The following is a 55694-nucleotide window of genomic DNA, read 5'->3' as shown; positions in this document are numbered from 1 at the left end:
CGGCCGAGGACGGGGAGGGGGCGCGGCACATCCCGGGCGCGACCATCGGCACCCTCCTCCTCGGACCCGGTACGACCGTCACCCACCAGGCGATGAAGGTCCTGGGGGAGTGCGGGGCCAGCGTCGTGTGGGTGGGAGAGCAGGGGGTGCGCTTCTACGCGGCAGGGAGGGGGCTGACGCGCTCCTCCCACATCGTGGAGGCGCAGGCCACGGCGTGGGCCAACCGGCAGAGCCGCCTCGACGTCGCGCGGCGGATGTACCGGATGCGGTTCCCGGACCTGGACGTGGAACGGTTCAACCGCCAGGAACTCCTCGGCAAGGAGGGGAAGAGGGTCCAGTCGTGCTACCGCGCCGAGGCGGAACGGACCGGTGTGCCGTGGCACGGGCGGCGCTACACGCCAGGCGACCACGAGTCCTCGGACGCGGCGAACAGGGCGATCACCTCCGCCGCGCAGTGCTTCTACGGGGTGGCGCACGCGGTGACGACGGCTCTCGGGTGCAGCCCGGGGCTGGGCTTCGTGCACTCCGGCCACGAACGGGGCTTCGTGATGGACGTCGCGGACCTGTACAAGGTGGAGATCGGCATCCCGGTGGCCTTCGACGCCGCGGCGCAGGGCACGGACGACGTGGACGGGGTGACGCGAAGGGTTCTGCGCGACCGCATCAACAAGGGCGGGTTGCTCGACCGTTGCGTCGACGACATCAGGACGCTCCTGCTGGGCGATCAACACGAGGCGGGCGAGGACCAGGAAGACACGGTCGGCCTGGTGGGCGACCGGGGAGACCTGCTGGAGGCCGGGCGGGACTACTCCCACGAGGTGGTCTGGTGACCGTCCTCATCCTCACCAAGTGCCCGCCGGGGCTGAGGGGGTTCCTGACCCGGTGGCTGTGGGAGATCTCGGCCGGCGTGTTCATCGGCAACCCGTCCCGGAGGGTCCGGGAGACGCTCTGGGCGGAGGTGAAGGGGTACGCGGGGAACGGCAGGGCGCTGTTGGTGTACAGCAACGACTCCGAGCAGGGGTTCACCTTCGAGTCGTTCGAGCACCACTGGCAGCCGGTGGACCACGAGGGGCTGACGCTCATGCACCGCCCGCGCAAGGCTGCGGTGGAGAGCGCGCCGACGCCGAAGAAGGGGTGGAGCAAGGCCTCGAAACGGCGCCGCTTCGGGGGAAGGTGAGTGTGGTGGCTCCCGTGTGCTTGGTGTCCCTGGTGTCCGTTTTCCAAGAAGTTGGAAAAACGGTCGCTTGCCGCTGGTAAGTTCCCAGTTCATTCACTGTGCTCCCCGCGCACGCGGGGATGGACCCCCCGCGCGGTCCACGACGAGACGGTGCGGATGTGCTCCCCGCGCACGCGGGGATGGACCCCGAGGAGGTACCCGAGCCAGATGCACGCGGCCGTGTTCCCCGCGCACGCGGGGATGGACGCGCGATCGGGCGTCGCTTCGGCTGGTCGAACAAGTGCTCCCCGCGCATGCGGGGATGGGCCACTGGCCAACGCTGAGGTGATCGTGGAGAACCTGTGCTCCCCGCGTCGGCGGGGATGGCGGCCTTCGGTCGAAGGCTCAGGGGCGCTCGGGGGCGGGTTCCGATGCCCCGACAGCGCCCCCCGCCCCGACCCCCGCATCGGTCCCGGTCTCCGCCGATGCCTCCGGACCCGGGTCCGCGATGGCGGAGGACGGCAGGCCGAAGACCTTGTCGAAGGCCCAGTTGTAGCCGAACGTGTAGAACGGGATGTAGACGATGAACACCAGGTCCAGCAGCAGCGCCTGAAGCAGCGTGATCTCCAGCCACCACGCGATGAGCGGGATCAGGAAGCACACCAGCGGCAACTGGAACGCGACCGCGTGCAGGACCCTCCTCCCCACGGTGCGCTCGCGGCTGGCCTGCCGTCTCTCCCATGCCTCGAACAGGTAGTTGAAGGCCACGTTCCACAGTGACGCCACCGTGGCGAGCATGATCGCGAGCGTGGCCGTCGTCGCCGGGCCGCTGCCGGTCAGGGCTGTCATCACCGCGGTACCGACGAGGAATCCGATGACCTCGTAACCGCCCACGTAGACCAGCTTGCGCTTCAGACCTTGCACTTCGCACTCTTTCCAGCGTTTTCGGATGCGGCAGGGCCCGACGTTAGCGTCAGCTAGGGTGATGGAAAAAGTCAGCTTCTTTCAGGTGGGTTGATAGGCAGATGGGCCTGTCCAGCGACAACATCGACCTGTTCCTCGCCGTGGTCGACCACGGCTCCTTCTCGGCCGCCGCACGCGCGCTGAACCGGGTCCCCTCTGCGGTCAGCATGGGGATCGCCAACATCGAGGCCGAACTCGGCTATCCGCTGTTCGACCGCTCCAGGCGCGAGCCCGCGCCCACCGCGCAGGCGCACGCCCTCATCCCGCACGCCCGGCAGATCGCCAGCAGGCTGCGCCTCCTCCAGGCGCACGCGATCGAGCTCTCCGACGACCTGGAGAGCTCGCTCACCGTGGGGGTGGCGGCGGGGGTCGACCGGGGTCCCCTCCTGGACGCGGTGGCGGAGATCGCGGAACGCCATCCCCTGCTTCCCGTCGAGATCGCCGACGCCCAGCAGGACGACGTCCGCGAGATGCTGCACTCCGGGGCCGTGGACCTGGCGCTGATGTTCGCCAAGACGCGGAACGACCGGGAGGAGGTGTTCCTGAACGTGGCGGAGGAGACGTTCGTGGCGGTGGCGTCCGCGACCGTGGAGACCTTCGGCCTGCCCGCGGACCTGCGGCGCCTGGAGGACCTCGCCGGCGCCCGCCAGATCACGGTGTCCAGCCTGGAGCAGGAACTCACTGAGCGGCGATTGGTCGTCTCGGACGCCTACTGGCGCACCAACTCTGCGGAGACCGCGCTCGGGCTGGTGGAACGCGGGGTCGGCTGGGCCAACCTGCCGCTTCCCGCGGTGTGGGGGAAGGTCGCCGAGGGGACCGTGCGGGTGATGGAGTTCGAGAACCTCCGGAACGGGCTTGCCATGCCCGTGCAGCTGGTGTGGCTGCGCGGCAGGCCCCTCCGGAAGGCGGCGGGGCAGCTGGTCGCGCGGATGGGTCCGGACCGGCAGGCCGGAGGCTGACCCCGGCGGCGCGCTCCGCTGCCGGGACTTCCCACACCGCTGGTTCAGGGACAGCCTGGAGGGGTATCCGTGGGACTTCGGACTCCGTTGGAAGGAGGGCGATCTGCGCATGTACCTCTTCGTCAGCGACGAGGACGTGCGGTTCCACAGTTGGTTTCACCGGGCTGGGTGAGCGGACCGGAACCGTTGCCGCTGTGACGCCAGGGACCCTGGCCCCGATGATCTTGTACCTATAGCCGATTTCGACGCCCCAACCTCGCTATAAGTACAAGATCACGGGGGAGCACCCGCACCCGCACCCGCACTTCCCGCGCCCGACCGGCCCCCGACCGGCCCCCGGCCGGCCCCCGACCGGGGCAGCGCCCGGGCCCGAGACACGGGGTGCCGCGGCCTGGCTCACCCGGAGCGGGAGGGCTAGGCTGGCCCGGTTCGTGAGCGGAACGCGGACACCCTGAGCAGCGAAAGCGAGAAGATGAGCCCTTCGATCGCCACCAACACCAAGGTCGACCTCGACGGACTCCTGGAGTTCGCGCGCCCCCGCCACCGGGGGCTCCTCATCACCCGCCGATCCGACGGCGCCCCCCAGGCCTCCCCGGTCACCTGCGGGGTCGACACCGAGGGCCGCATCGTGGTCTCCACCTACCCGGAGCGAGCCAAGGCCCGCAACGCCCGGCGCGACCCACAGGCGAGCATCGTCGTCCTGTCCGAGGACTTCGACGGCCCGTGGGTCCAGATCGACGGCGACGCCGAGGTCATCGACGGCGAGGAGGCCGTCGAGCCCCTGGTCGAGTACTTCCGGGTGATCTCCGGAGAGCACCCCGACTGGGACGAGTACCGCGAGGCGATGCGCCGCCAGGGCAAGGCCCTGGTCCGGATCACCCCGAGGCGCTGGGGTCCGGTGGCCACCGGCGGGTTCCCCGCCGACCGTGTCTGACACGGCGCAGGGCCGCGCGGATCGACGTCCGCGCGGCCCTGCCCCTCTCCGTTCCGGGCCGTCAACGGCCGGGCGGCCCGCTCTCCCCGCCGGGCTCCTCCGGGACCTCCGGACCCGAGGGGCCTCCCCGCCCCTCCGATCCCTCCGAGCTCTCGGACCCCTCCGGCCCCTCGCGGCCCTCCTCCAACTCCCCCTCCAGCCCCTCCTCCGGGGCGTCGTCCCGGTCGGCGGGGCGGCGGCTGCCGTCCGTCCCCCGTTCCCAGTACTCGGGGGAGCGAACGGCCCTCTGCTTGCGGATCGTGTCCATGCGGATGATCCACAGCACCAGGAAGATCGCTCCCACCGGGACGGCCACGGCCAACAGGGCCCCGACCGGCACGTCGAGCGTCAACACGTCCATCGCGCTCCCCTCCCGTTCACGGAGGCGTCGGACTCAGAGGACGCCCAGGAGTTCCGTGCACGCCCGCTCGCAACGGCGGCAGGCCTCCGCGCACGCACGGCAGTGCGCGTGGTCAGCTTCCTGTCGCTCGCACTCGTCACCGCACCGGCGGCACGCCGCCGCGCAGGCCTCCAGGAGAAGCCGCAGGAGTGCGTCGTCCCGACCGACCCCCTGGGAGACCGCCCGGCCGGTCACGGCGCACAGGTCCGCGCAGTCCAGGTCGGCGCGGATACAGGCGACCAGTTCCGCCACCGCCTCCTCGCCCAGGCAGGCGTCAGCGCAGGTCGTGCACGCCCTGGCGCACTCCTCGCACGCCCGGACGCACGCCGCGGCCTTCGCTCCGATCCCCTCCGGATCCTCCGGGTGGGTGTACAGCATCTGTCCGACCGTGTTCACGGCCCCTCCTCGGTGCTCGTTCGGATGCGGACCCCGTTCAGGACCGGGGCCCGTCCAGGGTGAAGCGCAGGGCGAAGTGGTTCAGGGAGGAGGGGAGTCCGGATGCGGGAAGCGGCCCCCGGGCGTCCACGCGGGCCAGGTCGCGGCCCCGCACCAGTGTCCGCAGGAACAGGGACGCGGTGAGAAGGACGGCGTCGCGCCCGGGGCAGCCCGCCGGGCCGTAGCTGAAGGGCAGGATCCCCGGGTCGCCCTCGGCGCGGCCGTCGAGCCAGACCTCCGGCGCGAACGCGTCGGCGTACGACAACCGCTCGGAGTCCCGGTGGAAGTACGAGCTCACCACCAGGAACGCCGTCCCGGCGGGGAAGACCCGGTCGCGCCACACCGTCTCGCGGGTGCTCTCCCGCACCACCACCAGCGTGGTCGGCCACAGCCGCACCGACTCCTGCAGGGTCGCCCGGAGCAGCGGCAGGTTCAGGCCCTCCCGCACCTCCGCCTCCTCCCGGGCGGCGTGCGCGCCCGGGCTGAGGGACGTGAGGAGGGCCAGTGAGCGGAACACGGAGATGGCGGCGGCGTCGAAGGCGAACAGCCAGTGCGCCGCCTGGTCCTCCGGGCGCAGGCCCTCCTCGGAGCCCAGACCGGACGCGAGGCTGCCGGGTTCGGCCCCCGCCACGTTCTCGCGCATCCTCTGGAGGAACTCGGACCTCGCCGACCGGTGCACCGGCGCCGCGTACGACCAGTTGGCACGCGACCTCAGGCGGCGGAGGAGTTCGGTGGTCCGCCGGTCGGCCGCGGCGGCGGGCCCGAAGACCACGCGCCGGGCCAGTGCGTCGAAGGACGCTGAGAAGCGCGCCCAGTCCAGGACGCCGCCGTCGCCCAGGGCCGCGGCCAGGGCGAGGGCCTCCTCGTCGGCCTGTGCCGCGACCGTGGCCCCGTCCGGGTGGATCGTGTGGCCGGGAGCCAGGGCCGCCTCGTTGGCGGCGCGCCGCCGGGGCCGTTCCTCGCGTTCGGAGACCAGAACGCCGTGCGGCTGGAAGTGCGCGAGGGCGCCGCGCTTCTCCCGCCCGCCGGGGGAGAACGGTTCGGGTGTCTCCCGCAGCAGCCTGCCCACGTCCTCGGCGGCGAGGACGAGAGCCGCGTCCCTGCCGGCCAGTCGCAGCGGCAGGGGGCCGTCACCGTGGCGCTCCCGCAGTTCGCGGAGGGTGGAGGCGCCCGCGCGGTCGCCGCCCGCGGCGCAGACGAGCCCCTCCGTCAGGGGGCGCCGCACGACCGCGCCCCGGGCCAGGGTGGGGACCAGCACGGTGGCCAGCAGGCGCGCCGTCTCGGCGGCCTCGGGGCCGTCCGTCCGCGCTTCGGAGGCTCCGGCCCCCTCCGGCTCTCCCGGCCCCGCCTCCCCGCCCGGTCCTCCGGTGCCGAGCGCCCCCGCGTCCTGCGGGCTCTCCCGGAGGTCCTTCCCCGTGCCGTGTCCGATGGATGTCATGGCCCTCCCTCTCACTCCCGGGTCACAGGTGGTCCCGGGGGACGGTCTCGCTCCACTCCCGGGAGAAGATCCGCTCGTCCCCCTCGAACGCGTCCAGGGTCGCGTATACCCGGAACTCCGTCTCGGTGCACTCAAGAGACGTATGGGTCTCGGTACGCGCGCTCCAGTCCCCCCGCGCGAACCGCATCGTCCACGTGGACCTGCCCCGGGCGGACGTGAAGTCGTCCGCCACCGACTCGTAGAGCTCGTACGCCCGTCGGCCCACGTCCAGGTCGATGTCCTCGAAGTGCAGGATCCCCCCGTCCTTGACGATCTCCAGGGACGACCGGGTGTCGACCATGTCCCGTTGGACCGTCCAGCGGTGGTCCGGGGTCTCCCGCCGCGAGGTCGCGATCTGCGGCGCCCCCTCGGGCTCGCCGAAGGGCCGCGGGTCCGGGGTCTCGCCCTCGGGTACGGGGCGGACCGGCAGGTGCAGCGAGCTCCCCTCCGGGTGGACGGTCATCAGCACCGGGCGCGGCGGCGGCCAGGCCAGGGGCCAGTACGACGTGGACAGCGACAGCCGGATGCGGTGGCCCGCCGGGAACACCTGGGCGACGCCGTTGAGTGTGACCCTCACCCGGCAGCGCTCGCCCGGCTCGACCTCCCGCGGCGTCTCGTGCCCGTCCCGGTGGGTGAGGTTGAGCAGGCCGAAGGTCACCCGGGTGGCGCTGCCGTCGGGCGCCACGTCGCACAGCCGGGCGGCGACCATGGCCACGGGTTCGGTGACCGAGAGCTCCAGTTCCGCCTCGGCGGCGCCGAGGATCTCCACGTCCTCGGTGAGGATGTCGCTGTCGAAGACCAGGGAGCCCCCGTCCTCCTCGCGCTGGTCGTAGGGGAGGTCCGGCGGGGCGTTGTACGACGCCCACTTGCCGGCGAACTGCCCGGTGGTCAGCGGTGACCGCAGGGTCAGCGACTCCGCGTCGACCTTCTCCCCGGGCGCCCCGAGCCGGTACCTGGCCAGCGGGAGCTCGGTCGGGTCGATACCGGGGGAGGGCCACGCGTCCTCGCGCACCCACCGGCCGGGGCGCTCCTCGTAGGAGGTGGACGGCGGCACGCTGTCCTGCATCCACGCCCACAGGGAGGGTCCCGCGTCGACCCCGTTGTCCACGCCCTTGAGCCAGTGGTCCAGCCAGCGCACGACCTCCTGGAGGTAGCCGATGGCGGGGCCGGGCTCGCCCATGTGCGGGTACCGGTGGGACCAGGGGCCGATGAGGCCCCGGCGGGGCGCCTCCAGGTTCTCCAGGACGCGGAGGACGGCGTTGGAGTAGCCGTCGGCCCAGCCGCTGGAGGCCAGGACCGGGCAGCGCACCGCCGTGTAGTCGTCGCACACCGACGCGTGCGTCCAGTAGTCGTCGCGGCGCTGGTGCCGCAGCCACTCCAGGACCCACGGCTCGGTGGCCTCCAACCGCTCGCGCCACATCCGCCGCCACCGTTCGCCCACCACGACCGGGTCGGGCGGGCATGTGCCGAAGGCGAACATGGTCCCGGCCTCCGCCAGGTTGTCCGAGAGCAGGCATCCGCCCATGTAGTGGAAGTCGTCGCCGTACCGGTCGTCCGTGAAGGAGCTGATCACGATCGCGCCGAGGCTCGGCGGCCGTCGCGCCGCCACCTGGAGTGCGGCGAACCCGCCCCAGGACAGGCCCAGCATGGCCGTGCTCCCGTCGCACCAGGGCTGGTCGGCCAGCCAGGCCAGGACCTCCTCCGCGTCCTGCTGCTCGCGTTCGAGGTACTCGTCGACGAGCACCCCCTCGGAGTCGCCCGTCCCCCTCAGGTCCACGCGGACGCAGGCGTAGCCGTGTCCGGCGATGTAGGGGTGGTGGAGGGAGTCGCGCACGGCCGTCAGGTCCCGCCGGCGGTAGGGGATGTACTCCAGGACAGCGGGTACGGGGGTCGCGTCGGAGGAGGTGGGGCGCCACATCCTCGCGGCCAGCCGGACCCCGTCCGACATGGGGATCCAGAAGTGCTCGTCGGAGCGGACCGCGTGCGGCAGTGATGTCACCTCGTGCATGTCCGGACCTCCTCAGCGCCGGTCGGCCCCGTGGGGCACCACGTCTGCGTCCTCGGCCTCCTCCACGAACTCGAACCGCAGTGCCTCGACGCAGCGCTCGTACTTGGCGCGCATCTCGGTCTCGTCGGCGGCGCCGATGACGATCTTGGCGAGCTCGAAACTGTAGCTGTCCTGGGACCGCATCTCGGAGAGCGGCTCGCCGTGCTCGGGCACCACTTCGACGCGTACACCCGGGAGGGAGCGCTCCAGCTCGGCCACCTCGTCCGCGGTGGGCACGCGCACGGGGACGCCGTCGTTCCCGAAGCGCCGGTGGTACCACTCCGCCGCCACGGCGTGGTCGCCGTGGATGTCCGCGGCCAGCCGGGGGTCCCTGCCCAGGCTCAGCAGCAGCATGCGCTCGTGGTTGGCGATCCCGTCCACCAGCTCGAACAGCTCGGCGTGGGTCTGGGAGTGCCGGGGGTTGACCTCCAGGAGGTTGAGGCCGTCCTCGACGGGGTCGTAGAAGAACTCGACGCTGAACGTGGAGTTGTCCAGACCGACCCTGCCGATGACCCGGGCGGCCACGTCGGCCATGCGCCGGCGCACCCCCTCGGGGAGACCGGAGGGGTACTGGTGGCGGAGGAAGGCCGAGCTGCCGGGGTAGTCGACCGAGTCGAGGGAGGCGTAGACGACGACCTCGCCCCGGTACACGAAGCCCTCGACGGCGGCCTGCACACCGTGCAGGGCGCCCTCGGCCAGGCAGGTGCGCCCGCCGACCTCGGCGATCTCCGGGGGCAGGTCGACCCTGGAGAGGATCTGCTCGAAGGGGCGTCCGATGCGGTCGATGCCCTCGCGCAGCTCGGTGACCGCCTCGTCGAAGCCCTTGTCGTCGAGCACGTGGAAGGCGAGTTCGGAGGAGGCCGACTTCACGGGCTTGAGCCACATCGGGTAACCGGGGGACGCCGGGGGGCTGGGGTGGTCGTTCAGTTCCACGAGGGCGAAGGGCGGGTACTCGTCGATGACCTCGCGCTGTTCCAGCCTGCTCCAGTACTTGTGCTCGCACTTGACCACGGACTCCAGGGACGGCGAGGGGAGTCCGCGGCGCTCGCACAGGATGGGCACGAGGAGGGTCACCGGGAAGTCCCAGTAACCGCAGATGGCGTCGACGGAGCCGGGGAACTCGTCGAGGACCCTCTCGGCCGCGGACAGCAGCTGGTCGATGTCGACCTCGCCGGACTGCAGTTCGTCCAGGCTGAGCAGCTGGTGGAAACGGCAGTCGCGCCCGGTGGGGGTCCGGCGCAGGATCTCGTGGTTGCGATCGTCCATTCCGATCACGAAGACGTTCTTCACGGGGGTGCACCACCTTCCTCGTTCGTGTGAACGATGTTGGTGGTGCGCCGTACCCGCGTTGTCCGTGATCAATCCGAGATGTGACGCGTCGCGCACTCAGCCGGCGGGAGCGTACCGGTCGATCTCGGCGAGTTCGTCAGCGCCGAACTCCAGGTTCGCGACCGCCGCCACGTTGTCCTCCAGCTGTGCGACGCTGCTCGCCCCGATCACCGCCGACGTCACCCGCCCGCCGCGCAGCACCCACGCCAGCGCCATCTGCGCCAGGGACTGGCCCCGCCGCCCGGCGATCTCGTCGAGCGCGCGCACCCGCTCCAGGACGTCCCCGGTGACGCCCTCTGCGTTCAGGAACGGGCTGTCCCCGGCGGCGCGCGAGCCCTCCGGGACCCCGTTGAGGTACCGGTCCGTCAGTAGTCCCTGCGACAGCGGCGAGTAGGCGATCGAACCGGCGCCCACCTCGTCCAGCACGTCCAGCAGGCCGTCTTCCACCCACCGGTTGAACATCGAGTACGACGGCTGGTGGATCAGCATCGGCGTGCCCAGGTCCCGCAGGATCGCGGCGGCCTCGCGGGTCCGCTCGGGGGAGTAGTTGGACACCCCCGCGTACAGGGCCTTGCCCTGGCGCACCGCCGTGTCGAGCGCGCCCATGGTCTCCTCCAGGGGCGTGTCCGGGTCGGGGCGGTGGGAGTAGAACACGTCCACGTACTTCAGGCCCGTGCGGACCAGGCTCTGGTCCAGGCTGGCCAGCAGGTTCTTGCGCGACCCCCACTCGCCGTACGGGCCGGGCCACATCAGGTACCCGGCCTTGGTGGAGACGACGATCTCGTCCCGGTACCTGCCCAGGCCGCCGGCGATGATCCGGCCGAAGTTCTCCTCGGCGGCGCCGGGCGGCGGCCCGTAGTTGTTGGCGAGGTCGAAGTGGGTCACACCGAGGTCGAAGGCCCGCAGCACGATCGCGGTCTGTCTCGCCAGGTCGCGGTCGTGGCCGAAGTTGTGCCACAGGCCGAGCGACAGGGCGGGCAGGCGCAGTCCGCTGCGTCCGACCCGCCGGTAGGGCATGGTGTCGTACCGCGTGGAAGCGGCGGAGTAGGTCATGGGGTGTTCCCCGTTCTCGTGGCCGCGCGCCGGTCGGCCGGCGCGCGGAGGGTGGCGTGCGGAGAGTACAGCCCGGACGCTCCGCGCGCGCGACACGGGTGCGCCCGGAGTGCAGCGGGAGGACACGCGCCGCACGTTGCTCCCGGGCGGGCGGATCAACGGCCGGCCGCCGGACGGGCCCGGACCTGCGCGGCGGTGCCGCGTGCGCGCCGACCGGCGCCCCGTGGTGTGCTTGGGGGAGCCGGACCGGCCGGCAGACGACGAATGAGGACCCGCAGATGAGCTTCCCACCCGTGCTCGACCACCTCGTGTACGCCGTGCCCGACCTGGGCGAGGGCGTCGCAGCGTTCGAGGAGCGCACCGGCGTCGCACCCGCGCGGGGCGGCGTCCACCCGGTCGGGACGGCGAACGCGCTGGTCGCCCTGACCGTGGACGGGGAGCGCGCACCGTACTACCTGGAGATCATCGGCCCCGACCCGGACCGAGCCGACCCCGGGCCGGTCCACGTGTTCGGGATCGCCGACCTGGACGGACCCCGCCTCAACGCATTCGCGGTGCGCACCGACGACGGCCTGGAGGAGGTGGTGGAGCGCGCCCGGGCGGTCGGACACGACCCCGGCCGGATCGAGCCGTGGTCGCGCGCCACACCCGACGGGACGGTCCTGCGCTGGCTGCTCGCCAAGGCCGAGCGCCCCTCCTACCCGGACCCGGTGCCGTTCCTCATCGACTGGGGGCGGACCCCGCAGCCCGGCCTGGGCGACCTCCCCGCCCTCGAACTCCTCTCCCTGCGCGCCGAGCACCCCGACCCCGGCTCCCTCCGGGCGGTCCTCGGAGCCCTGGGGACGGACCTGGAGGTGGGGGCCGGTCCCGAGCCGCTGCTGGAGGCGGTGCTGCGCGGCCCCCGGGGCGAGTTCGCCCTGCGCTGACGGACCGGTCGCCGTACCAGGTCCGGGGCCGACGTCCTCCCGCCCCCTTCTCCGACTTCTCCGAGCGGGGAACCGTCCGCGGAGCCCGGGGGCCGCGACGGCCCGGATGTTGTTTCGCGTGCCACCACCCGGGTAGCCGAATCCCCACACCCCCATCGTCAACAGCAGGGGAGCGAGGACCGATGAGCGAGAACACACCTCCGATCGAGGGCTACGAGGGACTGCCGATCGCGTCGCTCCAACACCGCGTGCGGTCGCTCGACGAGGAGCAGATGCGGCAGCTGATCGGCTACGAGGAGGAGCACGCCAAGCGGGTGGGCGTGTTGGAGATCCTCAGGAACCGCCTCCGGGAACTGGAGGCGGGAGCCGAGCCGTCCGGCGGCTCCCAGCGGTTCCAACCGGAGAGGCCGGGCCCGCCCGCCGGAGGGTCGCCGGTAGGCGAGGCCACGGCCGCGCCCCAGGCGAGCCCGCCGCCGCACGGAGTGCCCGCCCAGCCCGCGAAGCCCAAGGGCGACTACCAGCCCGGGGGGCAGTAGCCGCGGGGGATGCGGCCGGAGGGGGCGGGCCCCTGCCGCGGGGACCGGGCCCGGCCCCTCCTCCGGCCGGGTCGTGCGGCCACAATCGGGGGCCTGGGTTTGCCCATGTGTTGCCACCTGCGGTTTTCAGGCGGGGCACAGCGGGTAGCCGTACACCCACATCCCCCTGACCCGTCGCCGACGTACAGGGAGAGCCATGGCGGTACGAGGGACCACGCCCCCGACCCCCGGATCCGGTGGCCGCGACCGGAGCGACCGGTGATCGGCTGGAGGGCGCCCCTGGCCCTGGCCGGCGCGCGCTGGGCGGCGAAGAGGCTGGGACACGGGCACGACCCCGAGCCCCCGCCCCGGCCCGCGGGCGGCGACCTCCTCGGCGTGCTGCCGTGGGCCGCCGCCGGAGTGGCCGCGGGCGTCGGCGCCGCAGCCCTGTCCCGGCGACGCCGCACCGGCCGCCTGACCGGGCGCGTCGCGCTGGTCGTCGGCGGATCGCGCGGGCTCGGCCTCCAGCTGGCCAGGGAGTTCGCCGCCGGGGGAGCGTCCGTGGTCGTGTGCGGACGCGACACCGACAGCCTCGACCGGGCCGTCGCCGAACTCACCGGACGGGGCGCCGCCGCCCACGGCGTCTCCTGCGACGTCGCCGACCCCGACCAGGTGAGGGCCATGGTCGCCGAGGCCGCCGCCCGGTTCGGGCGCCTGGACTTCGTGGTCAACAACGCCGGGATCATGCGGATCGGTCCGCAGGAGGCCCTCGCCGAGGAGCACTTCCGGGCCGCCATGGACGTCATGTTCTGGGCGCCGTTCCACGTCGGACGGGCGGCCCTGGACCACCTGCGCGCGACCTCCGGCACCCTCGTCAACATCATCTCCATCGGCGGCGAGGTGGCCGTGCCGCACCTGCTGCCCTACTCCTGCGCCAAGGCCGCCGCGCGGGCCCTGTCCGAGGGGCTGTCCGCCGAGACGGCGGGCACCGGGGTGCACGTCACCACGGTCGTCCCCGGGCTCATGCGCACCGGCTCCCACCGCGGGGTCGCGTTCACGGGGGCGCCCGAACGCGAGTACGTGTGGTTCGCGTTCCTGGCGGGCCTGCCCCTGCTCTCGGTGGGCGTGGAGCGCGCGGCCCGGCACATCGTCCGCGCCGCCGCCCGGGGCCGCGGGCACCTGCTGATCACACCCATGGCCAGGGTCGGCACGGCCGTCCACGGGATCGCCCCTGGACTCACCCAGGCGGGGCTGGGCGTCGTGGGGCGCCTGCTCCCCGCGGCACCCGAGCAGGTGGAGGAGCGGGACGGGGTCGAGGCGTCCCGGAGCCCGGCGGGACGGCTGGTCGACGCCATCGGCACCCTCAACGAACGCGCGGGCGACCGCCTCAACCAGGAGCCCCGCGCGCGCCGGGGGTGAGCGATGCGCACCGCGACCGCGAGACGGGCCGCGCCCGGGGGTGGGTTCCCGCCGGGGCGCGGGCCCGTGCGCACGGCGCCCGCCGCGCGGACGACCGCGCACCGCCGCCGACCACGAACCCACCACGCAGACAACGGACGACCACGGCACCACGGCCGCCCCGGGGCCACCACCGGCCCCGGCGGCAACGGCGATCGGGGGATTGCGACGTGACGCGTTTCGGATACTTTCTCGCCAGTGAGGAACACGGCCCCGCGAGCCTGGTCCGCCAGGCGCAGGGGGCGGAGGCCGCCGGGTTCGACGCCCTGTGGATCTCCGACCACTTCCATCCGTGGCTGGACTCCCAGGGGCAGAGCCCGTTCGTGTGGTCGGTCATCGGTGCGATCGGCCAGGCCACGTCCCTGCCCGTCACCACGGCGGTGACCTGCCCGACCACGCGCATGCACCCCGCGGTGATCGCGCACGCGGCCGCCACCTCGGCGGCGCTGGTCAGGGGAGGGTTCACGCTGGGGGTCGGCACGGGGGAGGCGCTCAACGAGCACATCCTCGGGCTGCCGTGGCCGCCCGCCGCCCAGCGCATCACGATGCTGCAGGAGGCCATGCAGGTGATGCGCGAGCTCTGGACGGGCAAGCTCATCACCCACCGGGGCGAGTACTACGACGTCGACACCGCGCGCCTGTACACCCTGCCCGACGAACCGCCGAAGATCTACATGTCCGCGTTCGGGCCCAAGGCGACCGCGCTGGCGGCCAGTGAGGCCGACGGCCTGATCCAGGTCGCCCCCAGCCCGGAGACCGTCGAGATGTTCCGCTCCAGGGGCGGTGCCGGCAAACCCGTCCAGGGCGGGCTCAAGGTCTGCTGGGACCCGGACGAGGGCCGGGCCCGGCGACTGGCGCACGAGCGGTGGCCCAACGAGGCACTCCAGGGGGAGGCGGCCCAGATCCTCCCGCTGCCGCGCCACTTCCAGCAGCTCACCGAGAGCCTGGTCACCGAGGAGGCGGTGGCGCAGCAGGTGACCTGCGGCCCCGACCCGGAGGCGCACCTGGCGGCGATCAGGCCGTACCTGGAGTCCGGTGTGGACGAGGTGTACGTCTGCCAGGTCGGCGACGACCAGGAGGGTTTCTTCGAGTTCTACCGGAGCGAGATCCTGCCCCGGCTCAGAGCCGGGGTCTGAACAGGCCCGGTGCGCGGGCGGGCCCCGCCCGCGCACCGCGACCCGCAAGACCGACCAGTGAGGAGGAGACATGAACGCCCGCACCCGTGACGGGACCCCTGACCCGGCCCTGCGCTACCCGGACCCCATGCCGCCGATGCCGCCGGACCCGTTCCCCCCGACCCCGATGCCGGACCCCCCGTCCCCGCCGGAGCCGCTGCCCGAACCCCCGGGCCCCGCGCCCGTACCGGAGCCGCCCGGCCCGGAGCCGGAGCCGGAACCCGCCTGAGACAGGGCCCGTGACCCCGGGTGGTACCCGGGGGTCCGGAAGGCCCCGTGGAGTGCGCCGTGACAGGTGCGCCCCGCGGGGCCTCCTGCGTTCAGGGGGGCCGTTCGGGGCGCCACCGGGCGCCGGTCGCGAGGGCGGGCACGGGGGCGCGAAGGGGCGCGAGAGGGGCGGGGAATGCGAGGGGATCGTGCGAATTCATGCCGTTAAGGGGTATTGACCGCTTCGTAACCGAAGTCTAGATTTCCACAAAAGAAAAGATTCCTTCCGGTTCGGTGCGGTCTCCTCCCCGAGCCGCGCCGGGCCGCCACCCGCTGGAGGAAGCCCGTGGCGCACCACCCCCCGACCCCCGCCCGCACACGTCTGGCCCCCGCCGGCGCCGCGCTCGTGGGAGCGCTCCTACTCGCCCTGGTCCTTATCGCCCTCACCGGGATGAACGGGCCGACCGGCGCGGTCACGGCCGCAGCGGAGGAAGCGGCACCCGCCTCCTCGGAGGCCGCCGCCTCCGGCCCCGCCGACACGCACGGGCAGCTCGCCGTCTGCGGCGTCAAGCTCTGCGACCGGAACGGCGACCCCGTCCAGCTCACCGGGATGAGCTCGCACGGTCTCCAGTGGTACAGCGACTGCCTCACCGACGGCTCGCTGGACGCGCTCGCCCAGGACTGGAACGCCGACGTGCTGCGCGTGTCCATGTACATCCAGGAGGGCGGCTACGAGACCGACCCGCGCGGGTTCACCGACCGGGTCCACGAGCTCATCGAGGAGGGCACCGACCGCGGCATGTACGTCATCGTGGACTGGCACATGCTCACCCCCGGCGACCCCAACCACAACACCGAGCGCGCCCGCACGTTCTTCTCCGAGATCGCCTCCGTCCACGCCGACAAGGACAACGTCCTGTACGAGATCGCCAACGAGCCCAACGGGGTCTCCTGGGACGCGGTCAGGGGCTACGCCGAGGAGATCATCCCGGTCATCCGCGCCGAGTCCCCCGACGCCGTGGTCCTGGTCGGCACCCGCGCCTGGTCGTCCCTGGGCCTGTCGGAGGGCTCCGACCACACCGAGATCACCGCGGACCCGGTCGACGCCGACAACATCATGTACGTGTTCCACTTCTACGCGGCCTCGCACGGCGCCTCCTACCGCGAGGCGTTCCGGGCCGCCGCCCAGGAACTCCCGCTGTTCGTCACCGAGTTCGGCACCCAGCAGGCCACCGGGGACGGCCCCAACGACTTCACGTCGGCCCAGGCCTACCTCGACCTCATGGAGGAGGAGCAGATCAGCTGGGTGAACTGGAACCTCTCCGACGACTTCCGCTCCGGCGCGGTCTTCGAGACCGGCACCTGTGCCGCCGGGGGACCCTGGACCGGGACCGACTCGCTCAAGCCCGCGGGCGAGTGGATCCGCGACCGCATCAGGGAGAGCGGCACCGCCGCCTGACCCCGCCGCGCGCCCCGGGCGCACGGCACAGCACAGGCTCCGGGGCGCCCGCCGCGCGGCGGGCGCTCCGGGCGCGCGGCCGTCCCGCGGAAGGCCGGGCGGCTCCCGCCGGCCCGGCCGCCCGGGAGCGGACCGCCCTCAGAACGCCGGCATGGTGGAGATCCGCAGGTCATCGTCGTCGCCCACGTCCACGATCACCCGGTCGCCCGAGACGATCTGCTGGTCCAGCACCATGCGCGAGAGGCGGTTGCCGACGGTGCGCTGGATCGTGCGCGCCAGCGGCCGGGCGCCGTAGGCGGGCTCGTACCCCTGCTTGGCCAGCCACGACACCGCCTCGTCCGAGAACCGCACCGTGATGTCCTGCGCCTTGAGCCGCTGTTCGAGGTGCTCCAGCATGAGCCGGGTGATCTGGGCCAGCTCCTCGTTCCGCAGCTGCTGGAAGACGATGATCTCGTCGATCCGGTTGACGAACTCCGGCCGGAACTCCTCGCGCAACCGCCGCATCACCCGCTGCTCGGTGTCGGGGTCCATCTGGCCGTCGGCCGTGAACCCCATCGGTCCGCCGCCGGTGATCGCCTCCGACCCCAGGTTGCTGGTCATGATGACCACCGTGTTGCGGAAGTCCACCGTCCGCCCCTGGCCGTCGGTCAGCCGCCCGTCGTCCAACAGCTGCAACAGCAGGTTGAACACGTCCGGGTGCGCCTTCTCGATCTCGTCCAGCAGGAGCACCGAGTACGGGTTGCGGCGCACCGCCTCGGTCAGCTGGCCGGCCTCCTCGTACCCGACGAACCCGGGAGGGGCGCCGGTGAGGCGGCTGGCGGTGTGCCGCTCCTGGAACTCGCTCATGTCGACGCGCACCATGGCGTCCTCCGACCCGAACAGGGCCTCGGCCAGCGCCCGCGCCAGCTCCGTCTTGCCCACGCCGGTCGGCCCCAGGAACAGGAAGCTGCCCACCGGCCGGTCCGGGTCGCCCAGCCCCGCCCGTGAGCGGCGGATCGCCTCGGACACCGCCGTGACCGCCTCGTCCTGGCCGATCACCCGCGTGTGCAGCACCTCCTCCAGGTTGACCAGCCGGTCCCGCTCCTCCTGGGTGAGCTGCGCGACCGGGATTCCGGTGCTGCGGGACACCACCTCGGCGATGTCGGCGCTGGTCACCTCCGGCACCGCCGAGCCGGTGCCGCGCGCCTGGTGGACGGTTCCCCGCGCGGCGGCGATCTCGTCGCGCACGGCCGACGCCCGCTCGTAGTCCTCCTCCTGGACCGCCTTCTCCTTCTTGCCCTCCAGCTCCTTGATCCGGTCCTCCAGCTCGCGCAGGTCCGAGCTGGAGCTCTTCAGCCGCAGGCGTACCCGGGCGCCCGCCTGGTCGACCAGGTCGATGGCCTTGTCCGGGAGGAACCGGTCGGTGACGTAGCGGTCCGAGAGCTCGGCCGCCGCGACCAGGCTCTCGTCGCTGAACCGCACCTGGTGGTGGGCCTCGTAGCGGTCGCGCAGCCCGCGCAGGATCTCCACCGTGTCCTCGACCGACGGCTCGGGCACCTGGATCGGCTGGAAACGGCGTTCGAGGGCGGCGTCCTTCTCGATGTTCTTGCGGTACTCGTCCACCGTGGTCGCGCCGATGACGTGCAGCTCGCCGCGGGCCAGCGCGGGCTTGAGCATGTTCCCCGCGCTCATCGACCCCTCGGCCCCGCCGGCGCCGACGATCGTGTGGATCTCGTCGATGAAGATGAGGAGCCTGTCGGCCTGGGCCCGGATCTCGTCCACGATCGCGGTCAGGCGCTCCTCGAAGTCGCCCCGGTAGCGGGTGCCCGCCACGATCCCGGCCAGGTCGAGCTGGACCAGCCGGCGCCCGCGCAGCGTCTCGGGGACGTCGTCGTCGAAGATGCGCTGGGCGATCCCCTCGGCGATCGCGGTCTTGCCCACGCCCGGGTCGCCGATGAGCACCGGGTTGTTCTTGCGCCGCCGGGCGAGCACCTCGATGCACTGCTCGACCTCCGCGTCGCGGCCCACGACCGGGTCCAGGCGCCCCTCGCGCGCGAGGGCGGTCATGTCGGTGCCGAACTCGTCCAGGGTGGGCGTGGACGAGGGCTCCTCCTCGTGCCGTTCCGCGGCGGGCACGGGCCCGGCCGCCTTCTGGAGGGCGGGCGGGGTGATCCCGGAGTCGCGCATGAGCTGGCTGACCGGGCTGTCGGGGTTGACGGCCAGCGCGAACAGCAGGTGTTCGGGAGTGATGCTGGAACTGCCTGTGGCGCGTGCGATCTGGAGGGCGTCGAGGAGGGTCCGCTTGGCGGCGGGGGTGAGCCTGGCCGATCCGCGCACCGTCCGGGGAGCCTGCGCGACCGCCTGGTCGATCACCTCCGTGAGCTGGTCGGGGTTGGCGTCGGTGCGTCCCACCAGATCACGGGTGGGCTGGTAGCGCAGCAGGGCCCACAGCAGGTGGACCGTGTCCACGTCGGCGCCACCGGACTCCAGCGCGCGGCGCACCGCGACGTCGGCCACCTGCTGGGCCTCGGCGCTCATCAGCTTGGACAGGTCCACGCGGCGGACCGGCCCCCGCGCCCCGAGGAACCGGGCCAGGAACTCGTCGAAGGACCCGGGATCGTCGCCGCGGTCCTCGGGAAGGTCGTGTGTCATCTCGTCTCGTCCCCCGTGCGTGTGGTGGCATGCCATCGCCAAGTAGTGACTCGGTCACCCTACGTGAAACACCGCGAACCGGGCGGCAGCCGCCTCGGGCGTGGCAGGGGGGCGGGATTCCGCGGACGCCGGCCCCCCGTGTCCGGATCCCGCCGCCGGGCCGGCCGGGGGAGAGTGGTGCGCGGAGTCCCGGCGGGCGCGCGTCCGCCGCCGTGGCCTGCGGCGACGACGGGCCTCGCGTGGCGGGGTGTTCACTTCTGGAAAAAATAATTAATTAGTATTTATTCTTGACGTTACCTACGTCACGATGGCATGCTTCCAGCGAGCCACACAGGTGTCCGCGCAGGTGAGAGCGGACGCTGACAGACAGGGAGGACCCCCATGGAGAGACGACCGCGGCGCATCCGCGGACGCGCGCTCGCCGCACTCGCGGTAGCCGTGTGCGCGGTGACGCTCGCAGGGTGCGCCGGAGGAAGACTCGGCGAGGACGGCCGCATCGGCGTCGTCTACATGGACGCCCAGGGCTACTACGCCGGAGTCCGCCAGGGCATGCAGGACCACGCCGAGGAGTCCGGGCGCGAACTCCAGCTCCTCGAACTCAACGCCCGCGGCGACGCCTCCGAGGAGAGCACCTTCGTGGACGTCACCGCCTCCGCGGGCGTCGACGTGCTCGTCCTGTCGCCGGTCTCGGCCACCGCCTCGATCCCCGCCCTGCGCCTGGCCCACGAGAGCGGCATCCCCGTGGTCTGCTACAACACCTGCATCGAGGACGAGGCCGCCCGGGAGTACGTCACCTCCTACATCCTCGGGGACCCGCACGAGTTCGGCCGCCTGCTCGGCGAGGCCGCCGCGGACCACTTCGAGGCCGAGGAGGTCGACGACCCCAGGATCGCCGTCCTCAACTGCGAGTTCGTCGAGGTGTGCGTCCAGCGGCGCGAGGGCTTCGAAGAGGCGCTCTTCGACCGCCTCCCGGACGCGGAGATCGTCGCCAACCAGCAGGGCGCCACCATCGACGAGGCCGTCGACGTGGGCGAGCGCGTCCTCACCGCCCACCCCGACCTCGACGCCTTCTACGGCGAGGCGGGCGGCGCCACCATGGGCGCGGTCCGGGCCGTGCGCAGCAGCGGCCGCACCGGCGACGTCGTCGTCTTCGGCAGCGACATGTCCACCGACGCCGCCCGCGCACTGTCCGACCACACGGTTCTCAAGGCCAACGTCGACATCTCCGGCATCGCGGTCGGCCGCATGGCGGGGGAGACGGTCGAGCGCATCATCGCGGGCGAGGAGGGCGGCGAGTTCGTCACCAACGCGCCCATCGACCTCTACACCACGCCCGAGGACGGCGCCCAGTGGCTGGAGGAGCACCCGGACGGTATCCCGTGACCGGCAGCCCGAACCCCAGCCATCCCACCCGTCCCACCAGTGGAGCACCCATGAGCGACACCCCCGCGGTGGCGGCCGACGCGGCGGTCGTGGCCCGCACCCGGGCAGCGACCAAGACCTACCCCGGTGTCCGGGCCCTGGACGGAGCCGACTTCGAGGTCCGCGCCGGAGAGGTCCGTGCGCTGCTCGGCCGCAACGGAGCCGGAAAGTCCACCCTCATCCGCGTCCTCTCCGGGGTGGAGACCCCGGACGAGGGCGAGGTCGAGATCGACGGGCAGCCCCTCGGGGACGGCGGCGTCCGCCGGGCCTCAGCACTCGGCGTCGGCACCGTCTACCAGGAACTCAGCCTGGTCCCGCAGCTGTCCGCCGCCGAGAACCTCTACCTCGGGGCGTGGCCCACCACCGCCGGGCGCGTCGACCACGCCGCCATCAGGACCGGGGCCCGCGAGGCCTTCGCCGAACTCGGCGTCGACATCGACCCCGCCACGGCGGCGGGGGACCTGCCCCTCGCCCAGCAGCAGCTCGTGGAGATCGCCCGCGCCCTGCGCTCGCGCCCCCGCCTGCTCATCCTGGACGAGCCGACCAGCGCCCTCGCCGCAGGCGAGGCCGACATCGTCCTGCAGGCGGTCGACCGCGTCGCCGCGAGCGGCGTCGGCGTCATCTACGTCAGCCACCGCCTGGACGAGATCCGCCGCGTCGCCGACACCGTCACGGTCATGCGCGACGGGGCCGTCGTGGAGACCGTCCCCGTGCGGGGCGCCACCACCGCCCGGATCGTCTCCCTCATGCTCGGCCACGACGAGCAGGAGCAGGAGAGGCCCGAGAGCAGGGTCGACCGCTCCGGGACCCCGCTGCTGTCCGTGCGGGGCCTGGCCGTCCCGCCCAAGGTCGACGACGTCTCCTTCGACGTCCACCCGGGCGAGGTCCTGGGCCTGGCAGGGCTCATGGGCTCGGGGCGCACCGAGATCCTGCGCGCCCTGGCGGGCTTCACCCCCGCCACCGGCACTGTCGAGGTCGAGGGCACGGCCGTCGCCAGGCCCACGCCCAGCACCATGAAGCGGCTCGGCGTCGGCATCACCCCCGAGGACCGCAAGGGAGAGGGCGTCGTCCCGCTCCTCGGCGTCTCCGAGAACATGGTGATGACCTGGTTCGGCGGCGCCTCCAGGGCAGGGACCGTCCTGCCCTCCCGGGTGTCGGCCATCGGGAGCGAGCTCATCGAGCGCTTCTCCATCAAGGCCGCCCGCCCCGACACCCCGATCGTCAACCTCAGCGGCGGCAACCAGCAGAAGGCCGTCATCGGCCGCTGGCTGCACGCCGGAAGCCGCATCCTGCTCCTGGACGAGCCCACACGAGGCGTGGACGTCGAGGCCAAGGCCCAGATCTACCGCATCGTGCGCGAACTGGCCGCGAAGGGCGCGGCGGTCGTCTTCGTCTCCAGCGAACTGGAGGAGCTCCCCCTCGTGTGCGACCGCGTGCTCGCCCTGCGCGGCGGACGCCTCGAAGGCGAGTTCACCGGCGACGACATCACCCTGGACAACATCATGGCCGCCGCGATGGCGGCGTGAACGGCGAGGAAGCTATGACCACCACCACCCAGGTCACCGGCGAGGCGGTCTCCGCCCGCGGCGACCTCATCGGCCGCTTCGGCCCCCGTCTCAACGAGATCGGCCTGCTGGCCGCCATCGTGCTCCTCTACGTCGTGCTCGGCTCCACGGCCGCCGGGTTCCTGAGCCTGGACAACCAGCTCGGGCTCCTGCGCAACGCCGCGATGATCGGCATCGCCGCCTGGGGCGTCACCCTGGTGATCGTCGCCGGCGAGATCGACATCAGCATCGGCCCGGCGGTCGCCTTCGCGTCCGTCATCGTCGCCAAGGGCGCCACCGAGTGGAACCTCGGCGTCGGAGGGGCGATCGTCCTCACCCTCGTGATGGGCGTGCTCTGGGGCGCCCTCGCCGGATGGCTGCGCGCCCGGTTCAACGTCCCCTCGTTCATCACCACGCTCGGACTGTGGAGCGTCCTGGGAGGGCTCGCCCTCTACATGACCGACGCCCTGCCCGTCCCACTGCCCGAGAGCGCGGTGTTCGACGTGCTGGGCGGGTCGATCCTGGGCGTGCCGACCGCCGCCCTGGTCATGTTGGTCCTGTTCGCGGTCTTCGCGTACGTCTCCCGGTACACGGCCTACGGCCGCTCCGTGTTCGCCACCGGCGGCAACGCCGCCGCGGCCCGGCTCGCGGGCATCAACGTCTCCCGCGTGCGGATCGCGCTGTTCGCCACGACCGGCCTGCTCGCCGCGATCACGGGCGTGCTCATGGCGGCCCGCCTGGGCTCCGGCAACGGCGGCGCCGCCGCCGGACTGGAGTTCGACGTCATCGCCGCGGTCGTCATCGGCGGTACCGCCCTCGCGGGCGGACGGGGCTCCCTCGGCGGGACCTTCCTCGGCGTCATCTTCATCACCGTCATCGCCAACGGGCTGGTCCTGCTCGGGGTCAACTCGTTCTTCCAGGACGTGGTGCGCGGCCTCATCATCGTGGCGGCCGTCCTCGTCAACGTCATCATCAGCCGGCGCGAGTCCGCCCACCGGCTCACGTAGCAGGCGCCTCCGGGACCCGCGGGTCCCGGAGGCGCCCGAACCCGAGCCGGGGCGGACCGCCACATCCGCCCCGGCCGCACGCCGTCCGCACGAAGAAACGGGGGACACCCATGAACGCGACCACAGAACCGCTCCCGGCCACCATGCCCGGGGTCCGCCTGCCCGGCGACTCCACCGCCGTGGTCGACACCCTGCCCGTACCCGAACCCGGCCCCGGGCAGGTCCTGCTCCGGGTCGGCGCCTCCGGCATCTGCGGCAGCGACATCGGGTTCATCTACCACGAGCACAAGACCCACCGGGGCGTCGACGGCCCCGCCTACCGCGGCGTCGTCGCCGGCCACGAGCCGTCCGGCACCGTCGTGCAGGCAGGCCCCGGGTGCCGCCGCTTCGGCGCCGGGGACCGGGTCATCGTCTACCACATCGCGGGCTGCGGGCTCTGCGACAACTGCCGCCGCGGGTTCATGATCAGCTGCACCGACCCCTCCCGCGCGGCCTACGGGTGGCAGCGCGACGGCGGCCACGCCCGGTACCTGCTCGCCGACGAGTCCACCTGCGTGCCCCTGCCCGACGAGCTGTCCTTCGTGGACGGCGCCCTCATCGCCTGCGGGTTCGGCACCGCCTACGAGGGGCTGCGCCGGATCGCGGTCAACGGCGACGGCGACCTGCTCGTCGTGGGCCTGGGGCCCGTGGGCCTGGCCGCGGGCATGATCGGCCGGGGCATGGGCGCCGCCCGCGTCATCGGCGTCGAACCCTCCCAGGTGCGCCGCGACTGGGCCGGCACCCTCGGCGTCTTCGACGCCCTGGCCTCGCCGGAGGAGGCCGCCGAGACGGTCGGCCGGGTCACCGCCGGACGCGGGGCGGCCACCGTCATCGACTGCTCGGGTTCGCGCCCCGGCCGATCCCTGGCGCTGGAGAACGCCGCCGAGTGGGGCCGCGTGTCCCTGGTGGGCGAGGGCGGGACCCTGGAGACGGAGGTGTCCGACACCCTCCTGCACAAGCAGCTCACCCTGTACGCGTCCTGGGTGACCTCCCTGCCCGCCATGGCGGAGCTGTCCCAGAACCTGGTCCGCTGGGGGCTGAGCCCCGAGCGCGTGGTGTCCGACCGCTTCACGCTCGCCGACGCCGACGACGCCTACCGGCTCGCCGCGGGCGGCAGCCGGGGCAAGGTCGTCCTCGTGGACGGGGACGACCGGTGACCGGGGCGGTCACGGTCGAGCGCGACACCTCGGGGGCGCACGAGCTCGTCGTCCTCGACAACGGGGTGCTGAGGGTGACCGCAGCCCCCGCCCTGGGCGGGCGGATCCTCTCTGTCCGCCACCTGGGGCGCGAGCACCTGTACCGCAACCCGCGCCTGCTGGGGGAGGACCTCCAGCCGGTCGCGGGCGTCGTGCTCGGTCCGGTCGGCGGTCCGATGAGCGCGTGGCACAACGTGGGCGGCGACAAGACGTGGCCCGCACCCCAGGGGTGGGACGGACCCGACCAGTGGGCGGGCCCGCCCGACCCGGTCCTGGACTCGGGGGCCTACGCCGCCGAGACCGCCACGGCCGCCGACGGCTCCGCCACCCTCACCATGAACAGCGCGGACGACCAGCGCTCCGGGCTCCGCCTGGTGCGTCGCCTGACCCTGGAACCGGGCGCCTCCGGCTACCGGCTGGACCTGGAGGCCGTCAACACCTCCGGCGTCCCGCGCGAGTGGGCCCTGTGGAACGTCACGCAGATCGAGGGCGGGCACGGCACCGGCCGGCCCGCCGCCGGCCGTGGGACGGGACCGGGCGGGGAGTCCGGCGGCGACGGCCGAGGCGCGGACACCGGCGGCCACGGGGTCTACGTCGGTGTGAGCGGCACCGGTCCGCACACCGTTCCCCTGGTCGCGGGCGACGCCAACCCCGCCACCGTCGAGCACACGCCCTCGGTGGTGCGGGTACCCGCGCAGGACGTCGTCGGCAAGGTCGGGTTTCCCACGGCCTCGGGCTGGCTGGCCAACGTGGGCGCCGCCGGCACCCTCACCCAGCGCTTCGCCGTGGACGGGGGCGCCGCCTACCCCGACGGGGGATCGCGCGTCCAGGTGTGGCTGGAGTACCCCGTCGAACACCCGCTGGAGCACCTGGGCGGGCTGTGCCCCGTCGACAGGGTCGTCGAGTGCGAGGCGCTGGGCCCGCTCACCGTGCTCGACCCGGGCGGGAGCACCGCCCTCACGGTCGAGTTCGGCTTCGGCACGACCACCGGCCCCGTCGTCGACGTGACGCCGGAGGGCTACTGGGCGCAGCCGTCCGGCACGGGCCCCGCGGAGGGCGGGAACCCGCAGCCCTCCGCGGTCTTCACGGCCCTGCGGGAGGGAACACCCGACGGGGGCGCCCCGCCGCGCCAGGACGCCGGGCCGGGATCCGGCCCCGGCGCACCCGTGTCCGCCGACCGCACGCGGACACACGACCACCACCCGGACCAGGAGTGACATGACAGACAGCAGGCACGACGGGGTCACCGCCGTGGTCACCGGAGCGGCCCAGGGCATCGGCGAGGCCACCGCCCGCCGCCTGGCCGCCGAGGGCGCCTCGGTGGTGCTGGCCGACCTCTCGCCCCGCGTGGAGGAGGCGGCCGAGCGCGTGCGCGCGGAGGGGGGCCGGGCCGTCGCGGTCCGGGCCGACGTGTCCGACGAGGACGACTGGGCGCGACTGGTGGACACGGCCCGCTCCGGGTTCGGCCCGGTGGGGATCCTGGTGTCCAACGCGTACACCGTCGAGGTCGCCCCGGCCCACGAGACGTCGATCGCCTCCTGGGAGCGGCAGCTGTCGGTCAACCTCACCGGTGCGTTCCTGGGGATGCGCGCCTGCCTGGACGACCTCACCGCCCAGCGGGGCAGCGTCGTCCTCACGTCGTCCGTGCACGCGTGGTTCGGGCTCCCCGGACGCCCCGCCTACGCCACCACCAAGGGCGGTCTCACCGCCCTGACCAGGCAGCTCGCCGTCGAGTACGGCCCGAGCGTGCGCGTGAACTGCGTCCTGCCCGGCCCCATCCTCACCTCCGCCTGGGACGAGGTGTCGGAGGAGGACCGCCGCGACAGCGTCGCGCAGACCGCCGCCCGGCGGTTCGGCGACCCCGCGGAGGTCGCCTCCGCCATCTCCTTCCTCGCCTCCGCGGAGGCCTCCTACGTCACCGGGGTGAGCCTGCCGGTCGACGGAGGGTGGAGTATCTACAAGGCGTCGTCGTGACGCACGGGAAGGGGAGGGACTGATGGCGGCCTACTCGGGGCGCGGAGTACACGGCCAGACGGTGCGGTTGCTGGGGGAGCGCGTGCTCTCCGGCCGGATCGCCGAGGGCGAGACCATCGACCTGGCCGCCCTCAGCGACGAACTCGACCTCAGCCTCACCGCGATCCGCGAGGCGATCAAGGTCCTGGCCGCCAAGGGGCTGGTCGGCTCCCGGCAGCGCAAGGGGACGTTCGTGCGCCCGCGCGGGGACTGGAACCTGCTCGACCCCGACGTGGTCAGGTGGCAGATAGCGGCGGGCGCCGGGGACGTGTTCTTCCGCAACCTGGCCGAGCTCCGGGAGGCCCTCGAACCGGCCGCCGCCCGCCTGGCAGCCCTGCGCGGGACCGAGGCCGACGTCGCGGCGCTGCGCGCGGCCGTGGCGGACATGGCCGAGTCCGGCGAGGCCACCCCGGAGGCCGCTGCCGAGGCCGACCTGCGCTGGCACCGGGCCCTGCTCTCCGCCACCCGCAACGAGCTGTACACCCGCACGGACGTCTTCTTCGCGGCCGGGCTCTCCGAACGGGACCGCCTGGTGCACGGAGGGGCCCACAAGGACCCTGTGCCCAGCCACGCCGCCGTCACCGAGGCGGTCGCGGCGGGCGACCCGGTCGCGGCCGAGCACGCCATGCGCACCCTGCTCGACCAGGCCAGGGAGGACCTTCTCCGCGCCACCGGAGAAGGCGCACACGACGACGATCTGGAGAAACCGCAGTGAGGATCACCCGCATCGAGACGTTCCTCGTCCCGCCCCGGTGGCTGCTGTGCCGCGTCGAGACCGACGACGGGATCGTGGGCTGGGGCGAGCCGGTGGTGGAGGGCCGGGCCGAGACGGTGCGCGCCGCCGTGGGGGAGCTGTCCGACCTCCTCCTGGGGGAGGACCCCACCCCCATCGAGCACCACTGGCAGCGCCTGACCAAGGCCGCGTTCTACCGTGGCGGCCCCGTGCTGTCCAGCGCCGTCGCCGGGCTCGACCAGGCCCTGTGGGACATCGCGGGCAAGCGCCTCGGGGTCCCCGTCCACCAGCTCCTGGGCGGCCCGGTCCGCGACCGGGTGCGCGTGTACGGCTGGGTCGGGGGAGACGACCCGGCCGAACTGGCCGACGCGGTCTCCGCCCGGGTGGAGTCCGGGCTCACCGCCGTGAAGATGAACGCCTCCGGTGTCATGGGCCGCTCCGCCACCGTGCGCGAGATCGACGAGATCGTGGACCGCCTAGCCCAGGTGCGCGACGTCCTGGGCCCCGACCGCGACGTGGCCGTGGACTTCCACGGCCGGTTCAACGCGGCCACCGCCCGCAGGGTGCTGCCGCTGCTGGAGCCGCTGCGCCCCATGTTCGCGGAGGAGCCGCTCCTGCCCGAGTACGGGCACCTGCTCCCGGACATCGTCCGGTGCAGCCCGGTGCCGATCGCCACGGGCGAGCGCCTGTACGGGCGGACCGACTTCCTGCCCGCGCTCCAGGCCGGGATCGCGGTGGCCCAGCCGGACCTGTCCCACGCCGGGGGCATCTCCGAGGTGCGGCGCATCGCCTCCCTGGCCGAGACCTTCGACGCGGTGCTGGCGCCGCACTGCCCGCTGGGCCCGATCGCCCTGGCCGCGAGCCTCCAGGTCGCCTTCGCCACCCCCAACTTCCTCATCCAGGAACAGAGCATCGGCATCCACTACAACAAGGACGCCGAACTGCTCGACTACGTCGTGGACACCGGGGTGTTCGCCTTCCCCGACGGGAACATCCACCGCACGGACGCCCCCGGGCTCGGCGTGGAGGTGGACGAGGACGCGGTGCGCCGCGCGGACCGGGTGGGGCACCGGTGGCGCCCGCCGGTGTGGAGCCACGAGGACGGATCATTCGCGGAATGGTAGGAGTGCCGATGGAACCGGCGATCAGGATCTGGAGCGACGACCGCTTCGAGCTCGGCGAGGGGGCGCGCTGGGTCGGCGGCGACCTGCTCATGGTGGACATCCTCCGCGGCCGCCTGCTGAGGCTGGACCCCCGTGGGCCGGGCCCGGCCCACGAACTCGCCTCCCTCGACGTCCCCCTGGGCGCGGTCGCCCCCGTCCGGCACCGGGACGGCGCGCTCGTGGCCGCCGCGGGCACCGGCGTGGCGCTGCTGACGGTGACCGGGGGAGGGGCCGCCGCCGTCGAGTGGCTGGGCCGCCCCGAGGACGGCGCGGCCACGCCGATGCGCATGAACGACGGCTGCTGCGACCCCCGGGGACGGTTCTGGGCCGGGTCGATGGCCTACGACAACACCCCCGGCGCCGGATCGCTCTACCGGGCCGACCCCGACGGAGGGGTCACGCGCGTCCTGGACGGCTACACCGTTCCCAACGGCCCCGCCTTCGCCCCGGACGGCTCCGTGATGTACCTGGCCGACAGCGCACAGGGGCGCATCGACGCCTATGCGCTGGACGCCGAGGGGATGCCGGGGGAGCGGACCGTGCTGGCCCGCGTCGACGGGGGCAGCCCGGACGGCATGCAGGTCGACGCCGAAGGGCACCTGTGGGTCGCGGTCTGGGGGGCGGGGTGCGTGCACCGCTACGCGCCCGACGGGACGCTGGACCGGGTGGTGGACGTGCCCGCCGCCCAGCCCACCAGCGTGTGCGTGGTCGGGGAGCGCGAACCCACCCTCATGATCACCTCTGCGACCGTGGGGCTCACGCACCCGGGTCCCGGCGACGGCGCGGTGTTCGCCCTTCCGGTGGACGTGCCCGCCGCGCCCGCGACGCCCTTCGGCTGAACCGGCGGGGGCTCCCGGGGCGCGCGGTTCGCCCGCGCCCCGGATCCCTGCCGCAACCTTCGAGGCTCCGACCGCCCCCGGTCGGGGCCTTCTGCCGTGCAGGGGGCCTGCTGCCGCGCCCCCCGGGGGCGGGTGCCCGGTCCGGGTTCGCCCTGCCCCGGGACGAATGCGCGTTCGTTGCGTGCTCGCGCGGGTACGTACTGTAGGGCAGTGCTCGTGATGGACCAGGGCCGCCCGGCGGCACCCCCTCCCACTACCCCGTCCGTGACCCCGGCCACCCGGCCGAAGGCCCCCTCGTTCCCCGTCTGCGCGCGGCCCAGCGCCGCCCGAGAACCCCGGCGGCCCACCGGACACGCCACACCTCCCTCGCGGCGGGCGGCCCGACGCCCCCTCCCTCCTCCCGGCCCCGGGGAGGGCTCCCGCGCACCCGTGGAGGACGACACGTCCGCGGAACCGCCCTGCTCCCCTCCCTCTCCGTAAAGGAAGACGACATGCCACGACACCGTCGGTTCGAGAAGAAGAAGGCGCAGACCCTCAAGCCCGGCGAGTGGACGTCGCTGGAGTTCACCTCCGTGGTGGACGCCGACCGAGGGGGCGAGGCCACCGGCAGCCTGTACAGCCTCGTCGGTGTCAACGAGAAGGACGGGGCCCTCTACGACTTCTCCGTCGGGGTGACCATCGCCGGCCTGTCCGACGGGGCCGAGGTGCAGATCCGCGCCACCGAGTACGGGCCCGACGGCGCGGGCGGGTGGGAGTACGCGCGCAACCGGCCCGTCGACAGCCCCGTGCATGCCGGGGGGAACGGCCACTTCACCTACACGTGGAAGGGCAGCCTGGCGAAGGGCCGGCGGGTGCGGGTGCGGCTGATCCAGCACGGCGACACCGACGCGTCCGTCACGTCGGCGACCTCGGACGTCTTCTACTGGCCCAAGTAGCCGCGGGCGAGGGGTCGGTGCAGCCGGACCGGCCCCTCGCCCGCCCTGCCGTCCCGAACCTGCCCGAACCGTCACGTACCGGTACGGGTCGCCCCGGAGTGGCGCCCGAGCGGCGTTCCGGGGGATCGGACCTGGAGTTCCCGGTTGTTTAGGACCCTCCGCCTCGGACAGATTCCAACACCCGGAGTCACTGTCAAGTGCGGAAGGTAGTCATGCGTCGAATCGCCGTCACCACGCTGACCGTCTCGGCTCTGCTGTGCGGTGCCGTCCTGGCCGTGCCCGCCCGCGCCGCGGCCATCCACACCTGCGCGCAGATCCTGTTCGACGAGCAGAGCACCGTGGCCTCGGGCCTGGACTGCGAGAGCAACGGGGAGCCCGGTCCGGGGGAGATGCACTCCGAGGAGGACGGCGCGATGTACGCCTGCGAGGAGATCACGCCCTCGGCCGACCGCGCGGACGCCACGGGCGCCGGGTGCCGCCCGCTGGACTGACCCGGGCCGCCACACCGACGGTACGGTTCACCGAGGTCAGGATGGGTGTCCTTGGTCAGGTCGGTGGGCCGGGACCGGGGTGAGGATGACGTGCGAGCCACTCCGGTTGGTAATATGCTGGTCACGCTGCGTGTTCAAAAGGTCACGTGCGGAGGCATGGTCGCGGACCTGCCACCGCCCTCGGCCCCTCGGTCGCGCAGCAACCGTCTCCTCCCTCCGGGAACGGAGTAACCCCGCATCCCCCCACTCGCCTGAGGCCACGGAAGAAGGACATGAGCATCCGTCAGACTGAACCCCATGTGAGGGAACTCCACGCCACCGCCCAGTCGCTGTGGCGCGCGGTCTACGAGGCCAGCGCCGTGATCTTCGCGGAGCGCACAGTGCACCAGGCGCGTCTCACCGACCTCGACGCCGACCAGCAGGAGGCCCGGGTCCGGGTCGCCCGCGCCCGGAGGGAGCTGGTCGGGGCTTTCGACGCCCGGGACGCCGGGAGAGTCGCGTCCGCCCAGCTGCACCTGAGGGAGTGCGAAGCCGACGAGGAGCGGATCACGCTCGCGGTGACCTCCGAGGCGCGCGCCCTGGTCCGCACGGGACTGACGGAGTTGGGCTCCATGCTGGAACAGGTCTGTCGGGCCCTCGACGCCGACCGGAGGGTGCAGGAGGCCGTGGTGCGCGACCACGGTCCCGCCACGGCCTGAAGGCGTGGGGTCGGTGTTCGCCCCGGGGGGGCGATGGGCCGACGCGTCGCGCGCCCCGTGCGGCCGGGGATCGGGGGAACCCGTGAAGCGCGCCGCCGGGAACGACGCGCGACCGGACGCCGTGGGCAGTCCGCCCCGCGACTGAGAACCACCGGGGCCCGTGCGGCGCGACGTCGCACGGGCCTCTCCTCGTGTGCGGAGCTCCGAGCCGCGGGGCGGCGGCTCAGAACGCGGACTCGGGTCCCCACGACACCCGCACCAGGCACTCCACCGATTCCGGTGGCGGGCTGAACCCCACCGCGTGGGCCTCCTCCGGGGTCATCCACAGGATCAGGTCCGGAAGGTCGTCCTCGTCCTCGTACGCGGACGCCACCGCGCGGAGCCGGTCCGACTCCAGGTCCGACCCTCCGCGCACGAAGCCCGCGCCCCATCGCATGATCCGCATGCCGTCCGGCACCAGGTGGTCGAGCGCGGGGACGCCGACCTTCGCGATCGGCCCGAGGCCGTCGGTGAGCTCCCGGGCGGCGCGCGCCTCGACGGTGTCCTCCCCGGAGGCCGCGTCGGCGCTCAGCACCTCGTGGCCGCACGGCTCGTACCGGGTGCGGACGGTCGGGAACTCGACCGGCCAGGGCCCGGACAGCGCCGAGTACCTGGGGGTGTGGTGAACTCGGGCGGCTGGGGCGCCGCACTCAGAGCAGAGAGTCATGGTCCGCCGGTACCCGGCCGGTGTGGTGCTCATGCGGAGCGGGACCTCCGCGGGGACCTCAACTGCGCTGGTCGCGGACCGAAACCCCGTGCGTCACTCCTGAAACACGATGTGTGATTGCCGCAGGTGAGGAGGCATGGAGACACTGCTGGTGGGCTGAGCCGCGCGTCGGCGGTCCGCTTCTCGGGCTCCCAGGGGTGGGCCGGGCTCCCGCCGCGGCCGGTGCGGCCGACCGCTGGGGGTATCCCCGGCGGCGGCGGTGGCGGTGGCCGTGACGGGAGGGGCCGGTGCCGGACTCATGCGCGTCAGGGGTTGTGTTGTCGGGTGCGCAGGGTGTCGATGAGTCCTGTGATGCGGGTGGCTGTGGTGTGGGCTCCGGTGTCGGTGGCCAGGGTGCGGGCTTCTTCCAGTGCGTGGACGAGGTGGTGGTCGGGGTGGGTGTGCAGGAGGGTGATGATCCGGGTCTGGGGGTATCGGCGGTGGCCGCCCAGGGTTTTGATCGAGGTGTGAGGTGGCCGTTCCTCTCCCAGCGGGTGATGGTTGTGGGGTCGACGCGGAAGAGGCGGGAGACCTCGCCGGGGGTGAGCAGGGCGGTGGCATCGGGCAGGTGGGGCCGGGGTCCGGTGGGCACGGTGTTTCTCCGTTGTTGTCTGTGTCGTTGTCAGGCTGGTTGTCGGACGTTGTTGCGGGAGCGGGGTCCGTTGTCGGTGACGCGGAGTTCGAGGCGGCGTGGGGTGCGTTCGATCTCGATGCGGATGACTCACCCGGGGATGTGCCCGCCGTTCCGGATCATGTCGCTCTCGAACGCCCAAACTGTGGTGTTTGTCGAGCATGCGCTCGGGGAGGTCGCTCGCAGCGAGGCACAGGACGTGTCCCGGATGAGTGCGCTCTTCGGGGCGATGCGGGCAGACGCGCTCGCTCCGGTCGAGTCGCTGTATCGCATCCGTGAGATGAGAAAGGAATATGCGGCATGACCTGGCACAAGTCCAGCTATAGCGGTGGTAATGGCGGGGATTGCGTGGAGGTCGCGGAAGGACCTACCACTCATCTTCGTGACACCCGGAACCGGGATCTGGGGTACCTGTCGACCGAGGCTTCTGAGTGGACGGCGCTACTGGCTGCGGTACGCGTCGCCTCGTAGCGGTGTAGTGAACCGGTCCCGCCCGAGGATGTTGGGCGGGACCGGTTCTGTGTGCGGCCGGGGCGTGCCGGATCAGGCGGATCGGAGGGAGTGCCGGGGGAACGCGACTCCCGTCAGGCCTTCGGAGACCTCCCACAGGCGTCGCGCCACCTCGGTGTCCTGCGCCCTCGCCGAGCGGCCGACCAGCTTCGGCGCACCGCGCCCCTCCAGGAAGCCGCTCGGGCCCGCGTAGCTGTCGCCCGGAATCCTCGCCACGGTCGCGTACAGGGTCGGCAGTGCGCCGGCGTCGTCGGTCTGAGCCAGAAGGGCGACCGCCCTCTGAATCAGGCGGCGCACGCGTTGCCGACCGTCGAACCTCACCAGGTTCGTGGCGGCCACGCCGGGGTGCGCGGCGGTCGCGATCACCGGTGAGCCGGCCTGGGTGAGGCGCCGCTGGAGCTCCGAGGTGAACAGCAGGTTGGCGAGCTTGGACTGCGCGTACGCGCCCATCGCCCGGTACGGCCTGCGCTCCCAGTTGAGGTCGTCGAAGTCGATCGACCCCGCCTTGTGGCCGTTGGACGAGACGGTGACGACCCGTTCCCGGATCCGCGGCAGGAGCAGGTTCGTGAGTGCGAAGTGCCCCAGGTGGTTGGTCCCGAACTGCAGCTCGAAGCCGTCGGCGGTGCGGGTGGGCGGCGGGAACATGACGCCCGCGTTGTTGATCAGGATGTCGACGGGCTCGGTGAGGTCCGCGGCGAACGCGCGGACCGAGGAGAGGTCGGCGAGGTCGAGCTGCCGGACCTCGACGTCACCGGTCATCTCGGCGGCGGCCTCCCGCCCCTTCTCGACGCTGCGCACGGCGAGCACCACGCGCGCGCCCCTGGCTGCGAGGCTGCGGGCTGCTGCCCGGCCGATCCCGCTGTTCGCACCGGTGACGACGACCGTGCGACCGGTCATGGAGGGGATGTCCGAAGCGGTAAATGTTGTCATGGGCTACAAAGTAGTCAGCGCAAACAAAGTAGTCAACAGCAACAAAGTAGGCGTCGAAAACATGGTCTGGTACCGTGGGGACCCATGTCAGACGTGACCGAAGAGCGGCCCTACCACCACGGAAACCTTCGAGCTGCCCTGCTCGACGCTGCCGAGCGCGTCCTGCGCGAACGCGGCGCGGACGAGCTGTCGCTGCGCGACCTCGCCAGGGAGGTCGGCGTCAGCCACGCCGCTCCGCGCCGGCACTTCCCGGACCGCCAGGCGCTGCTCGACGCGCTCGCCGAGTCCGGCTTCGCCCAGCTGGACGCGGCACTGCGCTCCGCCCTGGCCGACGTGGACGAGGACTTCCCCTCGCGCGTCAAGGCCACCATGACCGCCTACACCCGCTTCGCCACCGAGAACGCCGCGCTCCTGGAGCTGATGTACGCCAGCAAGCACCGGCCTGGTGCGACGGGGATCGCCAAGGCGGCCGAAGCGCCGTTCGGGCTGATGTCCGAGCTGATCACCCAGGGGCAGGACGAGGGCGCACTCCAGGCGGGCGACCCCGAGCGGATCGGCATCGTCCTGTTCGCGACCCTCCAGGGCATCGCCTCGATGATCAACGGCAACTTCGTCAGACCGGAACTGCTCGACGCGCTCGTGGAGACCGCGGTCGAACAGTTGCTGCGCGGCGCCCGCCCGCTCCCGTAGGGGCCCGGAGCCCGGCGGGCTCGTGCGTCACCTCCGGAACGAGGCGCCCGGTGGTCGCGGAGTCCCTGCCGGGCTCCCTGTCCGCGGTCGGGTTCCGTGGGGTCCACGGTCGGAGTGCTGTCGTCCGCCCGGGTCGCGGGCGCGCAGTCCCCGTGAGCCCGTCGGGCATGGTCGGGGGCCTCGCGGGTGGTCGGCGGAAAGGGCCCGGGGGTGCTCGCGCGAGGTGGCCCATGCCGTGCCGATCCGTGGGTCGGGGCGAGGGCGACTGTCCGCGGGCGCGCGGGGGTGACGGGACGCCCCGCCCCCGGTCGGGGTGCGGAGGCAGGGCGGCGGTGCGGGCGGGGGATTTCGGGAATCGCTGGTGTCTGAGCAGGAACGGGTGCTAGCCTCCACCCATTCCCTACTTTTCCGATCTGGATTAAAGGCAGAGGTGCACATGACCGCTGAGACCGCCCCCGAGCAGGCCTGGTCCTTCGAGACCCAGCAGATCCACGCCGGGGCCGTGCCCGATCCCGCCACCAACGCCCGCGCCACGCCCATCTACCAGACGACCTCCTACACCTTCCGCGACACCCAGCACGGTGCCGACCTGTTCAGCCTCGCCGAGCCCGGCAACATCTACACGCGCATCGGCAACCCCACGCAGGACGTGCTGGAGCAGCGCATCGCCGCCCTGGAGGGCGGGGCCGCGGCCGTCGCCTTCGCGTCCGGTTCGGCCGCCGTCACCGGCGCCGTCCTCAACCTCGTCGGCGCGGGCGACCACATCGTCTCCAGCGCCCTCCTCTACGGCGGCACCTACAACCTCTTCCACCACACACTGCCCAAGCTCGGCGTCCAGGTGAGCTTCGTGGAGGACCAGGACGACGCCCGGGCCTGGAGGGACGCCACCCGGCCCGAGACCAAGCTGTACTTCGCCGAGACCCTCGCCAACCCCGGCGGCAACGTCCTGGACGTGCGCCTGGTCGCCGACACCGCCCACGCGACCGGGGTCCCCCTGGTCGTGGACAACACAGTGCCCACGCCCTACCTGCTGAGGCCCATCGAGCACGGCGCGGACATCGTCGTCCACTCCGCCACCAAGTACCTCGGCGGCCACGGCACCACCGTCGCGGGCGCGGTCGTGGACGCCGGAACCTTCGACTTCGGCGCCCACGGCGACCGCTTCCCCGGCTTCGTGGAACCCGACCCCAGCTACCACGGGCTCCGCTACTGGGAGGCACTCGGCCCCGGCGCGTACGCCGCCAAGCTCCGCGTCCAGGTGCTGCGCGACACCGGAGCCGCCATCGCGCCGCTCAACAGCTTCCTCATCCTCCAGGGGATCGAGACGCTCTCCCTGCGGATCGAGCGCCACGTCGCCAACGCCCAAGCCCTCGCCGAGTGGCTGGAGGCGCGCGACGAGGTCGAGACGGTCTACTACGCGGGCCTGCCGTCCAGCCCCTTCCACGAGCAGGCCCGGACGTACCTGCCCCGGGGTGCGGGCGCGGTCGTCTCGTTCGACCTGCGCGGGGGCGTCGACGCGGGCCGGGCCTTCGTGGACGGGACCGAACTCTTCAGCCAGCTGGTCAACATCGGCGACGTGCGCAGCCTCATCGTGCACCCCGCCAGCACCACGCACAGCCAGCTCGCCGCCGAGGAGCAGGCCGCGGCCGGGGTCACCCCGGGCCTGGTCCGGCTCGCGGTCGGCCTGGAGCACGTGGACGACCTCAAGGCCGATCTGGAGCTGGGCTTCCGGGCGGCCAAGGCCCACCAGTGACCGAGGCGCCCAGCCGTCCCGCCGCCGGAGGGTGGCGGGACGGCGACCCCGCCGGGGGGCGGAGATGGGTCGCGCTCGACGCGCCCCTGCTCCTGGAGTCGGGGGAGTCCCTGCCCGGGGTCCGCATCGCCTACGAGACCTGGGGGCGGCCCAACGCGCACGGCACCAACGGGATCCTGGTGCTGCACGCCCTCACCGGGGACTCGCACGCCGCCGGGCCGGCGGGGCCCGGGCACGCCTCCCCCGGCTGGTGGGAGGGCATGGTCGGCCCCGGCCTGGCCCTGGACACCGACCGCTACTTCGTGGTCGCCCCCAACGTGCTGGGCGGCTGCCAGGGAAGCACCGGCCCCTCCTCGCCCGCCGAAGGCGCCGTGCCCCGCCGCCCGCCGGGAGCGGCGGGACCCGGCGTGCGGGCGTGGGGGAGCCGGTTCCCCCGGATCACCCTGCGCGACACGGTGCGCGCCGAGGTGGCGCTGGCCGACGCCCTGGGCATCGACTCCTGGGCGGCGGTGGTCGGCGGATCCATGGGAGGGATGCGCGCGCTGGAATGGGCGGTGACCTTCCCCGACCGGGTGCGCCGGGCCCTCGTCCTGTCCTGCCCCGCGGTCACCTCCGCCTGGCAGATCGCCTGGGCTGCGCCCCAGCTGCACGCCGTGCGCTCGGACCCGGACTGGCGCGGCGGCGACTACCACGGCACCGGCCGCGCGCCCGCCGCCGGGCTCGGGGTGGCACGGCGGATCGCCCACGTCACCTACCGGGGCGCGGGCGAGCTGGACGCCCGGTTCGGGCGTGCGCCGCAGGACGGGGAGGACCCGGCCGGGGGCGGCCGTTTCGCGGTCGAGTCCTACCTCGACCACCAGGCCTGGAAGCTGGCGCGCCGGTTCGACCCCGCCAGCTACGTGCTCCTGACCGAGGCGATGAACGGCCACGACGTGGGCCGCGGGCGGGGAGGCGTCGCGAACGCGCTGCGCCGCCTGCCCGAACGCACCGTCGTGGCCGGGGTGAGCAGCGACCACCTGTACCCGCTGGAACAGCAGGAGTTCATCGCCCGGCACCTGCCCGTCCCCGGGAGGGCGCGGGTGATCGACTCCCCGTACGGGCACGACGGGTTCCTCGTCGAGGTCGACAGGGTGGCCGGTCTGGTCCATGAGCTCCTGGCCGACGCAGCCTGAGGCCGGGGACGGGGAGACCGTCCCCGGCGGGGAGCCGAGCACCGCGGCCGTCCGGACCCGGGCCCACGGGACCGGGGCTCACGAGACCCGGGCGCGCCCGGGGTCGGAGTCCTCGGACAGCAGGTCGGTCGACTCCTCGTCCAACCGCAACTGGTTGACCGCCAACAGGTCGGTGAGCTGGTCGGTGGTGCGGGCACTGGCCAGCACCGACACCACGGCGGGCCGGTCCGACAGCCACGACAGCGCGACCGAGGCCGGGGAGACGCCGTTGCGGGCGGCGACCGCGTCCAGGGCGCTCAGGACCAGCGCGCTGCGCGGATCGTCCAGGTAGGCGCGGGCCGCACCCGAGCGAGGGCTGTCCACCTCCGGGCCGCCCGTCCGGTACTTGCCGGTGAGGAAGCCGCGGGCCAGCCCGAAGTAGGGCAGCAGGGCCAGGCCGCGCTCCAGGGCCAGCGGCACCAGGTCGTCCTCGATCCCGCGCTCCATCAGGTTGTAGTGCGGTTGCACGCACACCGGGGCGTGCAACCCCTGGTCGGCGCAGATGTCCATCCACTCGCGGATGCGCGCGGGGCTGTGGTTGGACAGGCCGATGTACCGGATCCGGCCGTCGTCCACCAGCTCGGAGAACGCCCGCGCGCTCTCGGCGAGCGGGGTGTCCGGGTCGTCGAAGTGGGCGTAGTAGAGGTCGATCGCCTCCACGCCGAGCCGTGCGCGCGAGGCGTCCGCGGCGGCGTGGACGTTGGCGGCGGACAGGCCCTGGAACTCCGGGTGCTTGCTTACCTTGGTCGCCAGGACCAGGTCGTCGGGACGGCCGCGGGCCGCCAGCCAGCGGCCGATGATCCTCTCGGACTCGCCGCCGTGGTTGCCCTCGGCCCACATCGAGTAGGAGTCGGCGGTGTCGACGAAGGCGCCGCCTCCGGCGACGAACGCGTCGAGGACCTGGAAGGAGGTGTCCTCGTCCGCGGTCCAGCCGAAGACGTTCCCGCCCAGGCACAGGGGGGATACGCGCAGGTCGGTGCGGCCGAGCGGTCGAAGCTGTGCGTCGTTCATGCTCACCGTGTTCCGTCGGGTGTTGTGGTGCCGCGGACAGGTTAGGGCAGAGTCGGCCGACGGGCCACCGCCGCGTCCCGGTGCGCTCGTACCGGCCCCGACCGCGGGGAGGGCCCGCTCCGGTGCGCACCTGCCGTCCGGGCGTGCCCGGACCGGCCCGCGGAGGGGGCGGGCACACCCGCGGACGGCCGCCCGGACCGCCTCACCGGGCCCCGGGGTTGGCGGCGGTCTGCAGGACGACCTCGTCCTCCCGCTCGGGCAGGTAGTACACGGTCAGGACCCGCCCCACCTGCACGCTCACGACCGACGAGGCGGGCAGGACCTTCACGACCGACGTGTGGAAGACGGACCCGTCCGGACGGGTCACCCCCAGGCCGATCTCCATCTCCGGATTGCCGTCGAGCAGGTGCCCGGTCGGCCGCACCGAGGAGACGACCCCCTGCGCCCGCGTCCCGCGCGCCGCGATGTCCAGGTTGCGCTCGGTCGTCAGGCCCGCCCGCACCATGACCGCGTTGTAGGCGGCCTGGACCAGGGCCGGATCGTCCCCGCGGTCCAGGGCGACCACGCCGGGCCGGTCGTGCAGATAGCGGACCGGCAGCACCGTGCCCGGGACCAGGTCGGCCAACTGGGTGATGTCGACGACCTGCTTGGCGACCGCGGTGAACCGGCGCCCCTCCGGGGTCTCGACGTCCATGCTGATCGCCAACTGCGGCTGGTCGTTGACGCTGACTCCGGTGCGGACCACCCCGGTGACGGTCCCGATCGCGACGGGCGCGCCCGCCATCTCCTTCGCGCCCAGCCCGCCCCCGAGTCCGCCGAGCACGGACGCCGCCCCCAGCAGAGGCAGCGTGGTGGCCATCATGACCAGCGCCACGACGGGCGCCCACACGTTCTCCGACCAGGGGCTGACGAACGCGTCGGGGGACGCGCTCACCCCCGCCCACAGGTACCAGCCGACCAGACCGGCCGCCACGAGCGCCTCCGTGAGGACCACCGACCGCACCACTGTCCTGACCATGGATGTCTCCCTCTCACGTTCTCGACCTTCGCTCACACCCAGCCAATCCGGCCGGTAGGGCCTACCGATCCCAGGTTCGGACCGGCCGCGGGCCGGTGGCGGCGTCCCGGTAACCTCGTCCTGTGCCAGCGATTCCCCTCGGGGCGCTCCAGCCCCGGTCCCAGGTCGTCGACCGGGCCTGGCGAGAGCTCGGCCCCGGACTCGAACCGCTCAGCGGTCCCGGCGGCGCCCCGCTCACCCGCGCCGTCAAACTCCTCGTGCTGCCGCTCGTCCTGCGCCCGGTCCTGCGGCCGGAGCTGGCCGGGGACCTGCTCACCGCCGAGGCCGCCGACCTGGCCGCAGGGCTCCTGCGCGCGGACGGGACGCGCCTGGCCGCCGCCGCCCGCTGGTTCACACTGCTCAAGCGGGTCCGCCGGGCCCTACGGGTGGTCGGCGGGAACCCGCAGGACCTGTACTTCCAGCGCTGCTACGAACTCGCCGCCGAACACGGCGCCCCAGAACCCCCGGCAGCGGAGGGGACCGCGCGGCAGGTGGTCCTGGAGCTGGCCGCACGGGGCGACGGACGCACCGTGGCCGCCCTCAAGGCCCACCTGCGCGACCCCGTGAGGGCGCGGGCCGCCGACGAGGCCCTGTCCCGGGCCTGGGAGGAACGCGCCGTCCCCGCCCTCCCGGGCGCCGTCCCGCACACGGACGCGCTGGCCCTCGCCGACGCCGTCCTGGAGGGCTGCGCGGCCCCAGGCGGCCCGGCCTCCGACCGCCGCGACTCCGACCGCGGCGCCCCCTCCGCGCGGACACACGGCGCGGGGGAGACGGGCCGCCGGAACGCCGGAGGGGCCGCCGACCCCGGCACCGCGGAGAAGGCACTGGCCGCGCTGGTCCGCGACCTCCACGGCTCGCGACTGGGGGCGGCGCTGTGGGTGTCCGGTTCCGTCGCCGCCTGGGGCGCGGAAGGCGCACCCTCCCACCTCGGGTTGAGCGCCGGTCCCGTGCCTGCGCGCCCCGGAGTGGGGAGCACCGCGTCCACCGCGGCCCTTCCCGCGCCCCTGGACCGCACCCTCTACGAGAGGGTCTTCACCGTCCTACGGGCGCCCGGACACCCCGACCTGCCCCCGGTCCCGGAACTGGTCGCCGCCGAGACCGCGCGCAGCTGCTCCCCGCTCGGCCTGTCCGACGAGTCGCTGCGCGTGGCACTCCTGGTCGGGGGGCGGCTCGCCGCGGGACTCGACCCGCTCGGGACCGACCCGGGGCCCACCCGGGCGCACCGCGCCATCGACCGCCGCTGGCGCCGCGAGTCCTCCGTGGCCCGCGCCCGGCGCATGACCGTCTCGCCCCCCGCCCCCCGGAGCGCGGCGGACGCGCCCTCCGGTCCGCTCGGCGCCGGCCTCCCGGGCGGGCTCCCGCAGGCCGGAGGGAGCCCACAGGCCGACGGCACCCCGGCCCCGGGCCCGTCGGCCGCGGCGCTTCCGGGACCAGGGACCGTGCCGGACGACGGGGCGACGGAGACCCGGACACCGGCGCCACCCTTGTCCGGGGAGGACCTGCTCGCCGGCCTCGGCCGCTCCCTGCGTACCCCTTGGGTCGCCTACACCCGCCGCCTGTGGGCGCGCCTGCACGGCCGCGACGTCCACGCCGCAGGGATCGGCGGCCCCGCCGAGCTGTGGTCCCTGCTCGACGGCGTCGCCTACTCCGTGCTCATGGACCACCGGGCCCGCGTGCGCGCGGCACTGCGGACCCTGACCGACACCACCTCCGGGAGCGCGGCATGACCGGGATCGAGGTGCGGGCGGAGGAGGGCGGGGTGAGCGTGACCGTCGAGGGACGGGGCCGCGCCCCCGCGTTCGGCCGATCCGTCCTCGACGCGGCCGGTGCGCTGCTCACGTGGCCCGACATCACCGGACGGGGCTCCGACGGAACCGGTGCCGTGCGTCCGGGAACCTCCGGGGGCGCCGTCCTCCCGGACGCGTTCGTGGACTCGGTGTCCGACGCCCAGACGTGGCTGTGGGCCGTGTACGGGGCCGGGGTGGCGCGCGCCGTGGACGCCTGCGCGACCGGACGGGCGCGCACGCTGCGCACCTCCGCCGATCCGGGCGCGCTCGCGCACGACCTGCACCGGTTGGCCACGGGCCACTGGGCGGCCCGGTGGTGGCCCGCCTCCCACCTGGACGGGATTCCCGCGCTCGACGCGGACCTGCTCGGACTGGAGCTGGCGGCGCTCACCCACCGCTGCCAGCAGGTGTGGGACGCCGACCGGGACCCGGCCGCCGAGCTGGTCCTCGAACACCGCGCGGGGATCGCCCCGCTGATCGGCTGGTGGCGAGCCGACCCGTACGCCGTCGCCGACGTGCTCGCGGCGGTGCGCGCCGTGGCCGACGACGCGGGGCTCGACGGCGACGACCTGGACGAACTCGCCGCGCCGGCCGCCCCCGAAGGCGTCCGCGCCCCCGCCGACCCCTACGCCCCGCCTCCGGGGACGGCCGCCCGAGCGGGCGTCATCGCCCCCCACTGGCCAAGGGCCCTGCCCGACTCCCACGCCCTCGCCGCCGCCGGCGGCGTCGCAGGCCTGCCGCCGGGAGCCAGGCTGATCGCACGCGGTACGGGGACCAACGACTGGTGCCGTCACCCGCCCGGGTTCGTGGACGCCTCCGAGGAGGCCGTCACCTGGACCGCGTTCGCCCACGGCTCCCGGCGCGCCGTCCGGGTGAGCGCGGTGGCGGGGGCCGCCCGACCGGCCCCGGGCGTGCGGCCGGTCGCCGAGGTCGGCGCAGACGGAGCCGCACCCGCGCGCGCCCGGTGCGAGCGCACGGCGGACACCTGGACCGGAGTCGTGGACACCGCGCTGCCGGACACGGCCGCGCCGGCCCTGGACGTCCAGGTGGTCCTGCCCGGGTTCGACCCGGGACCCCAGCACCCGGACGCCGCCCGCCGGACCCGGGAGGGGCTGCGCGCGCTGGCCCGTCGCCGCCTGGCCGCAGCCGCCCCGCCCGGTTCCGGACACGGTTCGAACGGGGCCGTCCGCAGCGAAGGCCCCGGCGCCCCCGACGGCGCCGGCCCGGACCCCGCGCCCTTCCTCGCCGAGGTCGTCGCGGCCCACATCGAGGAGGACTTCTGATCGGCTTCGGTGAACCCTTCGACGCGGGGCTGGCCCGCTGTGAGGCCCTCCTCCGGCAGGGGGACCTCGCCGCCGCGGAGGGAGTCCTCCAGGAACTCCTCACGCGTGCCGAACACCTCCAGGACAGCCCCGACGCGCGCTTCCTCCAGGGGATGCTGCTGACGGACATCGGCATGACCCGCTCCGGGAGGGGAGCCCCGGGCGACGGCGTCCCCGCCCTGGACCGGGCACTCGTCCTCCTGCGCGGAACGGAGGCGCACGCCACCGGCCCCCGGGGCCGGCCCGTGTGGCTGGCCACCCTGCTCAAGGCCCTCATGGAACGCGCCGAGGCCGCCCGCAGGGCGGGCGACCACGACACCGCCGCGGCGCTGCTGGACGAGGGGGAGCGCCGCGCGGAGGAGCCGTCCGACGACGGCACCCGACGGGCCGAACTCGCCGGAGCCCGGGCGCGGCTCCTCATGGACCGCGGCGACTGGGGAGCGGCGGAGGAACTCCTCACCGCGGCACTCGCCGCCGCACCCGACGGCATCAGCACGGTCCCCTACCTGCTCACGTCCCTGGGCCTCGTCCTGGCGAGCACCGGCCGACCCGACCAGGCCGAGGACCACCTCGACCGCGCCGGCGAGCACTTCCGCGTCCTGGAGCGCTCCGACGCCGAACCGGCGTTCCTCACCGGCCACCGGGGGTTCGCGGCCGTGCGCCGGGGCGACCTCGACGAGGCCGAACGCCTCTACCACCAGGCCTCCGTCGCCCTCGAACGCCAGGGGGACCACGTCTCCCTGGCCGTCTGCGAGCAGGCCCGGTCGCTGATCGCCCAGGCCAGGGGGTCCGCGGACGCGGCCCGCGCACTGGCCGCCTCGTCGCTGTCCCGCTTCGAGGGCCTGGGGGTGCGCCTGGCCGCGGCGGACAGCCTCGTCGTCTCCGCCCGGCACGCGTTCGACGCCGGTGACCACCTGGCCATGAAGGACATGTGCGAGCGCGCCCGAGCCGTCTTCGAGGAGATGGGCGCCTACGAACGGTGCGCCCAGACCGACTTCCTCGTCGCCCGCGCGGTCACCGGACTGCTGAGGGCGGGCCGCTTCGAGGGGCACGAACGCGAGGCCCTGGACTCCGCGCTGGCCCTGGTGCTCCCGGCGGCACTCGCCCTGGAGGCGATGCGGACCGGCTTCGCCACCGGGCACGCCCGCGACCAGTGGTCGGCGCTCTCCCGGAGCGCCGTCCGGCTCGTCTTCGAGCTGGCCCTGCTGCGCCAGGACCAGGGGCTCCTGTTCGAGTTGGTCGAGTTCCGCTGCGCGGGGGCGACCCTGGCCCCCGTGCCCGAGTCGGAGGGGCCCTTCCCCGGACCGGCCGCCAGGAGCCCCCTGGGCCCCCCGGCCCCCGCACGGCCGCCCGGGTCCTCCCGCGCGGGAGGACCCGAACCGGACGCCGCCCTCGCGGCGGGGAGCCACGGAGGCGGGGAGGCACAGGGCGCCGACGGGCTCAGGGTCGCCCTGCCGCCCCGGGTCCTGATGGGGGAGGGCACCGACCGCACCGCCCTCCGGGAGTACGTCGACGAGGCCGAGGCGCGGTACAGGCTCCGGGTGACCTCGGCCCTGACGGTCGTCGCCACCGCAGGCCCGTCCCCCTCGTTCCCGTCCCCGGCGCCGACCGTGCTGGTCCGGCTCGCGGACGCCGGAGACCTCTTCATGACCTGGCGCTGGACGCTCGGGGCCCAGGGCTTCGGCACCGGATACGCGCCGGGCGGTGACGCGGACGCGGTGACGGCCGAACTCGCCGCCGCGCTGCCCGGCTCCGGTGAGGACGTCGCCGAAGCCGTCGCGGGCGGCGCCATGACCGACCCCTCGCGGGAGCGGGACCTCGCCGCGCGGCTGGCCTCGGTCCTGTGGCCGCCCCAGCTCACCGAGCAGATCCGCCAGGTGGGGGAGGGGACCGGCGTCCGCCCTCTGGTGCGGGTGCAGCCGTCCCCGCGCACCGGGCAGGTGCCCTGGGAACTCCTGGCCGTGGACGGGGACCAGCGGTTGCTCGACCTGGCCGACGTCGTGCTGGCCGCACCGCTCGCGCTGGGAGCACAGGCCCCGGACCCGACACAGGCCCCGACACCGGAACCGGCGCCGTCCCCAGCGGAGGCCCCCGCCCCCGCCGTCCTCGTCCTCGACCCCCGGGTGCCGGGCTTCCGCGCCGACTCCCCGCTCGGCTCGGTCCTGGGCCGCCCGGGCACCGACCCCGACCTGCTGGACCTGGTCCGCGCACACCGGGACGCGGGCGACATGCTTCCCGCGGTCACCGCCCCCGAGGAGGCCCTGCGCCGCACCGACCTGGACCGGGACTGGCTGGGTCGCGCCCTGCGCGGCGGCGCCCGGCGCCTGCTCTACGTCGGCCACGTCACGTCCGCCCCCGTCGAGGGCGGCCAGAGCGAGGACGCCCGCCTGCACCTGTGCTGCGGCCGGGGGACCGAGGGCCGCGCCGAGGTCGTCCGATCCCACCGGCCGCTCTCCGCCAAGGACCTGCTCACGGGCACCGCCGACGGCCGCGCCGGGGCGGAGGTCTGGCCGTCACCGCCCCGGGTGGCGCTCATCGCCTGCGAGAGCGGCGCGGACACCCGCTTCACCGAGTCCTTCGGGCTGGCCTCGGCGATGCTGCGCAACGGTGCGGACCTGGTCACCTCCGCGCGGTGGGTGCTGCCCACCAACCTCGCCCTGCACCGCTTCGGGGAGGTCCCCGCGGACCAGCGCCCCCTCTCCGCCCTGGTGGCCGCCGTGGACGCCGCCCACGACGCCCCCGACCCCGTGCGGGCGCTCGCGGACTGGCAGCGCTCCCTGCTGGACCGCTGGCGTATCGGGGGAGACCCTGCCGCGACCCCGCTGGTGTGGGCGGCACTGACCACCGCCACCGCCGAGCCGCCCAGGAGCGCCTGACCCGGCGTCCGGCCCGCGTTGCCGCGGGGCGGCCGGGACCCGGTTCGAGGCACGCGGGCCCGGAGCCCGGCCCGCCACGGGGCCGGGAGCCGAACGGCCGATCCCGCACCCGGCCGCCGCCCGCCCGTCCGTCCGGGCGCCCCGGATCGCCCGGTCAGACCCCGTGGAGGGACTTGCGCGCCTCCGCGTAGTTGCGCCGCACCTGCGGCGCGTCCACGGGCGCGACCGCGTCACCCTCGCCGAGGTCCCAGACCGGCGGCTCGGCCGTCCCCGCCAGCGCCCAGGCCGCCTGCCGCGCGGCACCGACCGCGACGTACTCGGCGGGCGGGGGCACCGCCACCGGGACCCCCAGGACGGTCGACGCCACCGCGCGCACGGCGGCCGACCGGGCGGCCCCGCCCACGAGCAGGACCCTGCCCACCGGGACACCGGTACCGGTCATGGCGGACAGGCCGTCGGCCAGGCCGCACAGCATGCCCTCCACGGCCGCCCGCGCGATGTTCTCCGGCCGCATGTTGGCCCGCCGCAGCCCGTGCAGCGAGCCGGCCGCGTCGGGCAGCACCGGCGTGCGCTCGCCGTCCAGGTAGGGCAGCAGCACGAGCCCCTCCGCCCCCGGCTCGGCGGCCAGCGCGAGCGCGTCCAGCCCGGCCAGGTCCACGCCGAGCATCCCGGCGGTCGCGCCGAGGACCCGCGCCGCGTTCAGCGTGCACACCAGCGGCAGGAACCGCCCGGTCGCGTCGGCGAACCCGCAGATGATCCCGTCGGGGTCCTGGCTCGGCCCCTCGCTCGCCGCGAACACCGTCCCGCTGGTCCCCAGGGACACCACGGCGTCGCCCGGACGCAGGCCCAGCCCCAGGGCGGCGCCCATGTTGTCGCCGGTCCCGGGGGCGATCACCGCGCCCGACGGCGTGTGCCCCACGACCTCGGCCGGCCCGGCCACCCGGGGCACCTCCAGCTCACGCCCGAACGCCCTGACCAGCAGGTCGGTCCGGTAGGACTCCTCGGTCGGCGACCAGTACCCGGTGCCCGAGGCGTCGCCCCTGTCGGTGACGGGCAGGACCGCGTCCCGTGCCCCGCCCGCCCCGCCGCCCGCCAACCGCCAGGTCAGCCAGTCGTGGGGGAGCATCACCCCGGTCGCGCGGGCGGCGTTCTCCGGCTCGTGCTCGGCCAGCCAGCGCAGCTTGCTGACGGTCAGGCTGGCGTTGGGCACGTTGTCCACGGCCTTCACCCAGGCCGCGGGCCCGCCCAGCTCCTCGATCAGGTCGCGCACGGCCCCCGCCGAGCGGGTGTCGTTCCACAGCAGCGCGGGACGGACGACGTCGCCGTCCCCGTCCACGGTGACCATGCCGTGCTGCTGTCCGGCGACGGCGACCGCCGCCACGTCGTCGAGCAGGCCGGAGGAGGCCTCCTCCAGAGCGGTCCACCACTCGCGGGGATGGACCTCGGTTCCGTCGGGGTGCGGCGCGCGAGCCTCGCGCACCACCGCTCCGCTGTCCGCGTCGCAGACCACGATCTTGCAGGACTGGGTCGAGCTGTCGATTCCGGCGACCAGTGCCATGTCGGCTCCGTGAGGGTGAGGGGGTGGGTGCTTCGGAGTGTGGCAGTTCGGAGAGTGACGGTTCGGTGCGGGGTCGTGGCGGACGGCGGGCCGGGGGCGCGGGCCCGGCCCGCGGGCGCGGGGCGCGCGCGGCCCCGCCGCGCCCGCGGGTCAGCCTACGGAGCCTCCCGGTCCGCCCGCCGCCTCGATGAGCGTGCGCGCGGTCGTGGTGTCGGTGACCAGTGAGGACACCACGCCGGTCTTGAGGACGGAGTGGATCGCCTGCGCCTTGCCCGCGCCCCCGGCGACCGCGACGACCTCGGGCACGTCGCGCAGCTGTTCCAGGGTGATGGCGATGATCCGCGAGGTCAGCTCCGGTGCGGTCGGTGTGCCGTGGACGTCCACGGTCCGGGCGCACACCTCGGCCTGCACGCCCTCGCGTTCGAGGGCGGCGCCCTCGGCGGGGGAGAGGGCGTCCCGGACCAGGGACAGGGTCGGGGACCAGGATCCGATGGCGACGACGGCCTTGTCCAGCTCCCCGTAGCGCTGCATGGCTCCGGCCACCTGTGGCTGGGCGCGCAGGGCGTCGGCGGTGCCGGGGTCGGAGACCACGAGCGGGGCGTAGATGGGGTAGGCCGGGCCGCGGGCCAGGCTGGCCACCCGCCGGACCAGCTCCACCGAGTTCTCCTCCACGCCGCCGGGGAGCACACCGGTCAGCTGCACGACCGTGCACCGGGGCAGCTCGTCCAGGGCCAGCGTCATCGCGTTGAGGGTGCGCGAGCAGGCCAGGCCGAGGGTGTCGTCCTCCTCCAGGATCTCGGTGAGGTACTCGGCCGCGATCCGGCCCAGTCCGCGGTGCATGGCGCCGCCCTCGCCGGGGTTGACGACCGCGATCGCCTGGTGCAGCCCGTAGGCGGTCCGCAGCTGGTGGGAGAGGTCGGTGTCGACCTCCGTGGGCTCGGCGATCTCGATGCGCACGATGCCCGCGGCCCGGGCGTCGTCGAGGATGCGCGCGACCTTGAACCGGCTGATCGCGAAGTCCTCCGCGATGCGGATCTTGGACTCTCCGCCGATGTAGTACCTGCGCGCGATCGCTGTGGCGCGGATCAGCTCCGCCGGTCGGAACGCGGGTTTCATCGACAGCCTCCAGAGATGTTGCTCATATGAGCATCCTTTCGCTCATTATTGCATCCCACCTTGACCCGTGACACCAGTCACAACTTAAATGAGCTCCGCGCTGCTCATATGCTCTCGTCTCCGCTCATATGAGCAACGCTGTGACAGTCGGCCGCGTTCACGCGACACGGAGCCCGGCCCCCGGGCCGCCCCAGGAGGAAGAACATGCTCATACGCACGACGCGGCGCGGACTCCCGGTCGTGGCCGCCGCCACCGGCCTGGCGCTCCTCGCCACCGCCTGCGCCGGAGCGGGAGGGGGCGGCTCCGACGGGGAACGGGTCGTCACCGTCGCCACGGTGGCCAACCCGCAGATGGACGACATCCAGGCCCTCGCGGACGAGTTCAACGCGTCGAACCCCGGCATCACCGTCGAGTTCGTGGTCCTGCCCGAGAACCAGCTCCGCGACCGCGTCACCCAGGACATCGCCACCCAGAGCGGCCAGTACGACGTGGTCACCGTCGGCACCTACGAGGTGCCCATCTGGGCGGAGAACGGCTGGATCATCAGCCTCGACGAGTACGGCTCCGACCCCGACTACGACATCGACGACATCATCCCCACCGTGCGCTCCGCCCTCTCCTACGAGGACCAGATGTACGGGGCGCCCTTCTACGGCGAGTCCTCGCTCCTGATGTACCGCGAGGACCTGTTCGAGGAGGCGGGCCTGGAGATGCCCGAGGCCCCGACCTGGGAGGAGGTCGCCGGGTTCGCGGAGGAACTGGACGACCCCGACGGCGGCGTCTCCGGGATCTGCCTGCGCGGGGTCCCCGGCTGGGGGGAACTCCTCGCCCCCCTCAACACGGTGATCCTCACCCACGGCGGCCAGTGGTACGACGAGGACTGGAACGCGCACCTGGACTCGCCCGAGGTCGAGGAGGCCGTCCGGACCTACGTCGACCTGGTGAGCGAGTACGGGCAGCCCGGCGCGCCCAACGCCGGGTTCACCGAGTGCCTCACCACCATGGCCCAGGGCGACGCCGCCATGTTCTACGACTCCACCGTCGCCGCGGGCAACCTGGAGGACCCCGACTCCAGCAGCGTCGTCGGCGACATCGGCTACGCCCCCGCCCCGGTCTCCCGGACCGAGCACGCGGGCTGGCTGTGGGCGTGGGCGCTGTCCATCCCCACGACCTCCACCGACCCCGAGGCCGCCTGGGAGTTCGTCTCCTGGGCCACATCCCGCGAGTACCACCGGCTGGTCGGTGAGCGGCTCGGCTGGGAGCGCGTGCCCCCGGGCGCCCGCGTCTCGACCTACGACATCCCCGAGTACCAGGAGGCAGCCGAGGCCTTCGCCGGCCCCACCTACGACGCCATCGACAACGTGGACGTGGAGCAGCCCGGCATGCACCCGCAGCCGTGGACCGGCGTCCAGTACGTCGCCATCCCCGAGTTCCAGGACCTGGGCACCCGGGTCTCCCAGGAGATCTCCGCCGCCATCGCCGGACAGCAGTCCGTCGAGGAGGCGCTGCGCAAGTCCCAGGCGTACGCGGAGGAGACCGCCCTGTCCGGCGGCTACCGCGACTGAACCGGGGCCGGGCCGTTCCCGGCCGCGCCGACCCGCCACCGCCACGACACCTTCGAGGGAAGCCCATGACCGCTCAGACCACGCCGGACACGGCGCGGCGCGGGCCCACCACGCGCGAACCCACCCGGGGGGAGCGCTGGATACGCCGGACCCCGCTGCTGCCGGGCCTGCTGTTCGTCATCGCGATGACGCAGATCCCGTTCCTGTTCACGGTGTACTACAGCTTCCAGGACAGCAACCTGCTGCGCCCGGACTCCGGCTCCTTCGCCGGGATCTCCAACTACGGCCGGGTCCTGGGAGACCCGCTCTTCCGCAACGCCGTCGCCAACACGGTCGTCCTGACCGTCGGCGCCGTCGTCCTCTCGCTGGCCCTCGGGCTGGCCCTCGCGGTCCTCCTCGACCGGGCCTTCCTCGGTCGCGGGATCGTCCGCACCCTGCTGATCACACCGTTCCTGGTCATGCCGGTCGCCGCGGCCCTGCTGTGGAAGACCTCCATGTACCACCCGGTCTACGGGCTGCTCAACTGGGCGCTGTCGCCGTTCGGGGTCGGCGCGGACTGGGTCAACGACTTCCCGCTGCTGTCCATCGTCATGGTGCTCACCTGGCAGTGGACGCCGTTCATGATGCTCATCATGCTCGCGGGCCTCCAGAGCCAGTCGCCCGAGGTGCTGGAGGCGGCACGCGTCGACGGGGCCAGGCCGTTCGCCGTCTTCCGCCGCATCACCTTCCCGCACCTGCGCCGCTTCGTGGAGCTGGCGCTGCTGCTCGGCACGATCTACATCGTCCAGACCTTCGACGCGATCTACATGATCACCCAGGGAGGTCCCGGCCAGACCAGCACCAACCTGCCCTACTTCATCTACCTCCAGGCCTTCCGCGCCTTCGACGTGGGCGAGGCCGCGGCCGCCGGGGTCATCGTGGTCGCCGCGACCCTGGTCGTCGCCATGTTCGCCCTGCGCGTGGTCTCCAGCCTCTTCGAGGAGGAGTCGTGACAAGCGTGACCGAGGCACCGGCCGCCGTGGCCGGGCCCGCCCCCGGCCCCGCCCCGCGGCGGCGCCGACGCCGCCCGTTCCGCCCGGCCGCGGGCCTGCTCGCCTGGGCCGTGGGACTGCTGTTCTTCTTCCCGGTCCTGTGGATGTTCCTGACCGGGTTCAAGCAGGAGTCCCAGGCCTCCACCGACCCGCCGACCCTCTTCTTCCAGCCCACCCTGGACCAGTACGCCGCCGTGCTCGGGCGCGACTTCGTCCCCTACCTGCTCAACTCGCTCCAGGCGTCGGTCCTGTCCACGATCCTGGCCATCGTCCTGGGCCTGCCCGCCGCCTACGCGCTCTCGCTCGTGCGCATCCCGAAGTGGCGGGACTCGCTGTTCTTCTTCCTGTCCACCAAGCTGCTGCCGCCGGTGGCGATGATCCTGCCGCTCTACGTCATCGCCCAGAACCTCGGCGCCCTGGACGACGCCCGCACCCTCACCCTCGTGTACACGGCCATGAACATGCCGATCGCCGTGTGGATGATCCGCTCGTTCCTGGTCGAGCTGCCCAAAGAGGTGCTGGAGGCCGCCCGGATGGACGGCGCCCGCCGGTTCACCGAGATGCGACGCGTCATCCTGCCGATGATCGCGCCGGGGCTGGCCGCGACCGCCCTGATCTGCTTCATCTTCGCCTGGAACGAATTCTTCTTCGCCGTCAACCTGACCGCCACCCGAGCCGCCACCGTGCCCGTCTTCCTCGTCGGCTTCATCAGCGGCGAGGGCCTGTTCTGGGCCCGACTGTCCGCCGCCTCCACCATGGCGGCCCTGCCCGTGATCATCGCCGGATGGACCGCCCAGCGCTGGCTGGTCCGAGGCCTCTCCCTAGGAGCCGTGAAGTAATGCGTGCACTCGTCGTCAGCGAACCCGGCCACTTCTCCGTGGAGCGGGTGGACGATCCCGCCCCCGGCCCCCGCGAGGTGGTCGTCGCCCCCTCCGCCGTCGGGGTCTGCGGCACCGACCTGCACATCATCGACGGGGAGTTCGCTCCCACGCCCTACCCGGTCGTCCCCGGCCACGAGTTCGCCGGGACGGTCGTCGCGCTCGGCTCGGAGGTCACCGGCCTGTCCGTGGACGACCGCGTGGCCGTCGACCCCTCCCTGTTCTGCGGCGCGTGCTCCAAGTGCGTCATCGGCCGGGGGAACCTGTGCGAGAGCTGGAACGCCATCGGCGTCACCGGCCCCGGGGCCTGCGCGGAACTCGCCCTCGCCCCCGCCTCGTCCTGCCACCCGATCCCCGACCACATGCCCTTCTCCCACGGGGCGCTCATCGAACCCCTCTCCTGCGCCGTGCACGGCTTCGACCTGCTCCCGGGCCGGGTGGGGGAGCACTACCTCGTGTACGGGGCCGGCACCATGGGGCTCCTGATGGCCCAGCTCGCACGGTCCGCCGGAGCGGCCAGCGTGTCCGTGGTGGACCCGAACAAGGACCGGCTGGCGGTGGCCGCCGCCCTGGCCGCCGACGCCGTGGCCGCCGGCCCCGACGAACTCGACCGGCGCGACTGGGAGGTCGTCATCGACTGCACCGGCGTCGTCGCGGCCATCGAGGACGGACTGACCCGGGTCGCCCGGGGCGGCACCTTCCAGGTGTTCGGGGTGGCCCCGGCCGAGGCCAGCGCCTCCTTCTCGCCGTTCCGCGTCTACAACGACGAGATCACCGTCGTCGGCAGCATGGCCGTCCTGCACAGCTACGGGCGGGCCGTCGGCCTCATGGCCAAGGGTGTGGTGGACGCGGACACCATGGTCACCGACACCTTCGCCCTCGCCGACTTCGGCGACGCCATCGACGCGTTCCGCGCCGGGCGGGGCCGCAAGCTCCAGATCAACCCGCAGCTGTAGAGGAGGGATCCGCCGTGGCATCGGTCGGTTTCGAGAAGGCCACCCACTTCTACCCGGGCTCGGAGGCGCCCGCCGTCGACGAGCTGAGCCTGGAGGTGGAGGACGGGGAGTTCCTGGTCCTCGTCGGCCCCTCGGGGTGCGGCAAGTCCACCTCCCTGCGGATGCTCGCCGGGCTGGAGGAGGTGGACTCGGGGACCATCCGCATCGGGGGCGACGACGTCACCGACAGCAGCCCGCTGGAGCGCGACATCGCGATGGTCTTCCAGTCGTACGCGCTCTACCCGCACATGTCGGTGGCGCAGAACATGGCGTTCGCCCTGGAGATGGCGAAGGTCGCCAAACCGGAGCGCGAGCGCAGGGTCCTGGAGGCCGCCCGGCTCCTGGACCTGGAACCCCTGCTGGACCGCAAGCCCAAGGCGCTCTCCGGGGGCCAGCGCCAGCGCGTGGCGATGGGGCGCGCGATCGTGCGCGAGCCCCGGGTGTTCCTGATGGACGAGCCGCTGTCCAACCTGGACGCCCAGCTGCGCGTGTCCACCCGCACGCAGATCGCCGCGCTCCAGAAGAGGCTCGGCGTGACCACCGTCTACGTCACCCACGACCAGGTCGAGGCGATGACCATGGGCGACCGGGTGGCGGTGCTCAAGGACGGTGTGCTCCAGCAGTGCGACAGCCCCATGCGGCTGTACGAGCGCCCCGCCAACGCCTTCGTCGCCGGTTTCATCGGCTCCCCGGCGATGAACCTGAGGGAGTTCCCCCTGGCGGGGGAGGGGGTCCGGGTCGGCGACGCCGACGTGCCGCTCACCCCCGACCAGCGGCGGAGGCTCGCCGCCGAGGGTGCGTCCTCCGCACTGCTGGGCTTCCGTCCCGAGGCGGTCGACCTGGTGGGTGAGGACGAGGGGTTCGCCATGGAGGTGGGCCTGGTCGAGCACCTGGGCGCCGACTGCTACCTGTACGGAGGCCTCCCCGGGCACCCGGGCGACGCCGACCTGGTGGTGCGGGTGGCGCCGCACCTGGCCCCGGCGGCCGGACGGATCGTGCGCCTGGGCGTGCGCCCCGGACGGGTGCACGTGTTCTCGCCGCGGACGGGGGAGCGCCTGGACGACTGACCGGCCCGCCGCCGTCCGGACCCCCGGACGGCGGCGGGACCCCGCCCTCCCGCCCGCGGAGGGCGGCGTCCCCCGGCAGGCGAGGAGGGCGCCCCGGAACCGGGGCGCCCTCGGCGCGCTGTGGTGCGGAGCGGCCTCAGCCCAGCGGGGAGACCCCGCCGAACGCGCCCTGGTGGTAGACGAGCGGCGGGCGCGGGTCCTCCAGCACCAGGGTGTGCGTCACCTCCCCGACCACCAGCCAGTGGTCGCCGATCAGCCGGGTGTCAAACCGGGAGCAGATCAGGTGCGCCGCGGCCCCGTCCAGGAGCGGGACCTGCGACGGACCCCGGCTCCACGCCGTCGGCGGGGCGAACCGGTCGCTCCCCCTGCTCGCGAACCGGGCCGCGAGGTCGGACTGCTCCTCCGTCAGGAGCTGCACCCCGAACTCCCCCGCCCTGCGCAGCGTCGGCCAGGTGGTCGAGGACTCCGCGATGTAGAAGGACACCAGCGGCGGGTCGAGGCTGACACTGGTGAACGAGGTGGCGGTCAGGCCCACGGGCCGGCCCTCCACACTGGCGGTGATGATGACGACCCCGGCCGGGTGGTTGCGCAGCGTCGCGCGGAACCTGTCGGCCTCCGCCGGAGGGCTGGTTGCGGGCTCGGCGATACTCAACGGACTCTCCCTTGTGGTGGGTGAAGAGAGGGGGGAGGACTCAGGCGGTGGTCGATCCGGTGCGCACCGCCGCGCTCAGCACGGGGGCCGCGCCCTCGGCCCACGGGGCGAGCACCTCGTCCAGCTGCGGGGTGTCGTCCACCTCGCCGCCGGTGGGGATCGCGTCCTGGAGCAGAGCGAGCCCGCCCGTGGGCACGGTCGCGCCCAGTTCGAGCAGCAGCGGGCGCAGGTGCACGTCCACGGCCAGGGTGTGCGCGGGAGACCCCATCACCAGCACCGGGACGGCCGTCACCCCCGCCAGGCCGCCGGAGGGCAGCAGGTCCAGGAACACCTTCAGCAGGCCGGTGTAGGTCGCCTTGTACGTGGGGCTCGCCACGACCAGCAGGTCGGTGGCGCGCACCCTCTCCAGGGCGCCCTCCACGTCCAGCGGAGGACCGGGGGTGAGCAGCAGGTGCTGGATCTCCGACAGGTCGAGCAGTTCGGCCCGACCGGGCTGGCCGGCGGCGCGCGCGGCGTGGCGGGCCACGGCCAGGCCGGCGGTGGCGGTACGGGAGTTCGGCCGGGGATTGCCGACGAGGACGGTGATGGTCATGGTGGGCTCCAGGGCGTGACGGTCGGGTCAGGACGTGGCCGGGGCTGCCACGGCGAAGGGGACGTGGGAGGCGCCGGCCTCCTCGGGGCCGTCGGGGTGCTCCCACAGCCCGCGCTCCCGCAGCAGCGGCAGAACCCCCTCCCCGAACCAGTAGGCCTCCTCCAGGTGGGGGTATCCGGACAGGACGAACTCGGTGACGCCCGCCCGGTGGTACTCCTCGATCAGGTCGGCCACCTGGGCGTGGCTGCCCACCAGGGCGGTGCCCGCCCCGCCCCGGGCCAGGCCGACGCCCGCCCACAGGTTGGGGTGGATCTCCAGGTCGGCCGCGCTGCCGCCGTGCAGTTCGAGCATCCGCCGCTGGCCCTCGGACTCGCTCTTGGCCAGGTGGTGCTGCACCTCGCCCACGGTGTCCGGGGCCAGGCCGTCGAGCAGCCGCTGCGCCTGCGCCCACGCCTCCTCGGCGGTGTCCCGGC

Annotated in this window: 52 protein-coding genes (2 of these 52 cut by a window edge); 35 read left to right on the top strand and 17 right to left on the bottom strand. The window is 73.6% G+C overall.

Going from position 1 to position 55694, the window contains the following annotated elements; all coding sequences use genetic code 11:
* Together cas1e and cas2e are read left to right on the top strand one after the other, a co-directional pair.
* On the top strand, positions 1-830 hold the 3' portion of the coding sequence (cas1e, locus tag Q8791_RS12625; protein ID WP_330091852.1) for a type I-E CRISPR-associated endonuclease Cas1e. It extends 118 nt beyond the left edge of the window; the window shows 830 of its 948 coding nt (coding positions 119-948); the start codon falls outside the window, past its left edge; the stop codon is at positions 828-830.
* Complete coding sequence (cas2e, locus tag Q8791_RS12620) at positions 827-1177, top strand: type I-E CRISPR-associated endoribonuclease Cas2e (RefSeq protein WP_330091851.1); 351 nt, start codon at positions 827-829, stop codon at positions 1175-1177. The genes cas1e and cas2e overlap by 4 nt, the downstream gene beginning before the upstream one ends.
* Before the next feature lie 384 nt (positions 1178-1561).
* On the opposite strand, the gene Q8791_RS12615 is transcribed toward cas2e, so the two are convergent.
* Entirely contained in the window at positions 1562-2080 is a 519-nt protein-coding gene (locus tag Q8791_RS12615; protein WP_330091850.1) for a PACE efflux transporter, read from the bottom strand.
* 101 nt (positions 2081-2181) lie between these two features.
* Here Q8791_RS12615 and Q8791_RS12610 point away from each other — a divergent pair, with 101 nt between their 5' ends.
* Together Q8791_RS12610 and Q8791_RS12605 are read left to right on the top strand one after the other, a co-directional pair.
* The gene (locus tag Q8791_RS12610; RefSeq protein ID WP_330091849.1) at positions 2182-3078 is read left to right on the top strand and encodes a LysR family transcriptional regulator; all 897 of its coding nucleotides are present in this window, start codon (positions 2182-2184) and stop codon (positions 3076-3078) included.
* A gap of 472 nt (positions 3079-3550) precedes the next feature.
* Positions 3551-4012 carry a PPOX class F420-dependent oxidoreductase gene (locus Q8791_RS12605; RefSeq protein ID WP_330091848.1) on the top strand — a complete coding sequence of 154 codons (462 nt, stop codon included), beginning with the start codon at positions 3551-3553 and terminating at the stop codon, positions 4010-4012.
* 61 nt (positions 4013-4073) lie between these two features.
* On the opposite strand, the gene Q8791_RS12600 is transcribed toward Q8791_RS12605, so the two are convergent.
* The 6 genes from Q8791_RS12600 to mgrA all read right to left on the bottom strand — a co-directional run bounded on the left by Q8791_RS12600 (position 4074) and on the right by mgrA (position 10792).
* A complete protein-coding gene (locus Q8791_RS12600) occupies positions 4074-4412 on the bottom strand; it encodes a hypothetical protein (RefSeq protein ID WP_330091847.1) in 339 nt (112 codons plus the stop codon).
* 33 nt (positions 4413-4445) lie between these two features.
* Entirely contained in the window at positions 4446-4847 is a 402-nt protein-coding gene (locus Q8791_RS12595; protein WP_330091846.1) for a four-helix bundle copper-binding protein, read from the bottom strand.
* A gap of 37 nt (positions 4848-4884) precedes the next feature.
* Positions 4885-6324 carry a cytochrome P450 gene (locus Q8791_RS12590; RefSeq protein WP_330091845.1) on the bottom strand — a complete coding sequence of 480 codons (1440 nt, stop codon included), beginning with the start codon at positions 6322-6324 and terminating at the stop codon, positions 4885-4887.
* Between the two features lie 22 nt (positions 6325-6346).
* Positions 6347-8371, bottom strand: coding sequence for a CocE/NonD family hydrolase (locus tag Q8791_RS12585; RefSeq protein WP_330091844.1), 2025 nt, complete (start codon positions 8369-8371; stop codon positions 6347-6349).
* Between the two features lie 12 nt (positions 8372-8383).
* A complete protein-coding gene (locus Q8791_RS12580) occupies positions 8384-9700 on the bottom strand; it encodes an ATP-grasp domain-containing protein (RefSeq protein ID WP_330091843.1) in 1317 nt (438 codons plus the stop codon).
* Positions 9701-9796: 96 nt separating this feature from the next.
* Positions 9797-10792, bottom strand: a complete 996-nt coding sequence (gene mgrA, locus Q8791_RS12575; RefSeq protein ID WP_330091842.1) for an L-glyceraldehyde 3-phosphate reductase — start codon at positions 10790-10792, stop codon at positions 9797-9799.
* A 278-nt stretch (positions 10793-11070) separates the two neighbouring features.
* Between mgrA and Q8791_RS12570 the strand changes: the two genes are divergently transcribed.
* From Q8791_RS12570 to Q8791_RS12545, 6 genes are all read left to right on the top strand, one after another.
* Entirely contained in the window at positions 11071-11718 is a 648-nt protein-coding gene (locus tag Q8791_RS12570) for a VOC family protein (protein ID WP_330091841.1), read from the top strand.
* A gap of 182 nt (positions 11719-11900) precedes the next feature.
* Positions 11901-12254, top strand: a complete 354-nt coding sequence (locus tag Q8791_RS12565; RefSeq protein WP_330091840.1) for a hypothetical protein — start codon at positions 11901-11903, stop codon at positions 12252-12254.
* Positions 12255-12512: 258 nt separating this feature from the next.
* Positions 12513-13652 carry an SDR family NAD(P)-dependent oxidoreductase gene (locus tag Q8791_RS12560; RefSeq protein ID WP_330091839.1) on the top strand — a complete coding sequence of 380 codons (1140 nt, stop codon included), beginning with the start codon at positions 12513-12515 and terminating at the stop codon, positions 13650-13652.
* A 209-nt stretch (positions 13653-13861) separates the two neighbouring features.
* Positions 13862-14827 carry a TIGR03557 family F420-dependent LLM class oxidoreductase gene (locus tag Q8791_RS12555; protein ID WP_330091838.1) on the top strand — a complete coding sequence of 322 codons (966 nt, stop codon included), beginning with the start codon at positions 13862-13864 and terminating at the stop codon, positions 14825-14827.
* Positions 14828-14897: 70 nt separating this feature from the next.
* The gene (locus Q8791_RS12550; protein WP_330091837.1) at positions 14898-15095 is read left to right on the top strand and encodes a hypothetical protein; all 198 of its coding nucleotides are present in this window, start codon (positions 14898-14900) and stop codon (positions 15093-15095) included.
* A 324-nt stretch (positions 15096-15419) separates the two neighbouring features.
* Positions 15420-16532 (top strand): glycoside hydrolase family 5 protein, encoded by a 1113-nt coding sequence (locus Q8791_RS12545; RefSeq protein WP_407941989.1) that lies wholly within the window; start codon positions 15420-15422, stop codon positions 16530-16532.
* A gap of 138 nt (positions 16533-16670) precedes the next feature.
* On the opposite strand, the gene Q8791_RS12540 is transcribed toward Q8791_RS12545, so the two are convergent.
* A complete protein-coding gene (locus Q8791_RS12540) occupies positions 16671-19163 on the bottom strand; it encodes an ATP-dependent Clp protease ATP-binding subunit (RefSeq protein WP_330091836.1) in 2493 nt (830 codons plus the stop codon).
* 381 nt (positions 19164-19544) lie between these two features.
* Between Q8791_RS12540 and Q8791_RS12535 the strand changes: the two genes are divergently transcribed.
* The 12 genes from Q8791_RS12535 to Q8791_RS12480 all read left to right on the top strand — a co-directional run bounded on the left by Q8791_RS12535 (position 19545) and on the right by Q8791_RS12480 (position 31243).
* The gene (locus Q8791_RS12535) at positions 19545-20546 is read left to right on the top strand and encodes a substrate-binding domain-containing protein (RefSeq protein WP_330091835.1); all 1002 of its coding nucleotides are present in this window, start codon (positions 19545-19547) and stop codon (positions 20544-20546) included.
* Between the two features lie 50 nt (positions 20547-20596).
* The gene (locus tag Q8791_RS12530; protein WP_330091834.1) at positions 20597-22111 is read left to right on the top strand and encodes a sugar ABC transporter ATP-binding protein; all 1515 of its coding nucleotides are present in this window, start codon (positions 20597-20599) and stop codon (positions 22109-22111) included.
* Between the two features lie 14 nt (positions 22112-22125).
* A complete protein-coding gene (locus Q8791_RS12525; protein WP_330091833.1) occupies positions 22126-23136 on the top strand; it encodes an ABC transporter permease in 1011 nt (336 codons plus the stop codon).
* 110 nt (positions 23137-23246) lie between these two features.
* The gene (locus Q8791_RS12520) at positions 23247-24332 is read left to right on the top strand and encodes a zinc-dependent alcohol dehydrogenase family protein (protein ID WP_330091832.1); all 1086 of its coding nucleotides are present in this window, start codon (positions 23247-23249) and stop codon (positions 24330-24332) included.
* Entirely contained in the window at positions 24329-25588 is a 1260-nt protein-coding gene (locus Q8791_RS12515; RefSeq protein ID WP_330091831.1) for a hypothetical protein, read from the top strand. Before Q8791_RS12520 ends, Q8791_RS12515 begins: the two co-directional genes overlap by 4 nt.
* Position 25589: 1 nt before the next feature.
* Positions 25590-26345 (top strand): SDR family NAD(P)-dependent oxidoreductase, encoded by a 756-nt coding sequence (locus Q8791_RS12510; protein ID WP_330091830.1) that lies wholly within the window; start codon positions 25590-25592, stop codon positions 26343-26345.
* A 22-nt stretch (positions 26346-26367) separates the two neighbouring features.
* Positions 26368-27099, top strand: coding sequence for a FadR/GntR family transcriptional regulator (locus Q8791_RS12505; protein ID WP_330091829.1), 732 nt, complete (start codon positions 26368-26370; stop codon positions 27097-27099).
* On the top strand, positions 27096-28241 hold the full coding sequence (gene dgoD / locus Q8791_RS12500; RefSeq protein ID WP_330091828.1) for a galactonate dehydratase: 1146 nt from the start codon (positions 27096-27098) through the stop codon (positions 28239-28241). Before Q8791_RS12505 ends, dgoD begins: the two co-directional genes overlap by 4 nt.
* Positions 28242-28249: 8 nt before the next feature.
* A complete protein-coding gene (locus tag Q8791_RS12495; protein WP_330091827.1) occupies positions 28250-29119 on the top strand; it encodes an SMP-30/gluconolactonase/LRE family protein in 870 nt (289 codons plus the stop codon).
* A gap of 491 nt (positions 29120-29610) precedes the next feature.
* Positions 29611-30054 (top strand): hypothetical protein, encoded by a 444-nt coding sequence (locus tag Q8791_RS12490; protein WP_330091826.1) that lies wholly within the window; start codon positions 29611-29613, stop codon positions 30052-30054.
* Between the two features lie 212 nt (positions 30055-30266).
* Positions 30267-30545: a hypothetical protein gene (locus tag Q8791_RS12485; RefSeq protein ID WP_330091825.1), complete on the top strand. Its 279-nt coding sequence runs from the start codon at positions 30267-30269 to the stop codon at positions 30543-30545.
* 272 nt (positions 30546-30817) lie between these two features.
* Positions 30818-31243: a hypothetical protein gene (locus Q8791_RS12480; RefSeq protein ID WP_330091824.1), complete on the top strand. Its 426-nt coding sequence runs from the start codon at positions 30818-30820 to the stop codon at positions 31241-31243.
* A 223-nt stretch (positions 31244-31466) separates the two neighbouring features.
* Here the strand turns inward: Q8791_RS12480 and Q8791_RS12475 are convergent, their stop codons facing one another.
* The gene (locus Q8791_RS12475; protein ID WP_330091823.1) at positions 31467-31982 is read right to left on the bottom strand and encodes a hypothetical protein; all 516 of its coding nucleotides are present in this window, start codon (positions 31980-31982) and stop codon (positions 31467-31469) included.
* A 701-nt stretch (positions 31983-32683) separates the two neighbouring features.
* Between Q8791_RS12475 and Q8791_RS12465 the strand changes: the two genes are divergently transcribed.
* Positions 32684-32923, top strand: a complete 240-nt coding sequence (locus Q8791_RS12465) for a Scr1 family TA system antitoxin-like transcriptional regulator (RefSeq protein WP_330091822.1) — start codon at positions 32684-32686, stop codon at positions 32921-32923.
* Positions 32920-33090 carry a DUF397 domain-containing protein gene (locus Q8791_RS12460; protein WP_330091821.1) on the top strand — a complete coding sequence of 57 codons (171 nt, stop codon included), beginning with the start codon at positions 32920-32922 and terminating at the stop codon, positions 33088-33090. The genes Q8791_RS12465 and Q8791_RS12460 overlap by 4 nt, the downstream gene beginning before the upstream one ends.
* Positions 33091-33162: 72 nt before the next feature.
* Here Q8791_RS12460 and Q8791_RS12455 read toward each other — a convergent pair whose 3' ends face one another.
* The gene (locus Q8791_RS12455; protein WP_330091820.1) at positions 33163-34059 is read right to left on the bottom strand and encodes an oxidoreductase; all 897 of its coding nucleotides are present in this window, start codon (positions 34057-34059) and stop codon (positions 33163-33165) included.
* 84 nt (positions 34060-34143) lie between these two features.
* On the opposite strand from Q8791_RS12455, the gene Q8791_RS12450 reads away from it, so the two are divergent.
* The 3 genes from Q8791_RS12450 (at position 34144) to metX (ending at position 37674) form a co-directional block, all read left to right on the top strand.
* A complete protein-coding gene (locus Q8791_RS12450) occupies positions 34144-34749 on the top strand; it encodes a TetR/AcrR family transcriptional regulator (RefSeq protein WP_330091819.1) in 606 nt (201 codons plus the stop codon).
* Between the two features lie 436 nt (positions 34750-35185).
* Positions 35186-36502, top strand: coding sequence for a bifunctional o-acetylhomoserine/o-acetylserine sulfhydrylase (locus tag Q8791_RS12445; protein ID WP_330091818.1), 1317 nt, complete (start codon positions 35186-35188; stop codon positions 36500-36502).
* On the top strand, positions 36499-37674 hold the full coding sequence (metX, locus tag Q8791_RS12440) for a homoserine O-acetyltransferase MetX (protein ID WP_330091817.1): 1176 nt from the start codon (positions 36499-36501) through the stop codon (positions 37672-37674). Before Q8791_RS12445 ends, metX begins: the two co-directional genes overlap by 4 nt.
* 78 nt (positions 37675-37752) lie before the next feature.
* Here metX and Q8791_RS12435 read toward each other — a convergent pair whose 3' ends face one another.
* Both Q8791_RS12435 and Q8791_RS12430 read right to left on the bottom strand, forming a co-directional pair.
* A complete protein-coding gene (locus Q8791_RS12435) occupies positions 37753-38724 on the bottom strand; it encodes an aldo/keto reductase (RefSeq protein WP_330091816.1) in 972 nt (323 codons plus the stop codon).
* 202 nt (positions 38725-38926) lie between these two features.
* Positions 38927-39742, bottom strand: a complete 816-nt coding sequence (locus tag Q8791_RS12430; RefSeq protein ID WP_330091815.1) for a hypothetical protein — start codon at positions 39740-39742, stop codon at positions 38927-38929.
* A gap of 122 nt (positions 39743-39864) precedes the next feature.
* On the opposite strand from Q8791_RS12430, the gene Q8791_RS12425 reads away from it, so the two are divergent.
* From Q8791_RS12425 to Q8791_RS12415, 3 genes are all read left to right on the top strand, one after another.
* A complete protein-coding gene (locus Q8791_RS12425; RefSeq protein WP_330091814.1) occupies positions 39865-41508 on the top strand; it encodes a hypothetical protein in 1644 nt (547 codons plus the stop codon).
* Positions 41505-42851 carry a hypothetical protein gene (locus Q8791_RS12420; RefSeq protein WP_330091813.1) on the top strand — a complete coding sequence of 449 codons (1347 nt, stop codon included), beginning with the start codon at positions 41505-41507 and terminating at the stop codon, positions 42849-42851. Before Q8791_RS12425 ends, Q8791_RS12420 begins: the two co-directional genes overlap by 4 nt.
* 152 nt (positions 42852-43003) lie before the next feature.
* Positions 43004-45766, top strand: a complete 2763-nt coding sequence (locus Q8791_RS12415; protein ID WP_330091812.1) for a tetratricopeptide repeat protein — start codon at positions 43004-43006, stop codon at positions 45764-45766.
* A 154-nt stretch (positions 45767-45920) separates the two neighbouring features.
* Here Q8791_RS12415 and xylB read toward each other — a convergent pair whose 3' ends face one another.
* Both xylB and Q8791_RS12405 read right to left on the bottom strand, forming a co-directional pair.
* The gene (gene xylB / locus Q8791_RS12410) at positions 45921-47324 is read right to left on the bottom strand and encodes a xylulokinase (RefSeq protein ID WP_330091811.1); all 1404 of its coding nucleotides are present in this window, start codon (positions 47322-47324) and stop codon (positions 45921-45923) included.
* Between the two features lie 150 nt (positions 47325-47474).
* Positions 47475-48440, bottom strand: a complete 966-nt coding sequence (locus Q8791_RS12405; RefSeq protein ID WP_330091810.1) for a sugar-binding transcriptional regulator — start codon at positions 48438-48440, stop codon at positions 47475-47477.
* 204 nt (positions 48441-48644) lie between these two features.
* On the opposite strand from Q8791_RS12405, the gene Q8791_RS12400 reads away from it, so the two are divergent.
* The 5 genes from Q8791_RS12400 to Q8791_RS12380 all read left to right on the top strand — a co-directional run bounded on the left by Q8791_RS12400 (position 48645) and on the right by Q8791_RS12380 (position 53977).
* Positions 48645-50006, top strand: coding sequence for an ABC transporter substrate-binding protein (locus tag Q8791_RS12400; protein WP_330091809.1), 1362 nt, complete (start codon positions 48645-48647; stop codon positions 50004-50006).
* Between the two features lie 65 nt (positions 50007-50071).
* Complete coding sequence (locus tag Q8791_RS12395) at positions 50072-50998, top strand: carbohydrate ABC transporter permease (protein WP_330091808.1); 927 nt, start codon at positions 50072-50074, stop codon at positions 50996-50998.
* The gene (locus tag Q8791_RS12390; RefSeq protein WP_330091807.1) at positions 50995-51876 is read left to right on the top strand and encodes a carbohydrate ABC transporter permease; all 882 of its coding nucleotides are present in this window, start codon (positions 50995-50997) and stop codon (positions 51874-51876) included. The genes Q8791_RS12395 and Q8791_RS12390 overlap by 4 nt, the downstream gene beginning before the upstream one ends.
* Positions 51876-52871: a zinc-dependent alcohol dehydrogenase family protein gene (locus Q8791_RS12385; RefSeq protein ID WP_330091806.1), complete on the top strand. Its 996-nt coding sequence runs from the start codon at positions 51876-51878 to the stop codon at positions 52869-52871. Before Q8791_RS12390 ends, Q8791_RS12385 begins: the two co-directional genes overlap by 1 nt.
* Before the next feature lie 14 nt (positions 52872-52885).
* Positions 52886-53977, top strand: coding sequence for an ABC transporter ATP-binding protein (locus tag Q8791_RS12380; protein WP_330091805.1), 1092 nt, complete (start codon positions 52886-52888; stop codon positions 53975-53977).
* A gap of 136 nt (positions 53978-54113) precedes the next feature.
* Here Q8791_RS12380 and Q8791_RS12375 read toward each other — a convergent pair whose 3' ends face one another.
* The 3 genes in view from Q8791_RS12375 to Q8791_RS12365 are tightly spaced (at most 40 nt apart) and all read right to left on the bottom strand, a layout consistent with a single transcriptional unit that may run on beyond the window.
* Complete coding sequence (locus Q8791_RS12375; protein ID WP_330091804.1) at positions 54114-54629, bottom strand: flavin reductase family protein; 516 nt, start codon at positions 54627-54629, stop codon at positions 54114-54116.
* Between the two features lie 40 nt (positions 54630-54669).
* Positions 54670-55221, bottom strand: a complete 552-nt coding sequence (locus Q8791_RS12370) for an NADPH-dependent FMN reductase (RefSeq protein ID WP_330091803.1) — start codon at positions 55219-55221, stop codon at positions 54670-54672.
* A 27-nt stretch (positions 55222-55248) separates the two neighbouring features.
* On the bottom strand, positions 55249-55694 hold the 3' end of the coding sequence (locus tag Q8791_RS12365) for an LLM class flavin-dependent oxidoreductase (RefSeq protein WP_330091802.1). Its footprint extends 718 nt past the window's final position; only the last 446 of its 1164 coding nucleotides appear in the window; its start codon lies off the right edge, out of view; its stop codon occupies positions 55249-55251.

Origin of the sequence: Nocardiopsis codii (assembly GCF_036327455.1) — a bacterium.
GTDB lineage: Bacteria > Actinomycetota > Actinomycetes > Streptosporangiales > Streptosporangiaceae > Nocardiopsis > Nocardiopsis codii.
Note: the sequence above shows the minus strand (reverse complement) of the source record. Positions and strands in the feature narration are given on the sequence as shown.

What these genes read in the sequence shown, in the direction of transcription:
- Q8791_RS12610 (WP_330091849.1), top strand. Translation starts at nt 2,182, where the DNA reads ATGGGCCTGTCCAGCGACAACATCGACCTGTTCCTCGCCGTGGTCGAC.
- Q8791_RS12605 (WP_330091848.1), top strand. Translation starts at nt 3,551, where the DNA reads ATGAGCCCTTCGATCGCCACCAACACCAAGGTCGACCTCGACGGACTC.
- Q8791_RS12600 (WP_330091847.1), bottom strand. Translation starts at nt 4,412, where the DNA reads ATGGACGTGTTGACGCTCGACGTGCCGGTCGGGGCCCTGTTGGCCGTG.
- Q8791_RS12590 (WP_330091845.1), bottom strand. Translation starts at nt 6,324, where the DNA reads ATGACATCCATCGGACACGGCACGGGGAAGGACCTCCGGGAGAGCCCG.
- Q8791_RS12585 (WP_330091844.1), bottom strand. Translation starts at nt 8,371, where the DNA reads ATGCACGAGGTGACATCACTGCCGCACGCGGTCCGCTCCGACGAGCAC.
- mgrA (WP_330091842.1), bottom strand. Translation starts at nt 10,792, where the DNA reads ATGACCTACTCCGCCGCTTCCACGCGGTACGACACCATGCCCTACCGG.
- Q8791_RS12570 (WP_330091841.1), top strand. Translation starts at nt 11,071, where the DNA reads ATGAGCTTCCCACCCGTGCTCGACCACCTCGTGTACGCCGTGCCCGAC.
- Q8791_RS12565 (WP_330091840.1), top strand. Translation starts at nt 11,901, where the DNA reads ATGAGCGAGAACACACCTCCGATCGAGGGCTACGAGGGACTGCCGATC.
- Q8791_RS12550 (WP_330091837.1), top strand. Translation starts at nt 14,898, where the DNA reads ATGAACGCCCGCACCCGTGACGGGACCCCTGACCCGGCCCTGCGCTAC.
- Q8791_RS12540 (WP_330091836.1), bottom strand. Translation starts at nt 19,163, where the DNA reads ATGACACACGACCTTCCCGAGGACCGCGGCGACGATCCCGGGTCCTTC.
- Q8791_RS12535 (WP_330091835.1), top strand. Translation starts at nt 19,545, where the DNA reads ATGGAGAGACGACCGCGGCGCATCCGCGGACGCGCGCTCGCCGCACTC.
- Q8791_RS12530 (WP_330091834.1), top strand. Translation starts at nt 20,597, where the DNA reads ATGAGCGACACCCCCGCGGTGGCGGCCGACGCGGCGGTCGTGGCCCGC.
- Q8791_RS12525 (WP_330091833.1), top strand. Translation starts at nt 22,126, where the DNA reads ATGACCACCACCACCCAGGTCACCGGCGAGGCGGTCTCCGCCCGCGGC.
- Q8791_RS12520 (WP_330091832.1), top strand. Translation starts at nt 23,247, where the DNA reads ATGAACGCGACCACAGAACCGCTCCCGGCCACCATGCCCGGGGTCCGC.
- Q8791_RS12510 (WP_330091830.1), top strand. Translation starts at nt 25,590, where the DNA reads ATGACAGACAGCAGGCACGACGGGGTCACCGCCGTGGTCACCGGAGCG.
- Q8791_RS12505 (WP_330091829.1), top strand. Translation starts at nt 26,368, where the DNA reads ATGGCGGCCTACTCGGGGCGCGGAGTACACGGCCAGACGGTGCGGTTG.
- Q8791_RS12495 (WP_330091827.1), top strand. Translation starts at nt 28,250, where the DNA reads ATGGAACCGGCGATCAGGATCTGGAGCGACGACCGCTTCGAGCTCGGC.
- Q8791_RS12490 (WP_330091826.1), top strand. Translation starts at nt 29,611, where the DNA reads ATGCCACGACACCGTCGGTTCGAGAAGAAGAAGGCGCAGACCCTCAAG.
- Q8791_RS12485 (WP_330091825.1), top strand. Translation starts at nt 30,267, where the DNA reads ATGCGTCGAATCGCCGTCACCACGCTGACCGTCTCGGCTCTGCTGTGC.
- Q8791_RS12480 (WP_330091824.1), top strand. Translation starts at nt 30,818, where the DNA reads ATGAGCATCCGTCAGACTGAACCCCATGTGAGGGAACTCCACGCCACC.
- Q8791_RS12475 (WP_330091823.1), bottom strand. Translation starts at nt 31,982, where the DNA reads ATGAGCACCACACCGGCCGGGTACCGGCGGACCATGACTCTCTGCTCT.
- Q8791_RS12460 (WP_330091821.1), top strand. Translation starts at nt 32,920, where the DNA reads ATGACCTGGCACAAGTCCAGCTATAGCGGTGGTAATGGCGGGGATTGC.
- Q8791_RS12455 (WP_330091820.1), bottom strand. Translation starts at nt 34,059, where the DNA reads ATGACAACATTTACCGCTTCGGACATCCCCTCCATGACCGGTCGCACG.
- Q8791_RS12450 (WP_330091819.1), top strand. Translation starts at nt 34,144, where the DNA reads ATGTCAGACGTGACCGAAGAGCGGCCCTACCACCACGGAAACCTTCGA.
- Q8791_RS12445 (WP_330091818.1), top strand. Translation starts at nt 35,186, where the DNA reads ATGACCGCTGAGACCGCCCCCGAGCAGGCCTGGTCCTTCGAGACCCAG.
- Q8791_RS12435 (WP_330091816.1), bottom strand. Translation starts at nt 38,724, where the DNA reads ATGAACGACGCACAGCTTCGACCGCTCGGCCGCACCGACCTGCGCGTA.
- Q8791_RS12430 (WP_330091815.1), bottom strand. Translation starts at nt 39,742, where the DNA reads ATGGTCAGGACAGTGGTGCGGTCGGTGGTCCTCACGGAGGCGCTCGTG.
- Q8791_RS12420 (WP_330091813.1), top strand. Translation starts at nt 41,505, where the DNA reads ATGACCGGGATCGAGGTGCGGGCGGAGGAGGGCGGGGTGAGCGTGACC.
- Q8791_RS12415 (WP_330091812.1), top strand. Translation starts at nt 43,004, where the DNA reads ATGCTGCTGACGGACATCGGCATGACCCGCTCCGGGAGGGGAGCCCCG.
- xylB (WP_330091811.1), bottom strand. Translation starts at nt 47,324, where the DNA reads ATGGCACTGGTCGCCGGAATCGACAGCTCGACCCAGTCCTGCAAGATC.
- Q8791_RS12405 (WP_330091810.1), bottom strand. Translation starts at nt 48,440, where the DNA reads ATGAAACCCGCGTTCCGACCGGCGGAGCTGATCCGCGCCACAGCGATC.
- Q8791_RS12400 (WP_330091809.1), top strand. Translation starts at nt 48,645, where the DNA reads ATGCTCATACGCACGACGCGGCGCGGACTCCCGGTCGTGGCCGCCGCC.
- Q8791_RS12395 (WP_330091808.1), top strand. Translation starts at nt 50,072, where the DNA reads ATGACCGCTCAGACCACGCCGGACACGGCGCGGCGCGGGCCCACCACG.
- Q8791_RS12385 (WP_330091806.1), top strand. Translation starts at nt 51,876, where the DNA reads ATGCGTGCACTCGTCGTCAGCGAACCCGGCCACTTCTCCGTGGAGCGG.
- Q8791_RS12370 (WP_330091803.1), bottom strand. Translation starts at nt 55,221, where the DNA reads ATGACCATCACCGTCCTCGTCGGCAATCCCCGGCCGAACTCCCGTACC.